The organism is Variovorax sp. YR216, assembly GCF_900107745.1.
In the GTDB taxonomy this organism is placed as follows: Bacteria; Pseudomonadota; Gammaproteobacteria; order Burkholderiales; family Burkholderiaceae_C; genus Variovorax.
The window spans coordinates 1-56,097 of record NZ_FNRO01000024.1 but is presented as its reverse complement, the minus strand read 5'-3'; the positions used below and the strand labels follow the sequence as shown (position 1 = coordinate 56,097).

53 protein-coding genes and 1 pseudogene (1 of these 54 only partly in view) are annotated in these 56,097 nt (G+C 62.6%); 22 read left to right on the top strand and 32 right to left on the bottom strand.

The genetic code is table 11. The features are described from left to right. Positions 1-139, bottom strand: partial view of a RidA family protein gene (locus BLW05_RS32275; RefSeq protein ID WP_093168489.1) — the 5' portion only. It extends 236 nt beyond the left edge of the window; the window shows 139 of its 375 coding nt (coding positions 1-139); the start codon lies at positions 137-139; its stop codon lies beyond the left edge, outside the window. Between the two features lie 423 nt (positions 140-562). After that, positions 563-2,029 (bottom strand): aminotransferase-like domain-containing protein, encoded by a 1,467-nt coding sequence (locus BLW05_RS32270; protein WP_093168487.1) that lies wholly within the window; start codon positions 2,027-2,029, stop codon positions 563-565. A gap of 366 nt (positions 2,030-2,395) precedes the next feature. Between BLW05_RS32270 and BLW05_RS32265 the strand changes: the two genes are divergently transcribed. The 6 genes and pseudogenes from BLW05_RS32265 to BLW05_RS36760 all read left to right on the top strand — a co-directional run. Further along, positions 2,396-2,632, top strand: coding sequence for a hypothetical protein (locus BLW05_RS32265; RefSeq protein ID WP_093168485.1), 237 nt, complete (start codon positions 2,396-2,398; stop codon positions 2,630-2,632). Between the two features lie 515 nt (positions 2,633-3,147). After that, positions 3,148-3,636 (top strand): Cache 3/Cache 2 fusion domain-containing protein, encoded by a 489-nt coding sequence (locus BLW05_RS32260; protein ID WP_093168483.1) that lies wholly within the window; start codon positions 3,148-3,150, stop codon positions 3,634-3,636. A gap of 454 nt (positions 3,637-4,090) precedes the next feature. Further along, positions 4,091-4,567, top strand: coding sequence for a nuclear transport factor 2 family protein (locus BLW05_RS32255; protein ID WP_093168481.1), 477 nt, complete (start codon positions 4,091-4,093; stop codon positions 4,565-4,567). Between the two features lie 279 nt (positions 4,568-4,846). Continuing rightward, on the top strand, positions 4,847-5,524 hold the full coding sequence (locus BLW05_RS32250) for a tetratricopeptide repeat protein (RefSeq protein WP_093168479.1): 678 nt from the start codon (positions 4,847-4,849) through the stop codon (positions 5,522-5,524). Between the two features lie 230 nt (positions 5,525-5,754). Beyond that, the gene (locus BLW05_RS32245; RefSeq protein WP_371127005.1) at positions 5,755-6,150 is read left to right on the top strand and encodes an alpha/beta fold hydrolase; all 396 of its coding nucleotides are present in this window, start codon (positions 5,755-5,757) and stop codon (positions 6,148-6,150) included. A gap of 965 nt (positions 6,151-7,115) precedes the next feature. Continuing rightward, positions 7,116-7,318 (top strand): annotated as a pseudogene (locus BLW05_RS36760) (tyrosine-type recombinase/integrase); the annotation flags it as partial. Positions 7,319-7,431: 113 nt separating this feature from the next. Here BLW05_RS36760 and BLW05_RS32230 read toward each other — a convergent pair. Then, positions 7,432-8,460, bottom strand: a complete 1,029-nt coding sequence (locus tag BLW05_RS32230) for an ABC transporter substrate-binding protein (RefSeq protein WP_177142901.1) — start codon at positions 8,458-8,460, stop codon at positions 7,432-7,434. Positions 8,461-9,075: 615 nt separating this feature from the next. Between BLW05_RS32230 and BLW05_RS32220 the strand changes: the two genes are divergently transcribed. Beyond that, complete coding sequence (locus BLW05_RS32220) at positions 9,076-10,872, top strand: adenylate/guanylate cyclase domain-containing protein (RefSeq protein WP_093168471.1); 1,797 nt, start codon at positions 9,076-9,078, stop codon at positions 10,870-10,872. Positions 10,873-11,168: 296 nt separating this feature from the next. Here the strand turns inward: BLW05_RS32220 and BLW05_RS32215 are convergent, their stop codons facing one another. The 7 genes from BLW05_RS32215 to BLW05_RS32185 all read right to left on the bottom strand — a co-directional run bounded on the left by BLW05_RS32215 (position 11,169) and on the right by BLW05_RS32185 (position 19,988). Further along, a complete protein-coding gene (locus BLW05_RS32215) occupies positions 11,169-12,161 on the bottom strand; it encodes a methyltransferase (RefSeq protein ID WP_093168469.1) in 993 nt (330 codons plus the stop codon). Positions 12,162-12,733: 572 nt separating this feature from the next. Further along, positions 12,734-14,197, bottom strand: coding sequence for an NADP-dependent succinate-semialdehyde dehydrogenase (gabD, locus tag BLW05_RS32210; protein ID WP_093168467.1), 1,464 nt, complete (start codon positions 14,195-14,197; stop codon positions 12,734-12,736). A gap of 125 nt (positions 14,198-14,322) precedes the next feature. Continuing rightward, complete coding sequence (locus tag BLW05_RS32205) at positions 14,323-15,156, bottom strand: ABC transporter permease (RefSeq protein ID WP_093168465.1); 834 nt, start codon at positions 15,154-15,156, stop codon at positions 14,323-14,325. Positions 15,157-15,161: 5 nt separating this feature from the next. Then, on the bottom strand, positions 15,162-16,421 hold the full coding sequence (locus BLW05_RS32200) for an ABC transporter permease (RefSeq protein ID WP_093168532.1): 1,260 nt from the start codon (positions 16,419-16,421) through the stop codon (positions 15,162-15,164). A gap of 86 nt (positions 16,422-16,507) precedes the next feature. Further along, entirely contained in the window at positions 16,508-17,542 is a 1,035-nt protein-coding gene (locus BLW05_RS32195; protein ID WP_093168463.1) for an ABC transporter substrate-binding protein, read from the bottom strand. A gap of 44 nt (positions 17,543-17,586) precedes the next feature. Next, positions 17,587-18,696, bottom strand: coding sequence for an ABC transporter ATP-binding protein (locus BLW05_RS32190; RefSeq protein WP_093168462.1), 1,110 nt, complete (start codon positions 18,694-18,696; stop codon positions 17,587-17,589). Positions 18,697-18,719: 23 nt separating this feature from the next. Beyond that, on the bottom strand, positions 18,720-19,988 hold the full coding sequence (locus tag BLW05_RS32185; RefSeq protein WP_093168460.1) for a 4-aminobutyrate--2-oxoglutarate transaminase: 1,269 nt from the start codon (positions 19,986-19,988) through the stop codon (positions 18,720-18,722). Positions 19,989-20,106: 118 nt separating this feature from the next. On the opposite strand from BLW05_RS32185, the gene BLW05_RS32180 reads away from it, so the two are divergent. Beyond that, positions 20,107-21,612 (top strand): MocR-like pyridoxine biosynthesis transcription factor PdxR, encoded by a 1,506-nt coding sequence (locus tag BLW05_RS32180; RefSeq protein ID WP_093168458.1) that lies wholly within the window; start codon positions 20,107-20,109, stop codon positions 21,610-21,612. A 138-nt stretch (positions 21,613-21,750) separates the two neighbouring features. On the opposite strand, the gene BLW05_RS35710 is transcribed toward BLW05_RS32180, so the two are convergent. After that, on the bottom strand, positions 21,751-21,930 hold the full coding sequence (locus BLW05_RS35710) for a hypothetical protein (protein ID WP_143044985.1): 180 nt from the start codon (positions 21,928-21,930) through the stop codon (positions 21,751-21,753). 544 nt (positions 21,931-22,474) lie between these two features. On the opposite strand from BLW05_RS35710, the gene BLW05_RS32175 reads away from it, so the two are divergent. Together BLW05_RS32175 and BLW05_RS32170 are read left to right on the top strand one after the other, a co-directional pair. Then, positions 22,475-24,151 carry a sensor histidine kinase gene (locus tag BLW05_RS32175; protein ID WP_093168456.1) on the top strand — a complete coding sequence of 559 codons (1,677 nt, stop codon included), beginning with the start codon at positions 22,475-22,477 and terminating at the stop codon, positions 24,149-24,151. A 9-nt stretch (positions 24,152-24,160) separates the two neighbouring features. Beyond that, positions 24,161-24,847: a response regulator gene (locus BLW05_RS32170; protein ID WP_093168454.1), complete on the top strand. Its 687-nt coding sequence runs from the start codon at positions 24,161-24,163 to the stop codon at positions 24,845-24,847. Between the two features lie 55 nt (positions 24,848-24,902). On the opposite strand, the gene BLW05_RS32165 is transcribed toward BLW05_RS32170, so the two are convergent. The 14 genes from BLW05_RS32165 to BLW05_RS32100 form a co-directional block, all read right to left on the bottom strand. Next, entirely contained in the window at positions 24,903-25,814 is a 912-nt protein-coding gene (locus tag BLW05_RS32165; protein ID WP_093168452.1) for a type II secretion system F family protein, read from the bottom strand. A gap of 10 nt (positions 25,815-25,824) precedes the next feature. Further along, a complete protein-coding gene (locus BLW05_RS32160; RefSeq protein WP_371127004.1) occupies positions 25,825-26,814 on the bottom strand; it encodes a type II secretion system F family protein in 990 nt (329 codons plus the stop codon). A 12-nt stretch (positions 26,815-26,826) separates the two neighbouring features. After that, positions 26,827-28,200: a TadA family conjugal transfer-associated ATPase gene (locus BLW05_RS32155; RefSeq protein WP_093168448.1), complete on the bottom strand. Its 1,374-nt coding sequence runs from the start codon at positions 28,198-28,200 to the stop codon at positions 26,827-26,829. Positions 28,201-28,218: 18 nt separating this feature from the next. Beyond that, on the bottom strand, positions 28,219-29,370 hold the full coding sequence (locus tag BLW05_RS32150) for a CpaE/TadZ family protein (RefSeq protein WP_093168446.1): 1,152 nt from the start codon (positions 29,368-29,370) through the stop codon (positions 28,219-28,221). A gap of 19 nt (positions 29,371-29,389) precedes the next feature. Next, positions 29,390-29,818, bottom strand: a complete 429-nt coding sequence (locus BLW05_RS32145; RefSeq protein ID WP_093168530.1) for a TadE/TadG family type IV pilus assembly protein — start codon at positions 29,816-29,818, stop codon at positions 29,390-29,392. Then, positions 29,818-30,237, bottom strand: coding sequence for a TadE/TadG family type IV pilus assembly protein (locus tag BLW05_RS32140; protein WP_371127003.1), 420 nt, complete (start codon positions 30,235-30,237; stop codon positions 29,818-29,820). Before BLW05_RS32140 ends, BLW05_RS32145 begins: the two co-directional genes overlap by 1 nt. Before the next feature lie 34 nt (positions 30,238-30,271). Continuing rightward, positions 30,272-31,549, bottom strand: coding sequence for a TadE/TadG family type IV pilus assembly protein (locus tag BLW05_RS32135; protein WP_093168442.1), 1,278 nt, complete (start codon positions 31,547-31,549; stop codon positions 30,272-30,274). Positions 31,550-31,589: 40 nt separating this feature from the next. Next, positions 31,590-31,763, bottom strand: a complete 174-nt coding sequence (locus BLW05_RS32130) for a Flp family type IVb pilin (RefSeq protein ID WP_093168440.1) — start codon at positions 31,761-31,763, stop codon at positions 31,590-31,592. 93 nt (positions 31,764-31,856) lie between these two features. Then, positions 31,857-32,066: a Flp family type IVb pilin gene (locus BLW05_RS32125; protein WP_093168438.1), complete on the bottom strand. Its 210-nt coding sequence runs from the start codon at positions 32,064-32,066 to the stop codon at positions 31,857-31,859. A 4-nt stretch (positions 32,067-32,070) separates the two neighbouring features. After that, positions 32,071-32,280, bottom strand: a complete 210-nt coding sequence (locus tag BLW05_RS32120; protein WP_093168436.1) for a Flp family type IVb pilin — start codon at positions 32,278-32,280, stop codon at positions 32,071-32,073. 117 nt (positions 32,281-32,397) lie between these two features. Continuing rightward, positions 32,398-32,682, bottom strand: a complete 285-nt coding sequence (locus BLW05_RS32115) for a hypothetical protein (protein WP_093168434.1) — start codon at positions 32,680-32,682, stop codon at positions 32,398-32,400. Between the two features lie 12 nt (positions 32,683-32,694). Then, entirely contained in the window at positions 32,695-34,239 is a 1,545-nt protein-coding gene (locus BLW05_RS32110) for a type II and III secretion system protein family protein (RefSeq protein ID WP_371127006.1), read from the bottom strand. 32 nt (positions 34,240-34,271) lie between these two features. Continuing rightward, on the bottom strand, positions 34,272-35,120 hold the full coding sequence (cpaB, locus tag BLW05_RS32105; protein ID WP_093168526.1) for a Flp pilus assembly protein CpaB: 849 nt from the start codon (positions 35,118-35,120) through the stop codon (positions 34,272-34,274). A 44-nt stretch (positions 35,121-35,164) separates the two neighbouring features. After that, entirely contained in the window at positions 35,165-35,755 is a 591-nt protein-coding gene (locus tag BLW05_RS32100) for an A24 family peptidase (protein ID WP_256330597.1), read from the bottom strand. A gap of 858 nt (positions 35,756-36,613) precedes the next feature. Here BLW05_RS32100 and BLW05_RS32095 point away from each other — a divergent pair. The 3 genes from BLW05_RS32095 to BLW05_RS32085 all read left to right on the top strand — a co-directional run bounded on the left by BLW05_RS32095 (position 36,614) and on the right by BLW05_RS32085 (position 40,001). Next, positions 36,614-38,620 (top strand): PKD domain-containing protein, encoded by a 2,007-nt coding sequence (locus BLW05_RS32095; RefSeq protein WP_143044984.1) that lies wholly within the window; start codon positions 36,614-36,616, stop codon positions 38,618-38,620. A 740-nt stretch (positions 38,621-39,360) separates the two neighbouring features. Further along, positions 39,361-39,597, top strand: a complete 237-nt coding sequence (locus tag BLW05_RS32090) for a beta-barrel domain-containing protein (RefSeq protein ID WP_256330596.1) — start codon at positions 39,361-39,363, stop codon at positions 39,595-39,597. A gap of 194 nt (positions 39,598-39,791) precedes the next feature. Beyond that, positions 39,792-40,001: a hypothetical protein gene (locus BLW05_RS32085; RefSeq protein WP_093168430.1), complete on the top strand. Its 210-nt coding sequence runs from the start codon at positions 39,792-39,794 to the stop codon at positions 39,999-40,001. 354 nt (positions 40,002-40,355) lie between these two features. On the opposite strand, the gene BLW05_RS32080 is transcribed toward BLW05_RS32085, so the two are convergent. Beyond that, positions 40,356-40,538 (bottom strand): hypothetical protein, encoded by a 183-nt coding sequence (locus BLW05_RS32080; protein ID WP_093168428.1) that lies wholly within the window; start codon positions 40,536-40,538, stop codon positions 40,356-40,358. 11 nt (positions 40,539-40,549) lie between these two features. Between BLW05_RS32080 and BLW05_RS36965 the strand changes: the two genes are divergently transcribed. From BLW05_RS36965 to BLW05_RS32070, 3 genes are all read left to right on the top strand, one after another. Next, positions 40,550-40,717: an H-NS family nucleoid-associated regulatory protein gene (locus BLW05_RS36965; RefSeq protein WP_143044983.1), complete on the top strand. Its 168-nt coding sequence runs from the start codon at positions 40,550-40,552 to the stop codon at positions 40,715-40,717. A 491-nt stretch (positions 40,718-41,208) separates the two neighbouring features. Then, complete coding sequence (locus tag BLW05_RS32075; RefSeq protein ID WP_093168426.1) at positions 41,209-41,736, top strand: 2'-5' RNA ligase family protein; 528 nt, start codon at positions 41,209-41,211, stop codon at positions 41,734-41,736. Between the two features lie 498 nt (positions 41,737-42,234). Next, positions 42,235-43,329, top strand: coding sequence for an OmpA family protein (locus BLW05_RS32070; protein ID WP_093168424.1), 1,095 nt, complete (start codon positions 42,235-42,237; stop codon positions 43,327-43,329). 103 nt (positions 43,330-43,432) lie between these two features. Here the strand turns inward: BLW05_RS32070 and BLW05_RS32065 are convergent, their stop codons facing one another. Then, positions 43,433-44,071 (bottom strand): response regulator transcription factor, encoded by a 639-nt coding sequence (locus tag BLW05_RS32065; protein ID WP_093168422.1) that lies wholly within the window; start codon positions 44,069-44,071, stop codon positions 43,433-43,435. A gap of 321 nt (positions 44,072-44,392) precedes the next feature. Here BLW05_RS32065 and BLW05_RS36960 point away from each other — a divergent pair, with 321 nt between their 5' ends. The 6 genes from BLW05_RS36960 to BLW05_RS32035 all read left to right on the top strand — a co-directional run bounded on the left by BLW05_RS36960 (position 44,393) and on the right by BLW05_RS32035 (position 50,354). Beyond that, a complete protein-coding gene (locus BLW05_RS36960; RefSeq protein WP_371127002.1) occupies positions 44,393-44,536 on the top strand; it encodes a hypothetical protein in 144 nt (47 codons plus the stop codon). 228 nt (positions 44,537-44,764) lie between these two features. Beyond that, positions 44,765-45,841 (top strand): AraC family transcriptional regulator, encoded by a 1,077-nt coding sequence (locus BLW05_RS32055; RefSeq protein ID WP_093168418.1) that lies wholly within the window; start codon positions 44,765-44,767, stop codon positions 45,839-45,841. Between the two features lie 10 nt (positions 45,842-45,851). Beyond that, positions 45,852-47,261: a DUF3300 domain-containing protein gene (locus tag BLW05_RS32050; RefSeq protein ID WP_093168416.1), complete on the top strand. Its 1,410-nt coding sequence runs from the start codon at positions 45,852-45,854 to the stop codon at positions 47,259-47,261. Positions 47,262-47,286: 25 nt separating this feature from the next. Next, positions 47,287-48,183: a DUF2950 domain-containing protein gene (locus tag BLW05_RS32045; RefSeq protein WP_093168522.1), complete on the top strand. Its 897-nt coding sequence runs from the start codon at positions 47,287-47,289 to the stop codon at positions 48,181-48,183. Positions 48,184-48,520: 337 nt separating this feature from the next. Continuing rightward, on the top strand, positions 48,521-49,066 hold the full coding sequence (locus BLW05_RS32040) for a YSC84-related protein (RefSeq protein WP_093168414.1): 546 nt from the start codon (positions 48,521-48,523) through the stop codon (positions 49,064-49,066). A 184-nt stretch (positions 49,067-49,250) separates the two neighbouring features. Next, positions 49,251-50,354, top strand: coding sequence for a BamA/TamA family outer membrane protein (locus BLW05_RS32035; RefSeq protein ID WP_093168412.1), 1,104 nt, complete (start codon positions 49,251-49,253; stop codon positions 50,352-50,354). Between the two features lie 347 nt (positions 50,355-50,701). Here the strand turns inward: BLW05_RS32035 and BLW05_RS32030 are convergent, their stop codons facing one another. The 5 genes from BLW05_RS32030 to BLW05_RS32015 all read right to left on the bottom strand — a co-directional run bounded on the left by BLW05_RS32030 (position 50,702) and on the right by BLW05_RS32015 (position 55,856). Continuing rightward, on the bottom strand, positions 50,702-51,253 hold the full coding sequence (locus BLW05_RS32030) for a hypothetical protein (protein WP_093168520.1): 552 nt from the start codon (positions 51,251-51,253) through the stop codon (positions 50,702-50,704). Positions 51,254-51,262: 9 nt separating this feature from the next. Further along, entirely contained in the window at positions 51,263-52,036 is a 774-nt protein-coding gene (locus BLW05_RS32025) for a DUF2092 domain-containing protein (RefSeq protein ID WP_093168410.1), read from the bottom strand. A gap of 121 nt (positions 52,037-52,157) precedes the next feature. Next, entirely contained in the window at positions 52,158-52,307 is a 150-nt protein-coding gene (locus tag BLW05_RS36205) for a hypothetical protein (protein WP_177142900.1), read from the bottom strand. A 152-nt stretch (positions 52,308-52,459) separates the two neighbouring features. Further along, positions 52,460-53,179, bottom strand: coding sequence for an aldolase (locus tag BLW05_RS32020; protein WP_093168407.1), 720 nt, complete (start codon positions 53,177-53,179; stop codon positions 52,460-52,462). Between the two features lie 742 nt (positions 53,180-53,921). Further along, the gene (locus tag BLW05_RS32015) at positions 53,922-55,856 is read right to left on the bottom strand and encodes a putative Ig domain-containing protein (protein WP_093168405.1); all 1,935 of its coding nucleotides are present in this window, start codon (positions 55,854-55,856) and stop codon (positions 53,922-53,924) included. Between the last annotated feature and the right edge of the window lie 241 nt (positions 55,857-56,097).

The following is a 56,097-nucleotide window of genomic DNA, read 5'->3' as shown; positions in this document are numbered from 1 at the left end:
CAATGCCGCCCGCGATGATGCGGCCGTCTTCATCTCTTGCCACCTGACCGGATACGAAGATGAAGCCTCCGGCCTTTGTTGCCATCGAACGGGGCAGGTTGCGCGTAGCCTGATTGGTCTCTGAAAAGCATTCAATCATTTCGGTACCCCCAAGAAGAACACCCTGGGCCCTTGCGACCCACGATGGTCGGGTGGGACCGCTCTCAGAAAGACCGCAGGCGCTACGCCTTTTACACCTCCCACCTTCGACAGTCATCCGTTTCATCCACTTCCTGCGAGCATCGCGAGATGCCTTCAACTAGGGCGCGCATCCGCTTGAGGCACTTCTCGCCGACTGACCGGGCGACTACAGTCGGGACGAGTTTCAATGAGTCGAAGGAATTCTAAACTTGCCACTCGGCAGCGCGTAAAGCGCAGTCGTCCACGACGCCTTCAATCATGTCGCCAAGAAGTCGGGGGCTACCGCTTTAGGCCTTCGCGCCATCTTGCGGCGAAGTGTCGACGACTGAATAGAAGCCGCGCGCGTGACGAAGGGGCGGACGTCGAACTGCATTGACGCCAACTAGGGTCTCGACGAAGGCTCTTCGAAGCTTGGCCCCGATTTTCCAGTTGTAGATTTAAGCTGCGCGTTAGCGAGATCTCCAAGACTCCTGATAGCCCCTTCCAAGCGCGGGTCGCCGAGATACCCGTAGTTAATGCGCAGATGCCGGGTGTATCGGCGGTCGGCTGAAAACAAATGGCCGGGCGCTACGCCTATGCCGAGCCGAAGAGCGTCCTTGTGCAGTGCGAGCGTGTCGACACCTTCTGGCAGCGCGAGCCACAGGAAATAGCCGCCCTCGGGGCGCGTGACCCGCGTTCCAGTCGGAAAGTATCGATCGATAAGCCGCAAGCAGGCAGCCTGCTGGCGGCTGAACGAATGCCGCAGGGCGCGCAAGTGACGATCGAAACTCTTGTGTTGCAGGTACTCCTGCAACGCCAGTTGCGAAGGAAGTGCCGTCGCCAGCGAACTCATCAACTTGTTCCGCCCCAAAGTGGCTGCGAAGCGACCGCCCGCTACCCAACCGATGCGATATCCGGGTGCCAGGGATTTCGAGAAAGAACTGCAGTGCAGCACCCAGCCAGCCCGGTCCCAAGCCTTGGCCGGTGGCGGTCTCCGAGGCCCATGCGCGAGCTCGCCGTACACGTCGTCTTCGATCAACGGTATGGCGCGAGTGGCGAGCATGCTGACCAGTTGCTCCTTGGCTGCGTCGCTCATGGTGCAGCCCATTGGGTTCTGGAAGGTCGGCATGAACCAGCAGGCCTTCACCGGATGCTGGTCGATCACGCGAGCAAGAGAGCCGAGATCCACGCCTGTTCGCGGGTGGGTCTCAACCTCGACCGCGCGAAGACCGCGCCGCTCCAGTGCCTGCAACGCAGCATAAAAGGTTGGCGTTTCGATCGCCACGACGTCGCCTGGCTGCGTCACCGATTCGAGCGCAAGATTGAGTGCTTCCATCGCCCCGCTGGTGATGACCAGTTCTGACGCAGGAACATCCATCCCGACGCTGCCGTAACGGAGGGAGATCTGATGGCGTAAAAGGGCGTTTCCTGGTGACAAATCCTCGACGGTCTGCCAGGGATCCATCCGCTTGAGCGCTCGCGTCAGGCCGGCGGCAAGTTGCTCGAAGGGAAACAGCTCTGGCGACGGAAAAGCCGAGCCGAGCGGGACCATGTCGCGCTCGCGAGCCTGTGCAAGGACCTGAAAGACTAGCGACGAGACGTCGACCGACATGGACCGGAGGACAGGCTCGCTGGCGGCGAGTTCGTTGGCCGGCACTTCCGCGCGCGCTCGGACGAAGTATCCCGACCGCTGCCGCGCTTCGACAAGCCCTTGCGCCTCCAGCAGGTAGTAAGCAGAGAACACTGTGGACGCACTGATGCCCATCTGCGACTTCAGTTCGCGCACGGAAGGAAGGCGATCGTTCGCCTTTAGGCTACCCGCGCGAATGCGCTGAGCGATGTTGTCGGCAAGCTTCTCGTAGCGGTTCATGGGCATCTCCCTCTGATACGGTCGTCCTGGACCACTCCCAAGATTTTCGTATCAGATGTCGGCGTGCCCCGGAGCGACCACCGGCCTCCTTGCATCTGATACGAAAATTTTCAGGTGATCTGGTTCTGTACGTATCAGCCTGGAAGATGAACACTCGACAGCACGATGAGAGTGCTTCGGTGGTGCCGGCGGACTGCTCCGCCTTCCGACCGATGTCTTGCGTGCATTTCGACGCGCCTTGCGGACGCCCATTCAGCTCACCGCAACCGTTTCGTTAGATTGTTTTTCCGTTTCTTTATCGGTCTATTGAGCTACTTGCCGCAATGGGGCATTTCGCCGCCTGTCACCATTAATATCCTCTAAATCATGAATTCAATCCCTATCTCTTTTGTTATTTTCAAGGTTCTCGTGCTCAGCGTGGGCATGTATTTGGCCGTCAAGTGGCATTACGATCGGGGACAGAAGGAAAAGAATCAAAAGACAGCTGCAGTGGTACTGACATCTATTAAGGTGGGCGCGGCGTTCGTCGCTTCTGCGTTCCTCATGCTGTTCCTCACCTTTGAATTTTGCAATTGGATGGGTCTGGACCTGGCCATGCGGTGATTGGAAGTTTTCGGTCGATAGCCCGGATACAGTGCGACTAGCGGCACGAACCTCTCCACGACGGCGCGGTATTTGGCTGGCATGCCGACGTGCGAGGCACAAGCTCGCCGACGGTAAAGTTCTCGCCCAGAATTCATGTCAAGTGATCTCCCGACTGCATCGTCTCTGCTCTGCGTCAAATGAAGGACGCGGACAGCCGGGAGTGAAACCGAGGCGCATGTTCGAATGACGCTTGGGAAGTTACTGCGAAAGCGTGCGCTCTGCGTCAAGTCCGCGTGAGAGCGGCTCTGGGCACCATAACAACGCGGTAGACGAAGGGCTGGTTTTGGCCGACTGTAGCCTGTTGAGGTCCTGCGCCGCTGGTAATCACGCCAACGCGACCTAGAATTCCTTCGAACGCACAACCACCCGTTTGGGGGATGTTGTCGCCCCTTTACCGGCAACGCTGCTCGGAGGGTCATGCCGTGTCAACAGCGCATCGATTCAGCTCAGTTGGCCCTTGGGTCGCCTCGGTAATGTTTTCCATTGCCACGACACTGTTGCCCATAACGGCCCATGCCCAACCGACGGAAAACGTCAAGCAAGCCATGTCTCTGTTGAAGGAAAGGACGGCCAAATTGGGCGCGCCTGCCATCAAGGGCGAAGACGCCGTCGCTGGGAAATCTGTGCCAGCGTTGTATTTTGGGGCCACGAAAATGAATAACTACTTTGTCGTGGTTGACGAGGTCAAGCAAGCCATGGGGGGAACTGCGACGTTGTTCGTCAAGAGTGGCGATGACTTCGTCCGTGTAGCGACAAACGTTCAGAAGGATGACGGAACGCGGGCTATTGGTACGGTACTTGACCCAAAGGGGAAGGCGATAGCGGCCATTCACAGCGGTGCCGCCTACTATGGTGAGGCAGATATTCTTGGAAAGACTTACGTGACGGGCTACGAACCGATTCGAGATTCTGGCGGGAGCGTCATTGGCGTTTACTACGTCGGGTATCTAAAGGGGCAGTGAGCAGCGTCACCGAGTGTCGGCTTCTGGCCGACGGCGGCTGGTCACCTTAGGGCGCCAAGCGCGCTTCATGCCAAAGCGCCTCGATAAGAGCCGAAGAGGCAGTATCTCCATCGACCACCAGTGACCGCGTCATCGCGTCTATGAGTTCTGCGCCGCTCGCGCCGCCGGCCTGGAGCATGGAGGTGCCTCTTTAAGGCGGCCAATTTGCGGCCGTCGTAATGGGCTCGGGCGTTCTGATGTGCCGACTGTCGGTAGTGCGTCCCGACGGCGACGGGACAGTTGCACGGGCGGACCTCGCCGAAAAGGCACGCTCCTGGATACACGACTACCTCAAGAGGTCCGCAGGCAGCTAATCGCATGGTCCTCCGCCATTGGCAGGCGTCGCTGGCTCGATTCGCTCAGTATCGGCTCACCCATAGAGCCGATACTTTGTTCGGCACGCATTCTCCACCGCATGTATGACATCCCCTATTGGGTGGTCTGGTCGAGCGAAATCGCCGAGACTAGACTTCTCGCCCCCTTTTACTTCCTTGAGGAGTTCACCATGGGCGCACCGACTGACACCGTGATGATTGGATTCGCGGCCTTCCAGAGGGGGGACATACCCGCCGTCCTCGAGCTGTTTCATGACGATGTCGAGTGGAGCTACCTCGCGGGCCCAGCCACCGGTACGCCGTATGGCGGCACGTGGAAAGGCAAGCAGCAGGTCACCGAATTCTTCAACAAGCTCGCGGAGGCCGACGACATTCTGGAATTCGAACCCCAGGAATTCCTCGAAGGCTCGGAGCACATCACGGTGCTCGGTCGCACCAAGGCCAAGGCGCGGTCGAGCGGAAAACTTTACGAGACCCGATGGGTTCAGGTCTTTGTCTGGCGTGGCGAAAAGATTGCGCGCTACATCGGTTCGTCCGATACGGCGGCAAGACTGTAGCCTCAACAAACAGACGCGAAGTAACGTCGGCATTCACGGCCTGGACCGACACGTCAGGGGTCTCGCAAACGTCATCTAGGGCGAATTCCGCGATGCCCGCGATCGCGTCGTCGCGACCGCTGGCCCGGTGTCGGTGATCGTCGCCGTGCCTGCGTGAAGCTCTTCCTATCAGGCCGGGCAAGCCGTCCGGCCTGGCCTTCCGCCGTCCTCCATTTGGGCGTTGACGCCTTGCGTTGAGAGACTATTGTTCTTGGGCGGCTCACCAGGAAGGAGGTCGCCATGTCCCCGGGCAATGTCAATCTCCTGAGCGCCGGCATGGCTGTCACCGGCGCGCTCATCACCATCGTCGCAGTCTGGCTGGGATTTCGCATGTGGGATCGCACCGGCCGGAGGTCGTTTCACATGCCGGCCACCAAGCCAAAGGAAGTCCAGCCCATCAACCTGAAGGACCCCATCCTTGCGCAGATTGTGCAGAAGGGATTCGAGCTCCAGACCGCCGGCCAGGACCGTGAGGCAATCCGCTACTTCGAGAAAGCGATCGCACTGGGCGGCGACGCGACCGAGACACTGCAGATCCTGGTTTTCACCGCGGACAGCTACTACCGGCTTGGCGAATACGCACAGGCGCAAGCCAAGGGAATTTACGCCCTCGAGATAGCTCAGGTTGCCGGGGCGAAGCCTGAGGCTGCTTCAGCCCACTGCATCTTGGGCGAGGCCGCAGTCAAGCTGGGCGAGTGGGAGGCTGCAGTCGAGCATTTCAATGAGGGAGCCGACCATTTCTCGCAAGCAGGAAATGAGAAGGCGGCGCGCAGGGCGCTCGATCGCCTGACAGAGCTCCTGGGGCAGGGTGCTGATCCGGAGAGCGCAGAGTTCTATCGCCATCTGGCCTCAGAGATTCGAAGCGGTGAATCCCTGAACTCCCGCGAGCGAGCGCAGACGCAGGTCAGTGTCCAGTGATCGGCTGGAGGACAAAGTGCCGGATGTGGTGTCCGACGGGGTTTCGATCCACTACGAGGCCAAGGATCGCCCGTGCTTCTCCTGGCGGGACTTGCTGGAGTAGGCACCTCCTGGGGCCCGCAGATTGATCTACGATCCATCACTGAGACCCCTTACGCAGCGCAACGATCATTTCCTCCATCGCGCGCGCGGACGCCTACTACCGACGTCAGTTCGCCATGCGGCGACGCATGCTGGCCGACTCCGGCCTGCGCGCATCGACTGAGGCCAACGCACTGTTCCTCTTCGATCCGAGATTCCAGCGCGAGCATCCTGAGCGGGTAGAGGCATGGGTGAACGCTGCGGCGGCCGTTGCGTTTGAGCCTGAGATTGGCCTTGCCAGGATCGACATGATCGTTGGGCACGACGCATTCGATGACCTGCCATCGATCAACACACCGACGCTGGTGTTGGTCGGTGCGCACGACTTCTGTGCTCCGTCATACTTCTCCGCGGAGCTCGCGGCGCGGATTCCGGGCGCCGAGTTCGCCATCCTGGACGGTGGTCATTTCATCTTCCTGGAGAAGCCCGAACTGCTGCACGACACCGTCGAGGCGTTCATCGCCAGGCATGAACAACAGCGTTGATTGAACCTTCGGATGCCGTTGTGCGGCGTGTCCGGACGAAATGCTTGCGCCGTTGCGGAAGTTGCGGATCCGCTTGATGTCGGTGAGCTGCCGTGCTCTTAGCGCTTCGGGGGATCGCGGCATCGACCACAACTAAGGGATGGCCCCGTGAGGTGACTGCCTGCGGGCGGCCATCTCATTGGCGTATGACTTCATCTGCAAGCGATGCCATCCGCTTTGGGACCGTCAGTCCCCGAGCTGGCGGCGATGACGCTGGAGCCCGTGCCGCGCAGGTGCACCGGATAGATCTCGGCTACGTAGGGAATGAGCATGGCGATCACACCGTTGGCGCTGAGCAGAGGGCAGTGGCCGTCACCACCGTTTGAGCCAAGCCGCCTGCTACGGCTGGCGAAGCCCGCCGTAGCAGGTCAGGTCAGCGAAAGCTTGGCAGCATCACCGAGAGATTGCCGTGAATGCCGGTTTGTCACCGACGACGCTAATGTGTCCCTTGCACGGCGCGGTGTCCTCTACTCGCAGCACGTCTCCCGGCCCGAAACGCCGAGTTTCGCCATCCGTGACGGTTATCGCCATGGTGCCTTGGAGGTAGACCACGAACTGCGCAGAGGGCGCAGGATGGAACGTGCGCCCTTGAAGATCCTGAACGCCCCACGCCCGATCGAAGCCGGCGAATGCTATTCGCGAGGCCGGATTCGCCTTAGTGAAGAACGGAGGGGCGGGCGGCGCGACATCGACCTTACCCAAGTCGGTCGTCACCGTCTCAAAGTGTGACTCGTTGTCTTGCGAGCAAAACAAGCGGGTATATGTGAACCGCGATGGATCCTGCGATTGCTGCACAGGTGGTCTTCCCGATGTCGTGCCGCACGCACCGAGCAAGACACAGACGATGCTTCCAGAAGCGACCTTCCAACTCATTGTTCCCCTCCTTGGTTTGATGCCTAGGTCAACCGGCGCGGCCGGGTTCTCGAGCTACGCCACATAATGTGACGCCTTTAGGGCGCTTGCGCCACGCGTTCGCGACGCATCTTCTGCAGGCCGGATACGACATCCGAGCGGTGCAAGATCTGCTGGGCCACGCCAACGTCCCCACCACGATGATCTACACGCGTGGTTTGAAGGTCGACGGAGGTGGCCGGCGCGCAGCCCTCTGGATTTGATGACCCCCCTAAGCAGGGTGCAAGAGGTCAACGGGGCGCCACAAAGCCGCCTTTCGAGAATGCCCGGAACTGGCCGAACTTTGCCACACGACCCCTGCTGAGCAATTCGCTCTGGGTGGCCTTGCCCTTACCGAATGACCTTATCAGCGCGCCGCAACAATGCCGGCGGGATTGCAATCCCGCGCGATTTGGCGGCCTCCAGATTCAAGACGAGCTCAAACTTGGTTGGCTGCTCGACCGGAAGGTCGTTGGGCCGCGCGCCGCGCAAGATCTTGTCCACGTACGTCGCGGCGCCGCGATAGAGCTCGTCCACGTCCGGGCCATAGGATACGAGCCCACCCGCTTCTACCATCAGCCGTGTCTCATACATGTCGGGCAGATGCATGCGCCTCGCGGCATCGACGATTACTCCGCGATGCTCGTAGGTCAGCGAGCTCACCTGTACGATCAGCGCCTGCGGACGGGTGCGCGCCATTGCTTCAAGGGCGGTCGTAACGTCACCCGAATCTCCGATGCTCACGTGGGATATTTCGAAGCCCAGTTGCCGACCGGCTGCCACTGTTTGGGCGACAAGTTGCTCGCTGGGTGAGCCTGAACCCTGCGCAGCGCCCCATGTGAGCACTGCCACCCTTGCGGCGCTAGGCACGATTTCGCGCAGGAGTTGAATGCGTTTTGCTGCCAGGTCGTTGGTGAGGAAGGAAAAGCCGGTGAGGTTGCCGCCCGGATGGGCAAGACTCGTGATCAGACCCGTGCTCACCGGATCGGCGGCTGCAGCCATGACGATTGGGATCGTCGAGGTGGCCTTTTTCGCCGCTTGTACAGCAGGCGTCACGGCCGTCACGATCACATCGACGTTGAGGCGAACGAGTTCATCGGCCTGTTGCTCCAGCTGAGCCAGGTCGTTGTCCGCCCAGCGGTACTCCACGATGATGTTGCGGTCGACCTCGTAGCCCAGTTCGCGCAATCGCTGGATAAAGGCTTCGTCGGAGGAGTTCGGACCAGAACGCAGGTTAAGGTAGCCGATCCTGAAGACCTTCTTCGGCAGCTGTGCAAGGCCCAGCGTTGGTGCGACGACCGCAGCAGCCGCCGCCGCCGCGCAAATGAACCTCCTGCGACTGCAGGCGACAACGCTATCTTGAATTCGTTCGCGGGCCATCGGTTGCTGACACACAGCCGCTATTATCAAGGCGAGCCAAGCGACCGAACCGCGGAGCGGGTGATATTCGCTGCCGCGACCAACCCCATCAGTGCTCGCTGCACTCCCGAACCAAATCGTCGTACGCGCCGCGTGCATCCGCTATCCCGAGAATTCTGAGGCGCAGCCAACCGGCTGCCGTTGGCCGGGACGGGTCACGCTTCTTCGAGTTCAACGTCTTGTCCTACCTGAAGCCTCGGCAAGTCGTTGGCAGTGGCGAGCACGAGCGTGAACACCGTCATGTCCGGCTTCCCATCTTCGGTCAGCGTTCGAGGTTGGGAGGTAAGGCTTGACGAGCACAGCACCCCACCCAGGCGGGACCTCTCGGAGATGGCGAAGTCACCCGGTTCGAGCTGTCGAGCAAAGAGCGACACAGGTATGTAACGGACGTCCGATAGCTGGCTTCGATAAATGAAGCGTCGAATGCCGTTCTGCAGCGAGTGCAGTCCTTAAAGAGGGCGGGGCGGACCGCGGCTTCGTGCCCCGACCCGACATTCGAAGCCTCGGCCAGCCAACCCTGACGCAGCCGCTCGAGATGTTTGGTCCACGAGCGAGGCGATCCGCCACAATGTCCGCATGCAAGCCCCGGACCTGCACAGTCGCCTTCTGGCCATCCTTGCCGCGGACGCCGCAGGCTACTCACGCCTGATGTCGCTGGACGAGCGCGGCACCGTCGCGGCGCTTGACGCCGCGCGCGCGATATTCCGCCAGCATGTCGCCTTGCATGGCGGACGCGTGATCGATACGGCCGGCGACTCGGTGCTGGCGGTGTTCGACAGCGCCGCGGGCGCCGTGACGGCGGCACTCGCGGTGCAGCGACACCTGGCGGGGCTCGCGACCGGCTTACCCGAAGACCGTTGCATGCACTTTCGCATCGGCGTGCACCTGGGCGACGTGATCGAGAAGGCCGACGGTACGGTGTACGGCGATGGAGTGAACATCGCGGCGCGGCTGCAGGGACTTGCCGAACCGGGCGGTATCACACTTTCGGACTCGATCCTTCGCGCGGTCAAGGGCAAGGTGGCGGCCAGCTTCGAGGACCAGGGCGAGCAGACGGTCAAGAACATCGCCGATCCCGTCCGCGCATACCGGGCCCGCGCTCCAGGCGACCCACCGACCCTGTCCGCCTCGCCTTCGGCCGCAGAGATTTCGCTGACTGTCGGCGACATCGCCTTGCGCCTGCCCGACAAGCCGTCGATTGCCGTGCTGCCCTTCACCAACATGAGTGGCGACCTGGAACAGGGATACTTCGCCGATGGCATCAGCGAGGACATCATTACGGAGATCTCCCGCATCCCGGCGCTGTTCGTCATTGCACGCAATTCGACTTTTACCTACAAGGGGAAGGCCGCCAAGATCCAGGAAATCTGCCGCGACCTCGGTGTTCGCTACGTCCTGGAAGGCAGCGTCCGCAAGTCGGGGCAGCGGATGAGGGTGACCGCGCAGCTGATCGACGGCGACACGGGCGGCCATATCTGGGCTGAACGCTACGATCGCGAGCTTGCCGACATTTTCGCCGTGCAGGACGACATCACCGAACAGATCGTCCGTGCCCTCGAAATCAGGCTCGCGGAGACCACGGGCACGGCGACCTCGCGCCTGGAAACCGAGAATCCGGAAGCCTACGATTGGGTCTTGCGCGGGCGCGAGCAGTATCGTCTGTTCACGAAGGAAGGCAACGCCGCAGCGCGGCTGCACTACGACAAGGCGATCGAACTCGACCCGGCCTACGCGCAAGCGCATGCGGGACTTGCCCTGACCTTCCTACACGATTGGTTCTCCGGTTCATCGGGAGCGCTGGAGCGGGCCTTCGAAGTGGCGCAGTTGGCCAAGAGCCTCGATCCGAGGCTGCCATTGGTCTACGAAGCACTGGCCAGCGTCCTGCTCTTCAGGAGGCAACACGACGAAGCACTCGAGGCCGTCAGACGATGGATCGAGATCGAGCCGAACAATGCCGAGGCCTACGCCACCCTCGCCGGCACTCTGCATTTCGCTGGCCAGCCCGAGCGGGTCGCTGAGTTGATCGAAAAGGCAAAGCGCCTCAATCCGTTCCATCCCTTCTATTACACGCTCTACATCGGCCAAGCCTGTTTCTTGATGGGTCGTTTCAAGGAGGCCGTGCAGTTCATCAAGCGAAGCATCGCCCATCATCCCGAATCGCTACCCTCGCATTTCTTTCTCGCCGCGTGCCACGGCCAGCTAGGTGAGGACGCCCTTGCGCACGAGGCCTTGGCGGAGGTCTGGCGCATCAGTCCCGGATTCTCAATGGCATCGGTGCGGGCCATCGCAGCCTACAGGCGTGCAGCCGATCTGGACTTGCTGACCGAAGGCCTGCGCAAGGCAGGGCTGCCAGAAGAAGCGCCGAGGGCGTGATGACTCTGCTCGCGCATCTGACCAATGCGAACTGGGTGATCTAGTACTCAGGCACAGCACGCACGCAGCGATTTGGAGCTGGGCCGTTGTTGGAAGCTCGCGTATTGGCAGCATTGGCCAAGTCCCACCTACATCAGGCCGCCCACAAGAAGCCGTTCGTCAAAGTCGGCAATTGGCCGAACTGTGCCACACGACCGGCGATGCTCCAGCTGTGCCATTACTGGCTGTCCAGCATGTCGCAAAGCGGTCGCTCAAGCGACGAACCAACAACGACTCGATAGGCCTCGCTCGCGTGCTCAGGCGAGCCGAGCTTCGAGGATTGAGATGGGGGCCTTGGTCGCGATCACCCGCTCCAGGCGTAGCCCGGCAAGCGACAGCAATTCTGCATACTGGCTTTCGGTCCGCTCAAGTCCACCAGGCACGGCCAGCATCGTCACATCGATCGCCTTGATCAGGGCAGGATCGTTCCCAGCGGGAATGATCGTCTCGGCAAGGAGAATTCGGCCGTTGCTCGCCATGGCCTTTCGGCAGTTTCGCAGGATGGCGGCGGCGCGCTCATCGTCCCAATCATGGATGACTTTTTTCAGGACGAGCGTATCGGCCGGGGGCACGCTCTCAAAGAAGTTGCCCGCGACAAGCTCGCTGCGGGGCAATGGGCCTCCCGCTGCGGTTCGCGCGGCAGCGATACCCGAGGGCAAATCGAACAGAACGCCGTGGAGGTGGGCGTTGCGGGCCAGGATCGCCGAAAGGAGTTGCCCGTGTCCTCCTCCGACGTCGACAACGCAGCGGGATGCGCTGAAATCGTACGCGTCCGCCACGGCTTCGTTACTGCCTTGACTCAAGGCGATCATCCCGCGCTGGAAGAGTGCGGCCTGCTCGGGATGGGCCCCGAGCCACTCGAACCTCGGGGCGCCGAAGACCTGGTCGAAGGCGGGCTTGCCTGTCTGAACAGAATAGGAAAGCTGCGCGAAGGCTTGAAAGGCTTCGCCGTTGATCATCCGTATGAAATCACGCGGGCTGGACTGCAGATCGGACCGAAGCGCCGCACTCAGTTCCGTCTGAACGAAGCGTCGGTGCGATACCTCGCGAAACACGCCTTCGCTGGCAAGCAGGCGCATGACGCGATAGAGCGCGTCGGCATTCGTTCGGGTAGCCTCGGCCAATTCGTCGGCCGAGCGTTCGCCCCCGGCAAGAAGATCCGCGATGCTCAGCTCGGCAACAACGCGAAGGGACTGCGAAAGCGCGAACCCGAAACCCATGCTCAGGATTTGTTGGGACGGTGTGCTCATCTCGGTCTCCTCAGGGCTGGCTGGTCTTGGCCGACGTGGCAGCTGAGGCCATTGTGCGCCGCGTCGCGGTGACGCGGCCACGCTCGCGGCGAGGAAAACGAAAAAGACCGGAAGCCTTAGAACCCGCCGCCAGGAAGCGAACTCCTTCGAAGGTCAGGTCTGGGCTGCCAATTTCCGAGGCGGCGTTGAATGACGAGTACTGCACGGCGGGTCGATACGGCATTGCTGGGCATCGCTTGATCATCCTCCATTTCGTCTTCCCGCGGCCGGCTAGGCATAAACCTGAACGCTCCTCTGGAAGTGATCCATTTAGCGCAGACTTCGCGTTCCCGTCGTCGGCCTAGGTCGGCAGCGCAGCGCAAAGCGTCATTCCGGAGGGCAGGGCGGAACTGCGGCTTCGTGCCGCCCTTTGCAGTCTTACCTGGTTTTGGGGTGCCGACGCGTTGCGTGGCCATGACGGTCGGTCAAGCTTTGGAAATCGCTTGATATTTCGCGGCATAGCGGCGCGACTGCGTTGCACAACCCCAGGAATTAGATGCTCGTATGGATCGCAGCCGTAAAGCTGCGGGTTGTCAAAGGCTCTTCAATCCGCCCATGCACAGGTACTTCACCACCACGTAGTCGTCGATGCCATATGACGAACCTTCGCGGCCCAGGCCCGACTGCTTCACGCCACCAAAAGGTGCCACCTCATTGGAGATGAGGCCGGTGTTGATGCCGACCATCCCATACTCCAGCGCCTCGGCCACACGCCAGATGCGAGCGATGTCGCGGCTGTAGAAATAGCTGGCCAGGCCGAACTCGGTGTCGTTGGCCATCTGCACCACTTCGGCGTCGGTGCGGAAGCGGAACAGCGGCGCAAGCGGGCCGAAGGTTTCCTCGCGGGCCACCAGCATGTCGGTGCTGGCGTTGGCCACCACAGTGGGCTCGAAGAAGGTCTGGCCGAGTGGGTGGCGCTTGCCGCCGGTCAACACTTTGCCTCCCTTGGCGAGGGCGTCGGCGATGTGCGACTCGACCTTGTCCACCGCAGCTTCGTCGATCAGCGGGCCCTGTTCGACGCCGGGCTCGGTGCCCGCGCCCACCTTCAGCGCCTGCACGGCCTTGACGAGCTTGGCGGCGAAAGCGTCGTACACGCCGTCCTGCACATAGAGGCGGTTGGCGCAGACGCAGGTCTGGCCGGCGTTGCGGTACTTGGAGGCAATGGCGCCGGTCACGGCTTCGTCCAGGTCGGCGTCGTCGAACACGATGAAGGGCGCGTTGCCGCCAAGTTCGAGCGACAGCTTCTTGATGCTCGATGCGCTCTGCGCCATCAGCAGGCGGCCGACCTCGGTGGAGCCGGTGAAGCTGAGTTTGCGCACGATCGGGTTGGCGGTCAGTTCGCCGCCGATGGCGCGTGCATCGCCCGTCAACACGCTGAACACGCCGGCCGGCACACCGGCCTCTTCGGCCAGCACCGCCAGCGCGAGCGCGGAAAACGGCGTGCTTTCGGCAGGCTTGAGCACCATGGTGCAGCCGGCGGCCAATGCGGGTCCGGCCTTGCGGGTGATCATCGCGGCCGGGAAGTTCCAGGGTGTGATGGCGGCGCAGACGCCGATCGGCTCCTTCAGAACCAGCAGTCGCTTGTCGCTCGCCGGCGACTGCAGCGTGTCGCCGTTGACACGTTTGCCCTCTTCGGCGAACCACTCGATGAACGACGCAGCGTAGGCGATTTCGCCCCTGGCTTCGGCCAGCGGCTTGCCCTGTTCGGCCGTCATGATGGCAGCCAGGTCTTCAGCGTTGGCCAGCATCAGGTCATTCCACCGGCGCAGGATGGCGCTGCGCTCCTTGGCCGTCTTGCGCCGCCAGCCAGCCCAGGCGGCCTGCGCGGCCAGGATCGCGCGGCGGGTTTCGGCCGCGCCCATATCGGGCACATGCCCGAGCACGTCGCCGGTAGCGGGGTTCGTCACGGCGAAGTTGGAGCCGCTGTCTGCATCGCACCAGCGGCCGTCCAGGTAGGCCCGTTGGCGGAAGAGTTCGGGCTTGCGGAGTTTCAACATACAAATCCTTCAATCAAGTTGGGAGGCGCAGGCTTCCAGCGAACACCGCGGAGTCGGCGTTGCCGGCTCCCCCGAGCAAAGGGGGTGGCCCAGCGACAAGCAGTGCGCAAGCCTGGGGGCGAGCATCACCCTCCGCGTCTGGCGGCACGACCGCGCAGCCATTCGAGAGCGAGCAGGAGCGAGGTAGAGAACAGGATCAGGATCGTCGCCAGTGCGGCAATCGTCGGGCTGATGTTCTCCCGGATCCCGGTGAACATCTGGCGCGGCAGCGTCACCTGCTCGGCGCCGGCCAGGAACAGCGTGACCACCACTTCGTCGAACGAGGTGGCGAATGCGAACAGCGCGCCGGAGATGACGCCCGGCGCGATCAGCGGCAGGGTGATGCGGAAGAAGGTGGCAAGCCGCCCCGCGCCCAGGCTCAGGCTGGCACGCACCAGGTTGTGGTTGAAGCCCTGCAGGGTGGCCAGCACGGTGGTGACGACGAACGGCGCACCGAGTGCCGCATGGGCCAGGATCAGTGCGGTGTAGCTGTCCGAAAGGCCCAGCGGCGCGAAAAACAGATACATGCCCACGCCGACCACGATCACCGGCACCACCATCGGAGAGATCAGCACGGCCATCAGCAGGCCCTTGCCGCTGAACTCGGCCTTGCTGAGGCCAGTGGCTGCCAAGGTGCCGAGCACCGTGGCGATCAGGGTTGCGGCCGGTGCCACGATGAAGCTGTTCTTGGCCGCGCGCATCCACTCCTCAGCTTCGAACAGGTTCTGGTACCAGCGCATCGAGAAGCCGGTGATCGGGTAGGCGAGAAAGCTGCTGTCGCTGAAGGACAGGGGCACGATGGCCAGGATCGGCAGCACCAGGTACAGCAGCACCAGAGCGCACAGGCCGCGCAGTGCGTAGTACCAGACCCGTTCGACCAGCGAGGTGTAGGGCGGGAAGGTGGGGAGCAGCGTTCGCATCGGGTTCACCTCACATTGGCGTGGGCATTGGTCTTGGAGATGCGCTGGTAGACCGCGTACAGCACCAGTGTGGCCACCAGCAGCAGGGCGCCGAGCGCGCAGGCCATGCCCCAGTTGACGGCCTGGTTGGTGAAGTAGGCGATGTAGTAGCTCACCATCTGGTCGCCCGGCCCGCCGAGCAGCGCGGGCGTGATGTAGTAGCCGATGGCGGTGATGAACACCAGCAGCACGCCGGCGGCGATGCCGGCATAGGTCTGCGGCACGTAAACACGCCAGAACGCGGCGAACGGGTGGCTGCCCAGCGAGATGGCCGCGCGCTGGTAGGTTGGCGGAATGGACTTCATCACGCTGTACAGCGGCAGGATCATGAATGGCAGCAGGATGTGCACCATGGAAATGGTCACGCCGGTGCGGTTGAACAGCAATGCCAGCGGCGCGTTCGTGATGCCCAGCGCCATCAACCCGGTGTTGACCAGGCCCGACTGCTGCAACAGCACCACCCAGGCGGCGATGCGCACCAGCACCGACGTCCAGAACGGGATCAGCACGCAGATCATCACCAGGTTGGCCTGGCGCGCCGGCAAGGTGGAAGCCCAATAGGCCAGCGGAAACGCGATCAGCAGCGCCAGGCCGGTGGTCAGCGCGCCGATCCACAGCGTGCGGCCGAAGATGTCGAGGAAGATGGCGCCCTCGGGCGGAGCCTTGTGGATATTGCCGAAGTTGTCCTGTTGCAGGTCGAGTGACGCCAGCAGGAAGAAGGGCGTGGTGCGGCTGCTGTTTTTGGCGATGGCCTGCCAGTAGGGCAACTCGCCCCAGCGCGGGTCGATGGCGATCAGGGCTTCCCTGGCGTGTGCCGCATCACCGTCGACCGGCAGGGCGCGCGCAGTCTTGGCGACCAGCGATCGGTAGCCGCTGATCTCGTTATTGAGCCGGCGGGCGAGTTCGCCCGCGCTGTTGCCTTGGCGGGCAGTGGCCAGGTCGGTGGCCAAGGCGCTGAAGGCGGCATCGGGCGGAAGAGCCCGGCGGTCCCACTTGGCGAGCACGGCCACTGTGTGCGGCAGCGCGTTCGGAATTTCGGGGCTGGACACGGCGCGCTTCAGCAGCGCGGCGATGGGCACGGCGAACACCACCAGCAGAAACAGCGCGAGCGGGGCGATCAGCGCGAGCGCCGATGCCCTCTTGCGCATCTCGGCGCGGCGCAGCTCCTGCTTGAGCTGCCGCTGGCTGGCGGCGGTCGCTGTCGTGGAGGTGGGTTCGTCGATCATGGTCGAGGCGGACGCGGCACCGCCCAGCGGCGATGGCGGCAGGGCGATGACGGCGCTCATCTTGGCAGTCTTGACAAGTGACCGGCTTACTTGGCAGCCCAAGCGGCGAAGCGCTGCTGCAGCTCTTCACCGTGGTCGGTCCAGAAGGTGCCGTCGAACAGCACTGCGTTCTTGCTGTTGGCTGGCGCGTTGGGCATGTCGGCCAGGGTCTTGGCGTCGAGCAGCTTGATGGCGGACTGGTTTACCGGGCCGTACGCGATGTTCTTCGCATAGGCGGCCTGCTGCGCCGGCGCCACGCTGAAGGCGATGTAGTCGAGGGCCAGGTCCTTGTTGGGGGATCCTTTGGGGATCGCCCAGTAGTCGAGGTCATAGATGCCGCCGTCCCACACCACGTTCAGCGCCTTGCCTTCGCGGCGTGCGGCGTCGATGCGGCCGTTGTAGGCGGTGCTCATCACCACGTCGCCAGCCACCAGGAACTGCGGCGGCTGGGCACCGGCTTCCCACCACTGGATGTAGGGCTTGATTTCGTCCAGCTTCTTGAAGGCGCGGTCCACGCCTTCCTTGGTGGCCAGCACCTTGTACACGTCCTTCGCGGGCACGCCGTCGGCCATCAAGGCGAATTCGAGGTTGTACAGCGCGGTCTTGCGCATGCTGCGCTTGCCGGGGATCTTCTTCACGTCCCAGAAGTCCTTCCAGCCGGTAGGCGCGGTCTTGAGCTTGTCGCTGTCGTAGGCCAGCACGGTGGACCAGACGAAGATGCCGATGCCGCATTCCTGAGGGGCTCCGGGGATGAAGCTGCTCTTCGCGCCGATCTTGCTGTAGTCGAGCTTCTCGTACAGGCCTTCGTCGCAGCCGCGCGCCAGGTCGCCGGTTTCCACTTCGACCAGGTCCCAGGTCACCCGCTTGGCTTCGACCATGGCTTTCACCTTGGCCTGTTCGCCGTTGTACTCAACACCGACGATCTTGTTGCCGGTCTGTTTCTCGAAGGGCTGGCTGAATGCCACTTTCTGGGCATTGCCGTTGGCGCCGCCGAAGTTGACGACGGTCAGGTCCTTGGCACTGACCGAGCCACAGGTCAGCAGCACGGCAGCCGCGGCGGAGTAGAGGGTGAAGCGTTGCATGGTGATTGCCTTTCAGTTTTGGCGGGGGGCGGCGGGAAGAAGACTCAGGAAAAGATGCGCAGGTGTGCGGGTTCGAATGCGAGGGCGACCGGCTGCCCCGGCGCGAGACTCGCCAGCGCCGGCGTGTCGAGTGGCACCTTGACGAAGCATTGCGGCTGGTCGGCGAAGTCGCACTGCAGGCGTACGTGGTCGCCGAAATAGATGATGCCGGCGGCCCTGCCGCGCAGGATGTTGCCGGCCGCCGCTGTGTCGGCTGTGTCCACCAGCCGCATGCGTTCGGGGCGGATGCTGGCGGTGGCCGCCTGGCCCGGCGTCGCTTCGCCGATGCGCATGCCGCGCAGCACGTCGCCGCCGGGCAGGTTCAGCGTGCAGCGGTCGCCGTCGCGCTGGCCGATCTGGCCTTGCAGGCGGTTGCTGTCGCCGATAAAGCTGGCCACGAAGGCGTTGCCTGGGGTTTCATACAAGGCGCCGACGGGATCGATCTGCTGGATGATGCCCTGGTCGAACACGGCCACGCGGTCCGACATGGTGAGTGCCTCACCCTGGTCGTGCGTGACGTAGACGAAAGTCACGCCCAGCTGGCGGTGCAGCGCCTTGAGTTCGAGTTGCATGTGCTCGCGCAGCTGCTTGTCGAGCGCGCCGAGCGGTTCGTCCATCAGCACCAGCTTCGGCTTGAACACCAGCGCGCGGGCAAGGGCGATGCGCTGCTGCTGTCCGCCCGACAGTTGTGCCGGGAAACGTTCGCCGAAGGCTTCCATGCGCACCATCTGCAAGGCTTCGTGCACCTGGCGCCGGCGCGCCTCGCCGCCGATGCCGCGTACCTGCAGAGGGTAGCCCACGTTCTGGGCGACCGTCATGTGCGGGAACAGCGCGTAGTTCTGGAACACCATGCCGATGTTGCGCTTGTGCGGCGGCACGCGGTTGAGCAGCTTGCCGTCGAGCCGGATCTCGCCGCTGGTGGGGAATTCGAACCCGGCCAGCATCATCAGGCAGGTGGTCTTGCCCGAGCCCGAAGGGCCGAGCAGGGTGAGGAATTCACCACGGTAGATGTCCAGGTCGAGCTGTTTGACGACCAGGTTTTCTCCATCGTAGGTCTTCCTCACGCCGCGAAAGCTGACGAGGACGTCGTTGTCGCTGGGGTTGTCGTTGCGCATGATGATGGTCCCCCGGGTTGGCTTCAGACTTGGCGCAGCGCGCGTTCCAGGATGTTCAGCGCCTCGTCGAAGGTGGTGTCGGCGATGGTCAGCGGAAACAGGAAACGGATCACATTGCCATAGGTGCCGCAGCTCAGCAACAGCAGGCCATGGGCCAGCGCGTGTGACTGCACCTTGCGCAGGAATTCGACGTCGGGCTCGCCGGTGGTGGGGTGGCTGAACTCCACCGCCACCATGGCGCCGGGGCCGCGCACGTCGGTGATCTGCGGCACTTCCTTGCGGATGCGGTTGAGCAGGGCTTTGAGCTTTTCGCCAAGGCCTTGCGCGCGCTCGGCCAGTCGTTCCTCGGCGATCGTGTCGAGCACGGCATGCGCCGCGGCCACCGCCAGCGGGTTGCCCGCATAGGTGCCGCCCAGGCCACCTGGCTGCGCCGCGTCCATCAGCTCGGCGCGGCCGCACACCGCCGACAGCGGCATGCCGCCGGCCAGGCTCTTGGCCAGCGTCATCAGGTCGGGCAGCACGTCGAAGTGCTCCATGGCGAACAGCTTGCCTGTGCGGGCGAAACCGGTCTGCACCTCGTCGGCGATCAGCAGGATGCCGTTCTGGTCGCACACCGCGCGCAGGGCGCGCATGAATTCGGGCGGCACCATGTAGAAGCCCCCTTCGCCCTGCACCGGCTCGATGATGATGGCCGCCACGCGGGTGGCGTCTATGTCGGCCTTGAACAGCTGCTGCAGGGCCTTCAGTGCCGCATCCACCGTCACGCCGTGCAGCGCGTTTGGGAAGGGCACGTGGTAGATGTCGCCGGGGAAGGGGCCGAAGCCGACCTTGTACGGTGCGACCTTGCCGGTCAGCGCCATGCCAAGCATGGTGCGGCCATGGAAGCCGCCGCCGAAGGCGATCACCCCGGGACGGCCGGTGGCGGCACGGGCGATCTTGACGGCGTTTTCCACCGCCTCGGCGCCGGTCGTGAAGAACGCGGTCTTCTTGGCATGGGTGCCAGGCGTGATGCTATTGATGCGCTCGGCCAGTTCTACGTACGAGGCGTAGGGCACGACCTGGTAGGCGGTGTGGGTGAAACGGTCGAGTTGCGAACGGATCGCGGCGAGCACTTTCGGGTGGCGGTGACCGGTGTTGAGCACGGCGATACCGGCGCCGAAGTCGATGTAGCGGCGGCCTTCCACGTCCCACAGCTCGGCGTTCTCGGCGCGGTCGGCGTAGAAGTTGCACATCACGCCCACGCCGCGCGGGGTGGCGGCGTCTTTGCGTTGTTGCAGTGTCTGGTTGTTCATTGGGTGGTCCTCGGTTCGGCTGGCATCAGTTGAAGCGTGGCTGGAGTGTCGAGACTTTCGGTCCTATACTGAAGAGCCATTTCGTGCGTTCTCATGGAACCACTTTCTAGGGGTAAGCATGGACTCCATCCTGTCCGATTGGTTGCTGGAACATCTGGACACCGCTGCCGAGGAGCCGGCCTACCGCCAGTTGTTCCGCCTGCTTCAGCAGGCCATCCTCTCCGGGCGGCTGGCCGCCGGTGCCAAGTTGCCGTCCTCGCGCACATTGGGTGCCGATCTCTCGATTGCGCGCAACACCGTGATCCAGGTCTACGAGCAACTGCTGGCCGAGGGTTACGTCGAAACCCAAAGCGGCAGCGGCACCTACGTGGCCGACACTTCGCCCGACCGCGTGGACGAAGGCCCGGGCGGCGCGCCGCGCCGTGCCGTGCGCGACCGCCACCAGCTGTCGGCGCGCGGCAAGCGCACCATCGAACTCAGCGGCGTCTCCAAACAGCAGTGGGGTGCCTTCATGCCCGGCGTGCCGGACGTGACCGAGTTCCCGTTCAAGATATGGAACCGCCTGCAAACCCGCATCTGGCGCGACCCTAAGCCCGAGCTCTTGACTTATGCGCCCGGTGGCGGCTACCGGCCGCTGCGCCGCGCCCTGGCCGACTATCTGCGCGTGGCCCGCTCGGCCAACTGCCAGCCCGAGCAGATCGTCATCACCACGGGCATCCACCAGTCGGTGGACCTGGCGGTGCGCCTGCTCTGTGACGTGGGCGATCAGGTGTGGATCGAGGAGCCGTGCTACTGGGGGCTGCGTGGCATCCTATTGTCGTCCGGACTGAAGCTGACGCCGATCCCGGTCGACGCCGAGGGCATGAACCCCGACGCGAAACACTTGGCGAGCCCGCCGCGGCTGATCATCTGTACGCCTTCGCACCAGTACCCGCTGGGCATGGTGATGAGCCTGGCGCGGCGGCGCATGCTGCTGGAGTACGCGCGCCAGCACAACTGCTGGATCATCGAGGACGACTACGACAGCGAATTCCGCTTCGGCATCCGGCCGCTGGCCTCGTTGCAGGGGCTGGACAACAACGGTCAGGTGATCTACCTGAGTAGTTTCAGCAAGACCCTGTTTCCCGGCATGCGCGTTGGTTACATGGCCGTGCCGGCGCCGCTCGCCGACCTGTTCGCGCTCGGCTTGGCCGAGCTCTACCGCGAAGGCCAGCTGATGCAGCAGGCGGTGCTGGCGGAGTTCATCAACGAGGGTTACCTCACCTCGCATATCCGGCGCATGCGCGGCCTGTACGGCGAGCGGCGCAGTCTGCTGATCGCCGCCGTGGAGCGCCGCTTCGACAAGGTCTTGCCGGTGATGGGTGACGAGGCTGGCCTGCATCTGGTACTGGGCCTGCCGCAGCTGCGAGACGACTGGGCGGTGTGCCGCAAGGCCATGGAACGCGGCATCATCGCCCGGCCGCTGAGCGCCTACTACAGCACGGCCAAGGCCGCACAGGCTGGGCTGCTGCTCGGCTACGGCTGTGTGCCGAGCGAGAAGATCGGGCCGGCATTCGAGATCCTTGCCGACGTAGTGGAAGAGATCAGTGGCGCGGCGCACGAGCCGCGCCGCAAGGCGGCATGAATTTGAGAGCAGCCATTGCGAGCACCGATGACAGCGGCATCGCCGGCTTCAGTACGCGGCTTTCCAATGCCGTCCTCAGGCACTCCTCGTTTCCACGCGCGCGGCGCAGGCGGGGGTTGATGAGAAGTAAGCGCATGATCAGTCGATCGAGCTCGTCATCGCAATGTTCACTTTGGGCGCGGGTCTCGCGAAGAGTCGGCTAAGGATCTGCATGTCAGGCTTCACGGGGAAAAGATGCCGCTGTTGCTTCGCGTTGGCGCCATCATGCGGCGCACGACCGTCCGGCATCTGATGCTCATCAACGAAGGAGCGGGTCACGGCGGGATTGCTTGTCGACCTTCACTGTCGCCCGCAAAACGATCGGGCTGTGCAATCAGCGGCAGGCGATCAGCACCCCCGCGATCAAGCCGGCGAGTGCCACGCCAGCGATGGCAGGGTAGGGGTTCCGGTGCATAGAGCCGTCAGCTGTCTGTATGGCCCTGCGCGCCCTGCGCATCGTGCCGCCACGCATTCCGTTCAGACCTTCGGCGAAGCCGTGCAGCACATTGCCTCACTTGTCCGCCCAGTGCCGTTGTGCAGCGCAAAGCGTCATTCCGGAGGGCAGGGCGGAACTGCGGGTACGTGCCCGTTGCAGTCTTACGTGGCACCTGTGGCTCCCGAGCCCGGCGCATTGCCTCAAGAACTTGCGACTCGAGCGAAATGTCCACTTTTTGTGAAATTACTGGCTTCAAACAGTCCGTGCACCGACGGGCTGCCTGGGTAAACCCGTGTAATTCTTTCTTACACAAGACGTAATCTGTTACTTCCGAATGTGAATTCATCACATTTGCCTTGTGGGGGACTCCGAGATGGAGAGTGCCTGATGCTTGTTCAGAAGCCGGACGGAAAAAACGAAGTCGATGCGAGTCTCGCTGCCGATGCGCAGATGGTGGCGAGCATGCGGCTCGTGCTCTCCATTGCTGCACTGTCGGCGATTCTTGTCGATCCCACTGGGTTGAGAGGAATTGCGGGATTAACTTGGCTCCCTTTTTTCGGGTACATCCTGTACAGCCTGATTGTCTTCGTCTGTTCGCGGCTGAACTCGCCGTTCTCTCACAGCAAATCGGTTCACTGGCTGGATCTCTGCTGGTATGCGTTGATCGTCCTCTCCACGGAGGGAATCCACAGCTTCTTCTTCCTGTTCTTCTTCTTCGCCATCCTCACCTCTTCCCTTCGGTGGGGCCTCGAAGAAGGCGCGCGCGTGACCCTTGCCTCGGTTGCATTGTTCGCGGCCTGCGGCGTGGGATCGACGACCGAGAAGGATCTGCCCCGCGTATTGCTGCGAGCCACATTTCTGCTGGCGCTGGGCTACATCAGCGTCCACTGGGGTGGGTCGAAAGTCGAACTGAAGCGGCGTCTTGCGCTTCTTGGCGATGTCAGCCGCTTGTCGAATCCGCGGTTTGGAGTTGATCAAACCATAACCAGTGTCCTGGAAAAGGTTCTAACTTTCTTCAGGGGAAGCTGCTGCATCCTAGTCACGCGGGAGAAGGAGTCCGGCTCCTGTTTTGTGCGCACGATCAGAGTGGGCGAATCAAGGAATTCGGTCAATGCCCAACAGATCGGCGCGGATGCGGCTGCTCCTCTCATTTCGCTTCCGCAGAACCGCATCGTCGCCTACTGCCGTCCCCTCTGGCCGGCCATCTCGGCGTTTGCCGGGACCGCCGCGTACGACAGCGCCCAAGGCAAGTGGAGCCAACTCGACGGGCCGGCAAGCGACAACCTCGCCGAGCTACTGGATGCTCGTTCGTTCATCTGTGTACCGGCATCGCTGAGAAGAAGCGACGGCAGGCTCTATGTGTTCTCCAGCCAGAGGACGTTCAGGAAGGCCGAGGCGCTCTTCCTCGATCATGTCGCTGCCCAGGCGTTTCCGGTGATAGAAAACATCGAGTTGCTGGACAGAATGGCCTCGGACGCAGCTTCGCAGGAGAGACGAAAGCTCGCTCTCGACCTTCACGACACTGCCATTCAACCCTACATCGGATTGAACATGGGCTTGAGTGCCCTGCGTAAAAAGGCAGCCGCCGACAACCCACTGGTCGAAGATATCAACAAGCTTGGCGAAATGGCCGCAAAAGTGATTTGCGATTTGCGCCGTTACGCCGGAATGGTCAGGGACGGCGCGTGCAAGACCGAGCACTCCTTGATCGTCGTCTTGCGGCAGCAGGTAGCACAGATCAGGGACTTCTACGGGATCGATGTCGCGGTCTGCGTCGAAGGCGAACTCAATGTGTGCGACCGTCTGACTGCAGAGGTCTTGCAGATCGTGCGCGAGGGCCTGAGCAACATCTGCAAGCACACGCTAGCGCGCCGCGGATCGGTCAAGCTGGAATGTGCTGACGGCCTAATCAGAGTACGGATCGAGAACGATGCGGACGGAACCCAATCGGTGGATTTTCAGCCAAGGTCGATCACGGAACGCGCAGCCGCGCTGGGTGGAAGAGCGCACGTCCGACCTGGGACAGACGGGGCCACCGCCGTGTGCATCGAAATACCTGTGTAGGAGGGAACCATGCAACCATCGGAAAGACCCATTGGCGTGATGCTTGTCGATGATCACCAGACGATGCTGTGGGGATTGTCCAGATTGATCGATGGAGAAAGCCCGCGAATGCACGTGGTCGGCACAGCCAGGAACTGCGAAGAGGCTCTCGAACAGGCCGGCCAGATCAGGCCCGACGTCATCCTGCTCGACCTTGACCTGAACGGGAGGAGCGCGTTGGACATCCTGCCCGGCTTGATGTCCAACTCGGAGTCGCGAGTGCTGATACTGACGGGCGAGCGCCAGCAGAAAACCCTGGACCTGGCGGTGCTCGGCGGTGCACGCGGCGTCTTGCGCAAGGACGCCTCCGCGGAACACGTGTTGCAAGCCGTCGAGCGTGCGCACAATGGCGAGCTGTGCCTGGACAACGAAACGATGGCACGAGTGTTTTCGGAGTTCGTCGACGCAAAGCGGCCGCACAAGATCGATCCCGAGGTGGCGAAGCAGGCGACGCTGACAGCCAAGGAGAGGAAGATCATCCATGCCGTGGTCGATGGCTGCGGCGCCTCGAACAAGGCGCTGGCTGGGCGACTCTTCATCACGGAGCACACATTGCGCAACCACCTGACTTCAATCTATCAGAAGCTCGACGTGGCGAATCGACTCGAGCTGTACGTGTATGCGGTGAAGTACCAGTTGGGCGAGCCGATGTGCTGAAGTCATCTTGTGCCGATGCCGCTCGGCATCGGCATCGGCATCGGCAACATCGTGCCTAGCGCAAGCCACCACCAAGCATCGGCATCAGCGTGCGTACCACCTGGATCGCGGCTGGACCGATGACCACCATGATGATCGACGGGAACACGCACACCACCAGCGGAAACAGCATCTTCGTCGGCACCTTCGCGGCCATTTCCTCGGCACGCGTTTGGCGCTTGTGCCGCAGGTCGTCCGAGAACACCCGCAGCGATTCGCCGATGCTCGTGCCGAACTTGTCTGCCTGCGTCAGCATCGTGGCGAAGGTTCCAATCTCCTCGACCCCGGTGCGCAGTGCAAGATTGCGTAATGCCTTGTCGCGAGCGCTGCCGGCGCGCATCTCGAGATTGGTCCAGTGCAGTTCCTGTGCCAATGCTTCGCTCTTGAGGCGGATCTCGTCAGTCACCTTGGTCAGCGCCGCATCGAGGCCCAGGCCGGCCTCCACGCAGACCAGCATCAGGTCGGCTGCGTCCGGGAAATTCTCGAAGATCTCGCGTTTGCGCCCCCTGGCGCATAGCCAGAGGAAGGCATTCGGCAAATAGCAGGCGAAAAGCGCGGCAATGAGCAGGCAGAGTATGAGCGTCATCCCTTCCGCCTGCTTGAACCCGCGCAGCAGGATGAAGGTCACGCTGCCAAACAGTAGGGGCAGCACGGATTTGATGCCGAAATAGATCAGGCTCGCATCACGGTGCCGTATGCCGGCCCGGAGGAACTTGAGGCGGAGCGGCGACGCTTCCTCATCGCCGGTGGGCGAAGAAAGCTGCGCGAACGGCCCTACGAGTTTGACGACAGTCTCGGTCCACTGCGACTTTTCGGACGGGGCGAACGCCTTCAGCCGCTGTTCGGCCCGGGTCGGCGCCCACCACAGGTAAACGCCCGTAAACCCCAGCGTGACGGCGAGGAAGACCAGTGCGGAAAGAACAAGCATGGAAAGTCTCCTAGACGCGAATGCGCACGATCCGGGTGAGAATGAGCGCGCCGATAAACATCAGCGTGAGCATGTACTTGATGATCGCGTGGCCAATCGGATCGGTCCAGAAAGGCTGCATGAACTTCGGATTGCCCCAGTTCATGAGTGCCGCCAGCAGGAAGGGCATCAGGCCGAGGACCCATGCCGAGAGTCGCGCATCGGCAGAAAGCACGCGCACCTTGGCCAGCAGCTTCAATCGCTCGCGAATCAGGCGGCTTAAGTTGCCGAGCACTTCTGTCAGGTTGCCGCCCGACTCGCGCTGGATCAGGACCGCCACGACGAAATAGCGCAGATCCGTGAGAGGAACTCGCTTGGTCAAGTTGGCCAGGGCCTGCTGGAGCGACACGCCGAAGTTGACCTCGTCATGCACGATGCGGAATTCCGACGCGATCGGCTCCGCCATTTCCTCGCCGATCATTTGCAAGCCGGAGGAAAAGGCATGGCCGGCGCGCAGCGAGCGTGTCATGAGGTCGAGCGCCTCCGGCAACTGCTGCTCCAGGCGCTTCAGACGCTTGCCGCGCCGATAGGTCAGGTAAACGAAGGGGGCAAGCGCGAGCGTTCCGCCCCCCATCAGACCAAATGCTTCCGACTGATGCCCGATCACCATGACCGTCATGCATCCGCCGACGCCCAGTGCCAGGCACCCGAGGAGCAGCTTCGAAACCGTCCAGTTCAGCCCGGATTGGAGAATGAGCCGGTCCAGTTCCCTTGCGCGCGGGATGCGGAGCAACCAGCGCTCCAGCGCCGGCGCCTCGCTGAGCATGCGTTCCTTGAGGATCTTTGCCTGCGGCGTCTTGTCGCGCGAGCCCGAGAGCGCCTGCAGCCGTTTCTCGAGCTGAAGTGCTTCGGGGCTCTTGTATGACTTCCACAGCAGGTAGAGGCCTTCGAAGAGCAGCAGCATGGCGACGAACACCAGCACCACCACCGTGAGCAGGGAGTTGCCCGCGAAGTCTTGCATGATCGTGTCTCCTCACTGGTAGCGCTTGCCCGGGTCGAACATCGCGTCGGGCAAAGGCGCGCCGAAGGCGCGCAGCCGGTCGGCGAATTTGGGGCGCACGCCGGTCGCGTGGAAGTAACCTTCCACCTGCCCTTCAGGCCCAACGCCTGTCTGGCGGTAGGCGAAGATCTCCTGCATGGTGATGACCTCGCCTTCCATGCCGGTGATCTCCTGGATGCTCGTGATCTTGCGCTTGCCGTCCGTCATGCGCAGCGCCTGGATGACCACCGTGATCGCCGAGGCGATCTGCTGGCGCGCCGCGCGGTGGGGCAGGTTGAGGTTGGCCATGCCGATCATGTTCTCGAGGCGCGAGAGCGCGTCGCGCGGATTGTTGGCATGGATCGTGGTCAGCGAGCCTTCATGGCCCGTGTTCATGGCCTGCAGCATGTCCACCGCCTCGGCGCCGCGCACCTCGCCGATCACGATGCGGTCGGGCCGCATGCGAAGGGCGTTGCGCACCAACGCGCGCTGCGTGATCTCGCCGCGGCCCTCGATATTGGCAGGCCGGGTCTCCAGGCGAACGACGTGCGGCTGTTGCATCTGCAGTTCGGCCGCGTCCTCGATGGTCACCACGCGTTCGGCTTCCGGGATATAGCCTGAGAGGATGTTCAGCAGCGTGGTCTTGCCGGCGCCGGTGCCGCCCGAGATGATCATGTTGACCTTGGATTTGCTGAGCGCCTCGAGCATCTCGGCCATCTGCGGCGTCAGGCTCTTCAGGTCCTCGACCAGGTTCTGCATCTTCAACGGCTTGTGCGCGAAGCGGCGGATCGACATCATTGCCCCATCGAGCGCAATGGGCGGAATCACTGCGTTCACGCGCGAGCCGTCGGGCAGGCGCGCATCGACCATGGGACTCGACTCGTCGATGCGTCGACCGATGCGCGAGACGATCTTGTCGATGATGCGAAGCAGGTGCTTTTCGTCGGTGAAGGCGATCGGGGTCATCTCCAGGCGCCCGCGCCGCTCGACGTAGATCTGGTCGAAGCGGTTCACGAGGATGTCCGACACCGTCGGGTCCGCCATCAGCACCTCGATCGGGCCGAAGCCCAGCATTTCGTGCTGGATATCGCGGATCAGCGTGCGGCGTTCGAGGTCGTTGACCGCCGCCTGGTCTTCCAGCACCAGGCGCCCGACCATCGTCGCGATCTCTTGACGCAGGGCCTCGGGAGCCAGCGTGTCGAGCGTGGCCAGGTCGAACTTCTCGAGCAGCTTGAGATGCAGTCGGCTCTTCAGCGCCTTGTAGGCGTCTGAAGTTCCGGCGTTGGCTGCTTCGTCGGAGGCGACTTGCAGGATGGGCCGTACGGCGGACTCGGTCGCCACCACATTGAGCTTTTCACGTAGGGACATGGAGATGCCTTTCGAGGATCAGGCCCGGCCGAACAGCCGGTTGAAGAGACTTGGACTGACTTCCTGGCGCGGGGACAGGGCATAGACCAGCTCGCCCAAGTTGCGGACCACCGGGCTGGAGCGCGAGAGTTGCGCCAGCGGAATGCCGCGATTGATGGCCGCGGCCACTTCCTTCGGCGCATCGGCGATCAGGCGATGCGCGGCGCCGCCGAGCGAGCGGCGCACTTCCTGCGCGCCGATCTCTCCACTCTTGTCGAAGCGGTTGACCAGCGGTTCGATCTTGTCCTGCGCATAGCCGAGCGACTTGAAGACATTGAGCAGCTTGCGAGCATTGCGAAGGCCGGGGAGGCCAGCTTGCAGCACGGGATAGATCCGGTGCGCGCGGTCGAGCGCGCGGATCGACAGGGTGTCCAGCGCGCGCGACATGTCGAGCAGCACGAAGTCGTAGGTCAGTCCCGCGAGGTGGAGGATTGCGTCGATGTGCTCGGGCTGCACTTCCATGGCCATGGAGGGGTCTTCCGGGGCCGCCAGCAGGCCAAAGCTCGGCGTGACCTTGACGGCGCTCGCCACGAGGAAGGAGGCATCGAGACGGCTGAACTCCCGCGCCACGTCGGCGATGGTCGACTTGGGTTTTTCATCGCTCACGAAAGACAGCGCGTCGCCGAACTGCAGGTTGAGGTCCACGAGCAGCACCGAATGGTGCTCGGCGAGCTGCCAGGCCAGGTTGGTCGCGAGAAAGGTGGCGCCGCTGCCGCCCTTGCACGGCATGAAGGCCAGCACCTTGCCGCTTGCATGACTGTTCGAGCCGGCGAGCTTGGCTGCCACACGCTCGACCACGGCTTCGAGCGCGGCGGCACTGGCTGGCGAGGGGAGCACTTCGCGTACGCCGGCGCGCATTGAGTTGAGCAGGAACTCGGGGGTGTGCGTCGCGCAGAGCAGGACGATCGCAGTCTTCGGATGATGCGTCGTCACGTGCTCGACCAGCACCAGCTCGTTGGCATCGCAGCACATGCCGTCGACCAGCAGCAGGTCAGGCTGCTCCTGCTCCACGACAGCCCGCATACGGCTCTTGCCGCCGTCGAAAGTCAACACGGTGTGACCTCGAGCACTCAGAACCGGAGACATGTTGTCGAGGTGCGCCCGATTGGGCGAGATGATGACAATTTTCATTTCGTGAATCCAATCTTCTTTACGAGCAGATGGCGGGGCTGTTGGGATCCTGGCGCATGACTTCCCTGGGCAGGAAGGTCGAGAAAGTCGGCATCGGAATGGGCGCGAGCGCGGCCGCACCGGCAATCGGCGAGATCCATTGATAGTTGAGTCCCGTGATGGTCACGGTGACCCCTTCGCAGGTTGCGGCGTTGCAGCCTGCCGGAGTCCATGCCGTGTTGATGGTGGTAATTTGCGGCAGCAGGGCCTGCATCCTGGCCAACACCTGTGCCTGGTTGCCGGTGTCGTCGCACACGACCGCGTAGCGGGCGCCTGCCCTTGTCGCTTCGTTGGCCGCGCCCCAGGTAAAGAGCATGCGGGCGAAATCCGTGATCCCCAGCAGGAGCATGAGGAACACGATGAGGCCGAGTGCGAATTCGACCGTTGTGGCTCCGGACTGTCGATGCATCATGTGGCGGCTCTCATGGTTGCGGTGATGTCGCTGAAGACGATGTCACCGTTGGCATTGGCAAAGACGATGCCGAACACGCCTGCGAACAGCGAATGAAAGGTGAAATTGGTGACCCGGACCGTCACAGTGTTCACCACCGGGTTCGAGCCCGAGGTTTGCCAGGTGCAGCAGCTTGCCGCCGGCACATTCGCGAGTGTCAGCCCGCGGACGAGCGGCGTGCCGGTCCCCGCGGGATTGCCATACACGATGAGGTTTTGCGCTTCATTGATCTTCGTGCCCGGCGTCTGGAAAGACAGGTACCGCACGGCATCGCGGGTCGACTTGGTCACGGCGTTGTATTCGTAGAACGCACGGCCGAATTCGGTCGTGGTGAAGGTCAGCAGCAGGAGCAGGGGCATGATCAGGGCCAGTTCCACCAGCGCCACACCGCGTTGTTTGTATCTCATCGCATCACCTCACGAGGACGGGCACCAGGGGGCCGGCCGCTCCGCCCGGCAATCCGCTGGTCGTGCATGGACTCGTCGTCGCAGAGGCATTGCCCCTGAACTCGAGCTGGACGTTCGTCATGGGAATCGAGAGCGGCTGCAGCATGAACATGCACGCCCAGTCGACTACCTTGTTGGCAGCGTTGACAACAGGAACCGTGACGATCCTTCGGCTGCGTCCATACTGCTTATGGCCGCCGGTCGTGTTGCCCGGTGCCGCGAGCGTCTGAAAGCTGTTCAAGGTCAGGCCGGTGATCGACTCGCAACTGCCGGCGCCCCTGACCTTGGTTCCGGTATCTGCGCAGGAAGCGTATGCCTGACGCTTGGTCAGGAAGTTCTGCGCGGTCGGGGACGGCGCCCCGGGCGCAGGCCCATCAAAGGCGCTTTGCTGGGCTGGCCAGTTGGTCGCGGTGTAGGCATAGCCGGTGTAGTCCGGATTGCCCACCGTCGAGGCAGGGTCGCCGGTGTTCTTGTAGATCCCGAAACGGTAGTTCCATGCGTCGGCCACGGAGGTCTGCACGCCGGGTGTGCCCAAGGTGTCGCCCAGCTTGGTGCCGCAGTGACCGTTCAACTCGGCTTCCGTTTCGGAGGCACTGTTCGATCCGTCGAGATTGGCCCAGCCAATCTCACCGCCGGCTGCGGCATTCTGGGCGTTGATCAGAGTGACCCATTCGCCGACCGTGAACCCATAGTTTGGAGCGGTGCCTCCAGGCTTGGGTTTGATTGCGATCGGCACCGGGCAGGCGGTCTGCGCACTGGCGCGCGTGGCGACGGCCATGGCCCCAACACTGCCTGTCGACGGGTAGGCAGTGGCGTCGCCGGTGAATGCCCCAATCATTTTCAAGAGCCACATGTTGACGTTGGACTGCGTGTGCTGGCACTGCGCATATCGGGCTACCGCCGGGACCGTGGTCGGCGCATAAGCCGAATCCCTGAACGTGATGCTCGCGTCGACGAGCTGGCCTTGGCCGTCCCAGGCAGTCGATTGCATGTTGACGCGGTTCAAGTTTCCCGATGTCTTGCCGGCGCTTCGGGCACGATCCAGTGCCGTTGCCTGTCCGTCGAGTTCCTGGGCTGCCGCAAGCGCGCAACTATCCAGTGCCGTTTGCAACTCTGTCTGGACAACGAACAGATGTCCAAAATCAAGGGCGATGCCCATGAAGCCGAGCAGGAACAAAAGAAACAGCGCAGCTGTGACAATGAATGCGCCCCGCTGTCGTTGAAAGCTGGCGAGCTTTGGCATAGGGTGGACGCTCGTTAATGGGTATTGCAGAAGGCGTCGGTCAGGTGCAGACGCCCGTCAGGCACGCCAGGAATCGCGCGATGAAGCCAGCAAAGTTGGCTCCGTTGATCAGAGGCTGCAAGGCCAGTACAAGCGCGATAGAAATCATTGCGATGATCAGCGCGTACTCGACGACGTGCGCGCCTTCCTCTTGTCGAATCAAACGTGCCAGCATTTCTCTCTCCTTGTTGAAGACCACAACTGGGACCGACGTCCAAGATGCGCGACTGGCAGCGCTCGTGCATTGGCGCTGCCGTCGCACAGCGCATCAGACGCAGGAACCAGGAGTGGTACTGGTCAGGCAGGTCGTCACTCGCGCGATGAACGTGGCAAACGGGTTGTTTGCGCCGCCAGCGATGGCCGAAAGCGCAATGACCAAGGCGATCGAGACGACTGCGATGATCAGCGCGTACTCGACGACCTGTGCGCCGTCTTCTTCGATTGCCAGGCCACGGAGGAATCTGCCAATGGCGTTCATATATTCACTTGCAGGAACCAGCAGTGGTATTGGTCAGGCAGGTCGTCACTCGCGCGATGAACGTGGAGAACGGGTTGCCGTTGCCGCCGGCGATGGCCGAAAGCGCAATGACCAAGGCGATCGACACGACCGCGATGATCAGCGCGTACTCGACGACCTGTGCGCCGTCTTCTTCGATTGCCAGGTTCCGGAAGAATTTGCTAATGGACTTCATATGTTCACCTATGAAAAATGACTAAAGAGAGAAGGAAAGAATCAAATTGCGTGTTCTGTCTTCGATAGGCCGGACTCCTTTCAGACGAGGTTCGTTTGATTGATAGGTGCGCGATAACTAGCGGGCGCCGCCACCCCCGATGGCGCCACCGATGTTGATGACATTCACCGCCGGGGGCGGCTCCTTGAAGCTCTCGTGATAGCGAATGAGCGTGTCATGCGCCGCTTGGCCATCGAGGCCCAGCGCCATGTCCGGGTTCTTCTTCCCGGCGTCCGGATCTATGGTTTGCATCCGCTTGGCATCGCGGACGGCGTCGCCGAAGCGCGCGTCGTAGTTGGGCGTGACGTGCTGGCAACCCGCTGTCAGCACGGCGGCCAGCAAGGCCAGGATTGGGGTCTTCATGGTCTGCACTCCTTATTGCTGCTGGAATTGCGGCGGCGGCGCGTCGGCCGGCGGCGTGGCGCTCTCGACTGCCCCGTTCAGGTAGATCTCGGCGCGAGTCGGCACGACGTGGTTGTCGGTGGGCAGGCGCGGTGCTTCGGGCAAGGGCTTGACCAGGCGCGGCGTGATCACGAAGAGCAGTTCGGTCTGGTCGGTCTGGAACTCCGTGCTGCGTGCCAGCGCGCCCATCACCGGAATCTCGCCGAGCCCGGGGAACCGCTTGATGGTCTCGGTCATGTTGTTCTTGATGAGGCCCGCGATCACGAAGCTCTGGCCGTCGTTGAGCTGCACGGTGGTGTCTGCGCGACGCACTGTCATCGAGGGCAGCACCGCGGTGACGTTGTTGACCGTGGTGAACGGTGAGCCAGTCTGAGAGAGATCGGACACTTCAGAGACCATCTTGAGATTGATCCGGCCGCCGCTCAGCACCGTAGGCATGAACTTCACACCGATACCGAATTCCTTCTCCTCGAGCGTGATCGTGGGGGCCAGAGTTCCGGTAGCGCTCTGCGATACCGGAATGAAGATCTTTCCGCCCGAGAGAAAGCTGGCCTGCTGTCCGCTGATCGCCATCACGTTGGGCTCGGCCAGCACGCGGACGATGCCGTCGTCCTTCTGGCCGTCCATCTGGAGTTGCACCCGCCCCATGCGAAGCGCTTCGATCAGCCCCGCGCCACCGCTCAGGAAGTTCGACAGCAGCGTGTAGGTGTTCATGCCGCCGCTGTAGCTCTTGGTGTAGGCCAGACTGGCGCCGAGCTTGTCCAGCAGGGTCTTGCTGACCTCGGCGATCTTCACCTCGAGCATCACCTGCTGCGGCGACGCGGTGCGCAGCATATTCACGACCTTCTTGGCGTCACCGTAGGAGGCCGCAAGGGTCATGACCTCGTCGAGCTTGCCCGCGTCGCTGACCTCGCCACTGAGCACCAGCGAGTTCTCGGCCGCGCGCACCTTGATGCGGTTCTCGCCAGGCATCAGTTCCGCGAGTTTGGCCTGCAGGGTGCCTGGGTCGACGGTGACGATGATGTCCTTGATGAAGCACACGCCTTCGGCGTTCTGCATGATCACGTTCATCGAGCCCGCACGTTTGCCGCGGAAGAAGAGGTCGGTGGGGCTCAGCAGCATGACCTCCATGTCGGCCACGCCGTCCTGCGTGTTCGCCTGCATCGCCATCGAAGACGGGGCGCCCGTCGGCATACCGGGCATGGGCGCATAGCCGTTGGCCGGCATGGCCGTGGGGCGCGGCGACGGCGGCTGACCGCTCACGAGGATCCGGGTCACGCGAGATCTGAGCGGAATAACTGTCGACTTGCCGAGTGTCACCGTGGCTGGCGTGTCGACCTCGACGCGCGAGCAGCGCTTGTGGTCGGAGAACTGCGCCGAGGTCATCGCGGGCGCGGTTGCGGATGCGGCCACTGCCGCGCTCTGCACGGGCATCGTCTGCCCGATTGCCCCGGGTCCGGTCATCAGCAGTGCGGAGGCGGCGAAAGCAATGGCCGTCTTGCTGGGTCTAATACGCATGGTCACGAGCAAGGCTCCTTCGGGTGATGAGTTCAGAAGCAGTTCAGCGAGCGGCTCGCGTTCTGCACGACTTCGACGCATTGCGTGGGCGGTTGCACTATCGGCCGTGGGCGGGGCGCGGCAGGCCGGGACTCGGCCACGACCTTCACCCCGGCGGTAGCGGGTGCAACCACTTCCTTGATGCCGAACAGCTGGTTCTTGGTGATGCCATTGGTGGCCACGGTCTCGCCGTCGATCTGGTTGCGCAGTACCAGGGACAGGGTGCCGACGCTGCGTGCGAGATCGAGCTTCTCGGAATCCTCCAGGCTCAGCTCCAGCGTCACGGCGCTCACTACCTTGGGCTTGGTGTCGTCACGCCCTGCCTCCTGTGCAACAGCCAGCACGAGCACGCGCTCAAGCACGGTCTTGCTGATCGGCTTTGCGTCCTCGCCCTTGCCCTTGTCCTGCTGCGCGTGCACGACCACGTCCACGTAGTTGCCCGGCAGGGCGAATCCCGCGACACCGACCACGTCGTTGACGCGCACGGTCATCGCGCGCTTGCCAGGTGCGATGACGGCCGAAAGGCCGCCCTGGGTGCCCTTGGGCGCAAGCTTGCCCTCGAGCACGGCCTCGCCTCGTAGGACGCCCACTTTGGCCACCCGGTCCTGCAGATCCTTGATCTCCGCGAACGTGCCGGGCGGCAGCGAGCCGCTCGGCCAGTCCACGACCGAAAGCATCTGCGGATTGATTCGGCTGCCGAGTTCGATGTCGATATTCGCGACCACTACCTTGTTGGACGCAATACTCCCTTGGCGGGCCACCCATCCGGCCGCATAAACTGCGGCCGCCACGCCCGCCAATAGCGCCAAAACCAGAAGACCCAGTGCCTTGATATTTCTCATTGCGCGCCCCATTAATTAATAAATGTCTCGACCATTGACTCGATTCATGCGAGGCCAAATTGCTGGCCGAGCACATACCCCGCCGTGCCGATGCTGATGCAGATGCCGAAAGGGAGCTTTCCAACCGATTGATGCGCATCGAGATGAGCTTCCGGCCTGACACCTGACATGCCCAAAGCGGACATTTCGTACACCACGTCTTTGGCGTTCTGCAGCAAGCGGAGCAGCTTTCGCTTGTGAAGCGCAAATCCAATGGCCGCTATTCCGCCAACGATGAATGCGAAAAGGATGGCCTGAAAAGTTTCATAAACGCCGAGAAATGCGCCGACCATGGCCATGAGCTTCACGTCGCCCGCCCCCATGACACGCAGCGCGTAGAGAGGCAGCATGATGGCGAAGCCCAGGAGGAGTCCTCCAAGCGCCACCGAGAAGGCGGTCAATGGCGAAACGGCAGCGGCTGTTATGTAGACCAAGGCAAATGCAGCGCCGCCAACCGTCAGCCAATTCGGAATTCTGTAGCTCCGGTAGTCGCTGACGGAGGCGATCGCGAGCAGCGCGAAGAGGACCACGATGCGCGGATCCGTCGCCAGCATGCCGAGCAGTTCTAGCGCGGCCTGAAGTTCTTGTGTATTCACAATATCCCGTTCATTAACAATTTATAAAATCCGACGCAATGCGAGCGACAGAAGCATGCACAGGACCAGAATGAGAGAGCCGACGAGCGCGTATTCCATTAGTGAAGCGCCAGCTTCTTCTCTCAATAAGCCAGCGAGCGCGTACTGCAGAGGATCGACAAATCGCATTCAGTTCACCCAATTCTTTTCATATTGGAATTTGTCGCGATTGCCGGTTTGGCATGCGCGTTGGACTTAATGTAGGAGTGAGAAAAAGCCAGGACATGAGCGGTGCGTCCTGAATCCGGCATGACAGATCGCTTTTTTTTGTCCCGGGAGAATCAGGACAAAATGACTACCTAAGTACTCTTTGCGCGGCTGCAGGCGTAGGCGGACGCGCAACGACGCGGCGCCCGGGCGCTCGGAGCCGGCGCGACCAGCCTGGGCCCAGGGGACAAGAACGACATCACCTGCGTGTCGCCTCTGGCGCGCAAGGGCTGCGGGTGCCCAGTGCCGACGGGACGGAGAGATAGACCTATGGCCCGTTTCTGTCGTCGTCCAGGACATGGGGTGTTTCACCACCGGCTACACGCGCGACGCGGCGGCGGCACCACTTCGTGCTCGATCCCGGCGTGCAGCTCATCGGCAAGCCCTTCACGGTGGAGGAAGTGGTCACGCGGATGCGCGAGTGCTGGATACGCCAACCCCGGCGCGCGGCGGCCTCTTCCAGGCCTGGCAATGCTCAGGATGAGCCCGATAACGGCGAGTAATCATTTAGTGCCACTTTTTCACATTGCGTGAGAGTTCGACCAAGCGACGCTTGCGATTTTTCAGAAACATTAGTTCACACTTGCATCACTTTTAAACAAGGAGTGAGGCATGAGTCGATCAATACACGGGCGCTCGATCAACTTGCTGGCCGCGGCCTGGCTGTGCGTCTTGGTGGTCGCTGGCTGTGGCGGGGGCGGCGGCGGGACCGGCGCGACGGGCGCGCTTGCCGCGACCGGTGCAACCGGCGCTGTAAGCGCGGCCGGCGCGACCGGCGCTTTGAGCGCGCCCGGCGAGACCACCGGCGCTGTGAGCGCGACCGGCGAGACCGGCACTATGAGCGCGACCAGAAGCGCGAGCGACAGCGGGTCCGGGACCGGCAACGTCGCCCCGGTCGCCGCGGTGAGCACGTCAAGCGGCGCCCAAGCCCCCGTGAACCTCGCCGTGACCTTCGACGGAACGGGCAGTGCGGATGCCGATGGCGATGCCTTGAGCTTCCGTTGGACCCTGGCATCGCGCCCTGCGGGCAGCGCCGCGGCACTCGACGCCAGCGCAGGCCCCACGGTGAACCTCACACCCGACGTGCCCGGCGACTTCGTCGTAACCCTTGTGGTCAACGACGGCAAGGTCGACAGCAGTGCGACCTCGGCCACTTTGCATGCCGTCAATGTCGCGCCCGTGGCCAACGCCGGGTTCGACCGCTCCCTGCAAATCGGCGAAACCGGAGTGCTCGACGGCTCGGCCAGCTCCGACCTCAACGGCGACGCCCTGACCTATAAGTGGTCGGTCATCGCGGGGCCGAGCGGAAGCCAGCTGATCGGTGACACTCAGGCTTTGGCGCAGTTCGTGCCCAGCGTTGCGGGCGTCTACACCTTGGGCCTGGTGGTCAATGACGGTGCGTTGGACAGCGCGCAGGCCACCGTGCGGTTGACGGCGGTGGCGATCGGCTTGAATCGCGCGCCAACGGCTGATGCGGGCATTGACCAGAACGTGCCCCTGGGCACGGTCGTCACGTTGGATGGCAGTGCGAGCTCGGATCCCGATGGCAACTCCATCACTTACGCGTGGACGCTGGATTCCAAGCCAGCGAACAGCACGGCGGCCATCGTCGACGCCACGTCGCCGCGTCCTTCGCTGACACCTGACCAGGCCGGGACATACATTGCATCGCTCGTGGTCACCGATAGCTCGAGTGCGACGAGCGTCGCCGACCAGGTGGTCGTTACCGTGAACCCGTTGAACAAGAACAATGCCCCCGTTGCGGTGGCTGGCCCCGCTCAGAACGTGCTGGTCGGCGCAACTGTCGAACTCGACGGCAGCGGCAGCTCGGATGCCGACGGTGACCTTCTTTCCTACAGCTGGAGCATCACGTCGAAGCCGGCGGGCAGCGCGGCTCAGCTCTCCTTCATCGATGCCTACGATCCTGCGCCGACCTTCATGGCCGATATGCCGGGGGTCTACGTGATCGGGCTCGTCGTCGGCGATGGCAAGACCTACTCGACGCAGGCATCGGTGACGGTCACCGCAGCGCCGGGTAACGTGGCGCCGGTGGCCAACGCGGGCGATGACGTGTCGACGGTTGTGCTCAACACGGTAAGTCTCAGCGGCGCGCTGAGCAGCGATGCGAATGCCGGCGACACACTGACCTATGCGTGGACTCTCGTCAGCAGCCCGACCGGCAGCGCTGCCGTCCCGGGCAATACGAGCAACGTGACCGCCACGTTGACGCCCGACGTGCCGGGCATCTATGTCGTCCAACTCGTCGTGACTGACAACCATGGGCTCTGGAGTGCCCCCGACAACGTCGTCGTGACCGCCGGCGCCGCGGGCGTCAACCTGGCACCTGTCGCGAAGGCCGGACCACGTCAGCGCAGCGCAATCGGGCAGACCGTCACGTTGAATGGCTCGAAGAGCTACGACCCGAACGGAACCTCGATCACGTACGCGTGGAAGTTCAAATCGAAGCCGAAGAAGAGCACGGCCACGCTGATTGGTTCCACGACCGTCGCGCCGACCTTCGTCCCCGACGTCCGTGGGAACTACGTGGTGCAACTCGTCGTCAGCGATGGGCAGCTCACGAGCGTGGCCAGCTCCGTGATGATCCAGGTCAGGCGCTAGCCTGGATCTTCCGAGGGTCCGCGCGGGGCGGGCCCTCTCCCTGATAAGCCACCGGGGGAGGAGCCCTGTGCAATCGCGGTTCTTCGGCATGTCCCGATGCTTCCACCGGGCTGGCTGACTACCTAGCGCATCAGGTGGAGGATGCCGGCAAAATCCAGCATGCTGGCGGCGTCCATGACCCCGGTCCGGCGGAGCCCCATCTCAGTCGTTGCTGCGCGAGGCGTCCACAGATCTGCAGCGAGCAGTCCCCAGCACCGCTGCTCAACCGGCGAAAGCCGGCCTTCACTTCGAGTCTTGGCATTCCAGTGAATTTATCTGCCGTGAGATGGCTTTGCAGCGAATGCCAACGTCGAGGTTAGGACCGCTTGGTGCTTGAAGCCAGCCGCTGCAAGTTGCAGGAGCTACGACGGCAGTGGGTTGCGGATTCAACCGGTCGATGCAACACACTGAAGACTGCCGTTGGCAGAAGGAGTGTTGCTTCAGGCAGCAGTGGCAGGTGGAAGAAGCAGACATGCGCCCTTTTACGCGTTGCTGAGGCAGGCAATGTGGGCCAGCGCGCGAGCAGGCACTTTCACGGACGAAGACCTGGACTGGTACCAAGCGGGATGGAGAGCGCGCGGGTCTCAACGCGTACCGGCTACCAATGACGAAGGCCTTCCAGCGATCGCGCTTGGAAGGCGTTGCGATGCGGGCACCTCTCTAGAAGGCTTGACCGAATCTGCCCGCATATGCCGCGCCACATGCATGGCAAGGCCATCTATGTCTCCGGTGACCGCCTGGTGGAGCGGACCAGCAACATCCCCTACTACTCGGTGCTCGTCGAGGCCGATCCGGCTTCCCTGTCGGAGGCCCGAGAGCTCAAGCTCCTGGCAGGCATGCCCGCGGAGGTCTACGTCACGGGAGAGACGCCGACTGCGCTTCAGTATTTCCTGGAACCAATCCTTCAGGTCCTGCGCAGCTCAATGCGGGAGCGTTGATCTTTTCGCGCGAAGCACAAGTGTTATGTCATGCCTGCCGTTGCACGAAGGCGGGCATTCATCCTCCACAAGTCAGGACATAACGCTCATGAATGTGTTTGCTTGCATGCCTACATTGGATCCCAAGCAAGACCCGGCACTCGAATCGACGAGGCCCGGCCTGTCGGTGAAAGAGAGCAATTTCGGAGATACCTATGCAGTTTTTCGTCTTTCTTGCCAGCTTGCTTGCGACCGCGGCATTGGTCGTTGCGTTTGACTGGCCCGTGCTGCTTGCAGGCTTTGCCCTTGCATTCGGTACATTTCTTTTCTCCACTGCCGACACCGAAGCCGGGGAGTCGTCGCGCATTAAGCCTCAGTCACCACCCGATGGCGCAGTGCCAATCTTGCATGAGTCAAACCACTGAACGAACGATCCTTGCCTGGGAGGCCACTGAAATCTTCGCTGCGCGCCTACAACTGGACCTGCGAGGCAAGTCCGGATGCCGGGCAGGCCATCACGTTTCAGATGTCGATGGGCAGGGCGATCAGCAGCCGCGACGGCGCGATCTGGTCGTTTCATGTGAGTCCTTGAGCGCGTCCGTGTTAGAACGGACCGTATCATCAATAGACCAACCAAACCCCGCTTCGGCGGGCTTTGCTTTTTTGGCGACTCCGTTAGTGAAAAAAAGATGCAAGGACCGCCTGAACGTCATGATCACGCTTGCTTGCATGCGGACCCGGACGTTCTTCGTCGATAGCTTTAACCGATAAGCATGAGACTACTTGTCTATGGTGAGCATCGCTACGATGACTAAGCATTCATCGTCAGCGTGCTTGACCGCGTTCATGCGCGCCGGCCCGTTACGTTCCTGATCGAAGGCGCAGCGGCAGCGCGACACGCTGAAGGAGCAGATGGCACCGGCGAAGAAGTGAGTTTTTCGCGTCGACGTTGCGGCGTGCATGGGATGCTCGAATGCCATCCTATAGCGACGGCAGTGGCAACACGTGGGGCGGTTGGGGCAAGCGGCCGAACTGGCTGCGGGAGGCCCTTGGTGCAGGCAAGCGTCTTGAAGCCTTTCAAGTTCGGAGCGGCAGGGGGTCTGCCAAGAAGGCCTTCGGGCTCAAGCTGTCTTTTTTCTGAGGACGGGGTGGGCGAATCTCATCGAGGCTGTGGGCATGTTTCGACAAGCCAACGGGCAAGCCAAATACATGCATGCAGACCGTTTTGACGTCAACGAAGCGAACTTGCAATCCGCGCCGGTTCCATACATGCACTGAAATCAAGTCAACCTCGGCAAGCGCTGCTTCCCGCGCGCTCCTGCTGATCTCCGAAGTCTCCCCGCACGCACGGATTCGACTCGTTCTCCTTGTTGCTGCGCACGGTTCGATCCGAGTTTGCTTCGCGACACATCATCGAAAGCAAACGCTCAATGGCCGAACTCGCCGATCTGCTCGGGATTCTCCACCCCCAGGGCCTTCCTTCCTGGTTCAGGAGAATGCTTGGAATGACCGTGTCGACATGGATGCAGCGCCAGCCCGGCGCACAGGTCAATAGGCAGACTTCAGGGGACTTGACCAGCAGAATGCTGCCAGGAGCGATCCCTCGAGCTTGGGCTCGGCACGTTGAAAGCTATGCCCACTTCTGCGTTCATCATTGAGGTGCCTTCGGCCGAAGGGCTCGTCGGCGACTTGCGCGAACGTTTCGATTCGACAGCACAGCTCGGTGTGCCCGCGCACATCACCGTCTTGTATCCATTCATGGACCCGGCGCTGGTGACTCCCTCGGTACTGGACCGGGCTCGGGAGGCGCTCGACAGGGTCACATCGTTCGAGTACTCGTTCGAAGGTGTCGGGCGGTTTCAAGCCACAGCGTATTTGGCCCCCTTTCCCTTGGAACCCTTCATCGCGATGACGGCTTCCCTTGTTCAGTCCTTCCCGGATTTCCCTCCATACGGCGGTGAGCATGCCGGGTCAATTCCACACCTCACAGTGGCACACGGAGATGTCATCCATGCGGAGGCCGCGGCAGCCGAACTCGAGAACCGGCTTCGACGGCACGGTCCCATGGAAGCGCATTGTTCGTCGATCGTCCTGATTGAGAACTCAACGGGTCGCTGGGAGAGGATGCATAGGTTTCAACTATCTTTGGCGGCAGCTTGAGCTGGGCAGTGCGAAGAATGCGGCCTGGCGCGGCCTGAAAACACTTCTTAGTCAGGATGAGGTTGCAAATCTTCTATCGGCACTACAGATTCGCCACGATGCGAGTGACAGCAGGGGCATCGCAGGACTCTTCGGTCTGAGTGCTTTTGCTCTCCCGTTGGTAGGCTCTAGCTTTTCAACTTGAGTCGTTCGACGTTGCCAACGCGCCACTCGCGCAGTTCGAGCGATGAAAATTTGAAACAAAAGGTGCCGTGCGCCAACCGGAGAGTGACGCACTCGGCTTTCGCAATTGACATAGTTTCTCGGACACCTGATCCGATCCAGATGGACGCGGGACTGATTTGAGAACAAAGGTCTCACATCCCGTCCGTGCAACAAGGTCAGGTGCCATTGCGTATACGCCGATTTTTCCGCTTGCCCATTTATCTTTCGGCTTATTGGCTTCGATCGAAGCGCTCACCAACACTGGCCCTCTAACTACTCCTTGAGGAGGCTTTGATGTTCGATCGACGCACCTTCGCGGCCTGCTGCGTGCTCGCCGTCCCGTATGTCGCCTGCTACGCGCAGTCCACCTACTCATCGGACCAATACTTCGATGACCGCTGGTACATCACGCCGTTTGGCACCTACATCAATGCGGACAGCAACCGCCATGTCGACAACGGATGGGGCGGAGGCCTCGCCATCGGCAAGCCCATCAGCCCCAGTTGGAACATCGAACTGCGCACCCAGTACGAGCAGCTGGATGGCAAGTCCAATGGACCCTTCAGTGGGGACAAGCTCAAGATCTGGAGCGGCTCGCTCGACGCGCAGTGGTTCTTCATGGGCCGCCAGGGATTCCGCCTCTGGCAGTCGAACAGCATTCAGCCCTATCTCGTGGGCGGCATCGGCGCCATCGATGACAAGGTCGACGGGTTGCTTATCAACAAAAGCAAGACGGGTTTCATGGCCAATGCCGGCGCCGGCATCGTCTGGCCGTTCTCCACCTGGGGCCGCCTGGTGGGCGACATCCGCTACCGCTACGACGACAACTCCACGTCCAGTGCGCTGGTCAACCAGGGCCACGCGCACGACTGGCTGTTCACGGTGGGCCTGCAGATCCCATTCGGTCCGCCTCCGGTCGTCGCGCAAGCCCGCCCGGCGGCGCCTCCGGCGGCCATGCCCCCGCCGCCGCCCCCGCCGCCTCAGGCGAAGCGGGACTTTGAACTCAAGGCAGACGGCACTTTCGCGTTCGCCAAGTCGGATTTGACGCCGGCCGGCCGCAGCCGCATCGACAGTACGCTCCAGGAGCTCAAATCCTCGGGCATCCGGCTGCGCGGGATCTCCATCGTCGGGCATACCGATCCCATAGGCAGCCTGGCTTTCAACCAGCGTCTGTCCGTGGCACGAGCGAATTCAGTGCGCGACTACTTAGTGGCCCAAGGTGTGCCGGCCAACATCATCCAGACCGAAGGTCGCGGCCCGAGCGAACTCAAGATCACCGAAGCCGAGTGCAAGGCACAAGGCAAGGCGAAGAACCACACCGCGCTCATTGCCTGCTTCGAGCCGAACCGGCGTGTGGAAATCCACGCCACGGGCGAGCAGCCGAACTAGGCTGCGCGAACGGCCTGCAAAGGCAAAGGATCAGTCAAACGCACGGGACTCTAGAGTCCCGTCGACTTGCTCCGCTGGCGATCACACGACCCTCACTTGATCGTTAGCCATGCCGGCCTTCGACCGCACGAACGAGCTGGACGATGGACCTGAATCCCAGTTTCTCCATGACCCGCGAACGATGGTGCTTGAGGGTTCGCTCGGCCAACCCGAGACTCTCACATATCGCTACCGTTGAAGCTCCATGGACAAGCATCTCGTACACCTCCAGCTCTCTTGGCGAAAGGCTCGCACGCCGAAGCTCGAAATCTTCCTGCAAAACGCGCGATTCGACCCTCAGCTTGTGGTCGGCAACGGCCTTGTCGACGGCCGACAGAAGTGCCTGCTCATTGAATGGCTTGCAGAAGAAGTCCGCCGCACCTTGTTTCATGGCGCGCACCACTTCACGTGCAGTGGTGCTGGAGGTCACGAGGATCACGGGCAGATCCGACTTCGATGTGAGCAATGCGTGCAATTCGAGCCCCTCTGCACCGAGGCTCTCAACACCGAGCACGATGCAGCCAGGAGGTGAACCTGGTTGTCGAAGGACCAACTCCTCGATCAACCCGAAAGTGACGACTCGATAGCCCTTGGATTCCAGCGCCTGTCTCAGGTCCGAGAACAGTCGAAAAGCTCCCTCTGCTTCGACGAGACGCACGACCGGCGCAACGGAAGTGATGTCGCTCTGATTGAGATCAAGCATGTTTTCTCCTCGCTCCTTCTCCTGTCCACCTGCTGCGATGCTGCCCGGGAAAACGGTCGACGGCAACAAGGGGTACAACACAACGGTCGGCGCCTTCCATGTGAATGGCAGGCGCACAAGTTGACGCGACTGGGGGCAGTCGCCTATTGTTCGAACGGCTCTTCGAGCGGAATGGAGTATGCGATGTCTCAGCGTGTGTCGTATGGATCGTGCGGATACTGGCTCAGGACTTCTCGGGTCGCTGCAGCAGTCAGTCTTCTCTTTGTGACGGGAACCGCGTTCGCAACCGATCAGGCGCAGCAGCGGCAGCAGGGTAGAGCCGTGAACCAGGCCGCGAAGCACGAGGCACGCTCGGCCAAGATCGACTGCAGGGCGGAAAACCAGCAGAGCAACGCCCAGTGTCGCCAGGACAAGCGCCAGACCAAGCAAGATGGCCGACAGGCCAAGCGCGAAATCAAGTACTGAACGGGCAGGACGAGCGCTGCTTCTTGCGTTCTCGCGTCATGGGAAACCTGGCGCCAGGTCGCGAGCGTTCAGCTGGTGCGGGATCCTCGTAAACCCTGTGGTCCGCTGGGGCGCGCGATATTGCCCGAAAGTGCAATTTTCAATTCCACATTGGCTGTCAACAATGAGCCCATGCTGGCTGCACGACTCCAAAGATGCTTCCGATAGCACATGGGTTGAATTCCGATCATGCGGCGTATTGACGTGCTGGAGTTGCGCGAGGGGCTGCCCCGAGGCGCACGCCAATTGACACGTGGCGCCACACTGACCGGCTACGAGATCCTTGCTCGGTCGGTGGGCCTCGACCCATCACGCATGCTCCAGACGGCCGACCTGCCACTCCAGGTTCTTGCCGACCCGGACACATTGGTCGGCATGGATTCGGTGGCCGCATTGCTTGAGGAGTCTGCGCGCCAGTCGAATCAGGAGGCTTTCGGTTTGCTGCTTGCCGAAACGCAGCGATTGAGCAATCTCGGCGTTCTCGCCACAGTCGTGCGCGAGGAGCCGACGTTGCGCGCCGCACTGGAGGCGTTGGGTCGGTACATGTGCTTGCAGAACGCAGGCCTGCGCTTGACTCTCGACCCTATGGGCGAGTTCACGATGGCTTTTCTCGAACTGGAGCTTGGCAGGCCCGAGTGCGCTCGCCAGGCGATCGAAATGTCAGCGGCCATCGTGCTTCGCACCCTTAGAGCGCTCGCACCCCAGGGCTTCAATCCAGTCAGTATTTGCTTCCGCCATGGGCCGCCGCACAGTTTGGAAATCCACAAGCGCGTGCTCGGCCCGGCGATCGACTTTGCGCACCCGTTCAACGCGATCGTGTGTCGCAGTCGGGAGCTTGGTACGCAGATCGCATCGGCCGATCCGGAAGTCGGAGCTGCGCTCAAACGCCGGCTCGACATGCAGCTCACCGTGTCGCGCAATGAGCCGCTCGAACGTGTGCGGCATGCCATCCGGATGTTGCTTCCGTCCGGGGATTGCTCCGTCGATCGCGTCGCGGAGCAACTCGGTACACACCGACGGACGTTGAACCGGCAGCTGGCAGCTACGGGCGATAGTGTGTCGATGGTCATTGACGACGTGCGTGCAGAGTTGGCGGAGACCTATCTCACCGGCGGTATGCGAACCCTTTATCAGGTTGGACACCTGCTTGGTTTCGCTTCCGGTGCCGCTTTCTCGCGCTGGTTCCGCGATCGTTTTGGCATGACAGCTTCGCAGTGGATGGCGAGACGGGAGGCATCCGCCTCCACCATCGCGTTGGTTGCTTGAGGACTGTTGAATGAAATTCTCTCTTGATGCTCCCTCGGCCCCGCTACCCAGCGCACTGGCGATCTCAGTGCTTCTGGCCGGGTGCGTGTATCCCTATCCCGCACCGGTGACGGTTCAGCAACCAGCCACCGTGGTCACGACAACGACCACCACCACATCGCCATCAGGCACGACCAGCAGTCCCGCACCTGTATCGACGGCGCCGGCAGCGGATGGCACCTTCAGCCAGGCCCAGATCGACCAGCTGATGGCGCCCATCGCGCTTTATCCCGACTCGTTGCTGTCACAGGTCTTGATGGCCTCCACCTATCCGGCAGACGTCGCTGACGCTGCCAAGTGGTCGAAGGCCAATCCGCAGCAATCGGGCGACGCCGCCGTGCGTGCCGTCGAGAATCAGCCTTGGGACCCGAGCGTGAAATCGCTCGTGGCTTTTCCCCAGGTGATCCAGGCCATGGGCGACAAGCCCGACTGGGTGCAGAACCTCGGGGACGCGTTTCTGGCTTCTTCCAAGAGTGTCCTGGACTCCGCGCAGCGCCTGCGCGCCAAGGCCCGCGAGACCGGAAGTCTCAAGACGACCGAACAACAGGTCGTGACCGTGGAGCAGCAAGCCATCACCATCGCGCCGGCTAATCCCCAGGTGGTCTACGTACCGACCTACAACCCGGCGGTGGTGTACGGCACCTGGCCCTATCCCGCCTACCCGCCGTACTACTGGTATCCGCCATCGATGTACTACCCCGGTTATTACCCGGGCTACTACGCGGGCGCGGCGCTGGCCTTTGGCATCGGGGTGGCCGCAGTGGGCGCCCTCTGGGGCAACGCCAATTGGGGCGGCGGCGACATCAACATCAACACCAACCGCTACAACAGCATCAATTCCAACCGCCAGATTCGCGCCGACCAGAATCGCTTCGAGCACAACGCGCAGAACCGGCGCGGCGTGCCCTATCGCGACAGCCGCAGCCAGCAGCAGTACGGCCGCAATCTGCCCGGCGCGGAGAATCGCGGCGACTTCCGAGGCCGGGATGCCCAGCGCCAGCAGGCGCAGAGCAACCTGCAGCAGCGCGGCATGGATCCCGGTGCAGGACGAGAACAACTGCGCAACGACCCAGGCGCACGTCAGCGCGCCGAGGCTGCCGCAAGGGGAGACAGAGGCAGCTTCGGCGGTGCCGGTCGCGACAGCGCCTTCAGCGGCGTCGGCAATGCCGGGCAGGCGCGCCAGCAGATGGACCGCGGCGGTGCCAGCCGCCAGTCCATGCAGCGGCCATCGGGCGGGTACAGCGGCGGAGGCTATAGCGGGGGTGGCCGCTCCGGTGGCAGCTTTGGGGGCGGAGGCTATAGCGGAGGCGGCCGTGGTGGCGGTGGCTTCTCCGGAGGCGGCCGCGGTGGCGGTGGCGGACGTGGCGGCGGACGTCGATAGGTCCCGAACAAGAGAGGCGTTGACCATGAGTATTCCAACCTGTCGAACCCATGTCTGGTTCCCCCCCGTTGCCGGCCTGGTCGGGGCGCTGCTCATCCCGCTCGTCGCCAGTGCGCAGCAGCCTTTCTCCAGTGCCGAAGCGGCCGCGCAGGCATTTCGCGATGCCATTGCAAACAATGATGCAAAGGCGCTCGAGAGGGTGCTTGGCCGGGATTGGAAGCGTTTTATCCCACGTGACGACATCGGTCAGGACGAATTGCAGACCTTCCTTGCCGCCTGGGACAAGAAGCACGGCGTGGTATCGAACGGACAAGGCAAGGCCGCTCTGTCCGTCGGAGATGTCGGATGGACCCTGCCAATCCCGCTCGTGCTTAGAAGCGGGTACTGGCATTTCGACCCACGCGCCGGCGAAGACGAGATGCAGACGCGGCGCATCGGACGCAATGAACTGTCCGCCATGCAGGCCGTGCTGGCCTACTTTGACGCGCAAAAGGAATATGCCCAACGTGACCGGGACGGCGATGGTGTTCTCTCCTACGCGCAAAAGCTCGCCAGTACGCCGGGCCGGCGTGATGGCCTGTATTGGCCGGCGGATGCGCAAGGCGAAAGCCCGCTCGGACCACGCTTCAGTTCCGTGAAACCCGGTGAGGGCTACCATGGCTACCACTACAAGATCCTGACGGCTCAGGGCAAGGACGCGCCAGGGGGCGCCTACGACTACATCATCGGAAACCGCATGCGCGCGGGTTTCGCCTTGGTGGCCTGGCCCATCCACTATGGGGACACGGGTGTGACCAGCTTCATGATCAGCCACGATGGCGCGCTCTATCAGAAGGATCTGGGGCCGCAGAGCGCGACGATCGCGGGTCAGATGAAGGTCTTCAACCCGGATTCGTCCTGGAGCAAGGTCGAGGCGCCTTGAACATCAGGCCAGGTTGACAGGGGACGCTCTTGAAGTTGATGGCGAGTGCAATTTTTCTCTGCGTCTTGGCCGGCTGCGCAAGCACTCAACCTCGGAGCTATTCGGTGTGTTCAACTCAACCCGGCACTTACGCGTGCCAGATAGAGCAATACCAAAGGGCGGGCTTCTGACGAAACAGGCATTCGAGGTGCCGATGGATAGTAAAGATCATCGGATCGTGTCAATATTCGGCCGCCTCATACAAGGGGAAGAGGGGCAGAGGGGCATGCGAGCCTGACGCCCATATGCTGAGGTCTCATGACTCGTTGAAAAGGAGAACGCTGTGAAACGTCGCAAGATGCTCATCGTCAGTACTGCCCTGACCGCATTGTTGGCCACCGGCGCATACGCGCAGGACAAGGCCAAGCACCAGGCCGAGGTGAAGGCGAAGGCCATGCATGCACTTCAGGACTTCTACAAGGCCGACCCCAAGATCAAAGACGCGGTCAGCAAGGCACCCGGTTACGCCGTGTTCACGACCTACGGTTTGAGCTTCGGCCTTGGCGGGGCTGGAGGGAAGGGCATAGCGCACGACAGCAAGGCCAAGAAGGACACGTACATGAGCATCGCGCAGGCGAGCGCGGGCCTGCAGGTCGGGGCCTCCGATACCCGCTATCTGTTCATCTTCAAGGACGCCAAGGCAATGGCCGACTTCGTCGACAACGGCTGGGATGCCTCTGTCGGCGCGGGTGCGGGCGCAGGCACCGGCAAGGACGAAGCGAATGTCAAGGCGGGCGCCATCGCTTTTACGGGCGGCAATGCATATGTGCTGACCAAGGCCGGCCTTCAGGCGGGAGTCGCGCTCGGAGGCTCAAAGGTCTGGAAGGACAAGGACCTGAACTAGGGGGCGCGCTCAGTCGCGTCGTCTGGGTGAGGCCTGCCTCTTTCCTGAATCGCTGTCCAAAGTCTTGAGCCCTCCACCTCGCTTCGCGTGTGCCCTGTTCGTCTCGGCATCGTGTGCAATGGCTCTCGGCGCATGGAAACCAGCCTCAGCGCAGGATAGGTCGCAACCTCCTCAAGACGACACGGTGGGGCAGCAGTCATCGCGGCAAGGTTCCTCGCCCAAGACCACCCGACGGTTCCGCGATCCTGAAGATGGTCAATTCGATCTCACCGATTTTCTCGAGCATCCCTTCGGCTTCCTGCCAGTGCCCATCATCGTGACCGAGCCAGCGGTGGGCTACGGTGCAGGTCTTGCGGGGATGTTCCTTCGACCGCGTCGGGAAGAAGGCGCCGAAGGCTGGGCACGGCCCAACATTTCTGGCCTCGGTGCCTTCGCGACTGAGAATGGGACGCAGGGCGCATTTGCGGGCGATGCCAGTCGATGGATGGATGGTCGTTTGCGCACCCTGGTTGGAGCCGCGACCGGGAAGGTCAACCTCGACTTCTACGGCGTGGGCTCCGGGCTTTCCTCGGTCGACCAGAAAGTGAGCTACTCGCTGGAGTTTTCAGGCGCAGTCGCACAGCTCAACTGGCAGTTGGCTCCCAAGTCGCCATGGGCGCTGGGAATGCGCTATGTGTTTGCCGAAGTCGATTCGACGCTGCGTAACGAACCGCTGTTGCCGAATGCACCCGGGCGCATCCAGGTCCGGGTCTCCGCGCCAACGGCCATCCTCGAGTTCGATACACGCGACAACATCTTCACGCCCACGCGTGGCGTCTATGCCGAGACCTCCTACTTGGCCGCCAGAGAGGCCCTGGGCTCGAGCGACGACTTCGAGCGTTTCCAGCAGGTTGCGATGGGATGGCTGCCGTTGTCCAGGGACACCATACTCGGCGCCAGAGGCAACTACGCATGGTCGTCCAAAGGGACGCCATTCTTCCTGCGGCCTTTCATTCAACTTCGCGGCGTGCCTGCGATGCGCTACCAAGGCGAGCAGATGGCGTCAGTCGAATTCGAGGCGCGCCTTCGCTTGGAAGGTCGTTGGAGCGGCGTCGCGTTCGGCGGGTACGGGGCGACCCGAACGGAGCGCGAAAACACCACATCGACAAAGGACGTCACCAGCGGAGGATTTGGTATTCGCTACAACATCTCGCGAAAGTTTGGTCTGGACGTCGGTGTCGATGTGGCCCGAAGTCCCGGCACGACGGCAGTGTATCTCGTGGTTGGCAACAGTTGGTTCAGGCCTTGAGTTGCCGGGCAGAACGGAGGCGCGGACTATCGGGCATCGAACCGGCTGGCCCAACGTGTCCCATTGATACCCTCTGACGCTTTGAGGAACAAGGGACGCGCGCTGGCCCGCAAAGGCATCCCGAATTCGGGGATGGACGCGTAACACCGGGACAGCGCCGTTCAAGCCGGTGCAACATGGAGGTGCGCGATGCATCCTACAGCACGAGCGGGACGGTGGTCTTCTGGTCGGTCATGTCCGGCCTATCGGGATTCGCATCGGCGCAGGACGGAGAGCCTGCGCCGATGTTTAACCCGGGCGACACCTGGACCTATGACAAGCTCACGTGCGCGAGCCCGATGAGGAAGTCAATAGGGCGGATTGACCACGACGTACTGGGATCCCTGCGGCTGATACCACTGGCTGCCGCACTGCTGATAGACCATGCCACCGTAGTTGACGGGGACGCAGCTCGGCGGCACGGTGTTGACGATCGAGCCTACCACCGCCGAAGTGACTGCGACGGCACCCGCCACCGCCATCGCGCCCGCGACCGGGTGGTAGTCGTTGTCCCAGCCGTTGCCGCAGCAGTTGTTGCCGCTCACGTTTACGTTGACGTTGCGGCTCGCGTTGACGTTGGTGTTGCGACTGGCATTGACGTTGGTGTTCCGGCTGTTGACGTTGTTCACGCTGGTGCTGCGCACATCGTTCGTCCGCGCGTCGGCCCGGGCGCTGTTGGCCTGCACGGCCTGCCGGCCTCCGCCGCCTGCTGCATTGGCGCGCGCACCGGCGCCTGCCGCCTGCGCGCGGCCGCCGCCCCCGCGCTCACCCAGGGCGTGCGCCGCAGGAGTCCACGCGAATCCGGCCAGGAGCAGGGCGGCCAATGGAACCGCCAACCTCTCGCTGAATGTGTTCGTCATCATGTTCACCTACTTGGCCTTCACGGGGATGAGTTCGATCCTGGTGGCCCCCTTGGGCGGAACGAACCGAAATGTCGATTCGTTGAAGGCGGGCTTCAGGTTCCAGTCGATCACGCTCACGGATTGCGGTCTCGCCTCGTCGCCGAGGTTGGTGATCACGACCTTGCGTGGCAAGGGCTGGGCGCCGGTGGCGATCCAGATCTGCCAGTCGAAACCGTTCTGGCGGAAGGCGTAATGGTCGCACAGCGTGCCCGCGACGAAGTCCTGACCGGCGTTCATCGCCGACTCGATCGCGTCGACCGGTGCTGCGGGCGTGCCCCACGTGAACAGGTCGGACATGGGGATCTGGACGGCGTACCGCTCCTCGAGCTTGTCGATGAGCGCGCTGACGGGCTCCGAGAACTCGACCGTCGAGTAGTACTTCTGAGCGGGCGAATAGAGGGTGACCGTCTTCCCGTCATAGACGAGCTCGCGCTCCGAGCGGGCGCTCCACATCCGGGCGCGCAGCTTGTTGGGGCGCTGTGCGTCCACCTTTGCCGATGCCATGTGCATCAGCTTCTGGCCGTCCTTGAGGACACGCTCGCCCGTCAGCGAGGTCGTTGTCTGGAAACGATCCAGCGTCTGAAGATAGGCCCCCATGTCCTTGAGCGCCTGGATCGAAGCCGGGTCGATGGGGTTCGGTGCCGACGGCGCCGTGCCCGCCGGTGCAGCCTGCTGGGCGCCAACGACCGATGCCACCAGCGAAAGGGCCAGCGCGGCCGCAGCACGTGGTCCGAGTTTCATCTGAAATTCCTCCAATGAGCGGATGGATTCAAGCCCGGCGTCCCCTGTTTTCGCCGGAGAACAACTCTTTCAATTGAGATCTGCGACGCCAAGGATTTGCCGAACGTCCCGATCCGACACGTCAATCCATCGAGAGCACCACTCCCTCGGTGTAGATCGCATGGACCTGGTCGCCCACCTCCAGTTCGACCTCGTACTCCGTCCCGCGCAGCGTAATCATGTGCTTCTTCTTGTCAACCGTAAACACGGCGGCGGTGACTTCAACCTGCATCCCGGCTCCGCCGCCCGGCTTCTCGCCCGCGGAGGCCCTGCTGCCATGCTTGGCCCCGGTCCTGGTGCGAATATCCTGCCCAATTTCGATGAAACCTGCGCGGTCCGTGAACGAAGCTAACGATGCTTTGCTACGTCCAGCAGGCTAGGAGGTCAAAGCTGGCGCCGCAAGGCCTCAAAGAACAGTTCGGACTGCAGTCGCTCGCCCAGCGTCTGCTCGCAGACGCGCGCGACCAGTTCGGGATCGGCGCGGCGCAGCGGCCGGCCTGTGGATTGCGCGAGCACCTGGGCCATGCACGCGCGCTCCAGGTAGTAGAGGTCGTCGTAGGCGTAGTCGATGCGCTCACCGCAAACCACTACGCCATGGTTGGCGAGGAAGGCCACATCGGCTCCCTGCATGGCGCGCGCGATGCGCTCGCCCTCGGCGTTGTCCAGCGCCAGGCCGTTGTACTCGGCGTCCAACGCCACGCGGCCATGAAAGCGCATGGCGTTCTGCGACAGGCAGCTGTCCAGCATGCCGTCCTCAGTCAACGTCAGTGCGGTCGAGTAGGGCATGTGGGTGTGTAGCACCACGGCCTTGCCGCACAGGCGGTGGATGGCTGCGTGGATGAACATGGCCGTGGGCTCCACAGAGTGGCGGCCCGCCAGGCGCTCGCCATGTACGTCCACCATGACGACGTCGTCGGCCTGCACCTCCGACCAAAGCAGGCCGCGCGGGTTGAGCAGGAAGCGGCCGCTGCCATCGGGCAGTTCCACGCTGAAGTGGTTGCAGACGCCTTCGGCCAAGCCATGGTGGGAGGCGGCGCGAAGGGCCAGCGCCAAGTCCTCGCGCAGCCTGGTGACCGAGGGGCTTTTGAAGTCGTCAGCATGCATCGTGAGGCTCCTCAATGGTTCAAGTCCTGCACGGCCGATGAGGCCGCGCCGCGGTGGCATTGTGCAGCCAACGCGCTGGCCGGCCGGCTCACTCGTTCATGGCGACAGCGCCGTGTCCCAGGAACTGACGAAGCCGGTCGGATTTTGATGTCGTCGTAAGACTGCTTCGGTGGGCATTTCATCGTTTAATTGCCAACGCCGATCACGACCGGCTCTACCATCGCGAAGGTGATAGCGCCAACAAGTGCTGCGTCGATGGCGTTTTCCGCAGCGGGTGAAGGCAGCGGTGGGCGCGGCGTGAACCGTCGGCGCAGGTCAGTCGCCGCTCGTCTCCAACCCTCGGAAACATGAGGGTTCCATCTCCAGATGGTTTGATCAGTCAAGTCGCATTGCAGGTCGTTTTCGAGACTGTGAGCGGCCCTTCATCCTGTCTCCCGTCTTCATGCGCATGCGCTTCAGACGACAGCGGGTATCGCGTGAGGTCGATTGCTTGAAGGTCTCAGCTCCCAGCGCGTCCAAGACCGCAGCCGTGACCTCGGCAAGTGCATCGCCTTTCAACTGTTTTGCAATTGGCCGTGGAGCACCTCTACGCCGCGCGCCGAGAACGACCGATGGCGTTCTTACACCACTGGTCGCTTTCGCTGCGAACGACTCCCGCCTTGGCTCAGTTGTCGTGTCAAGTCTTCGCTTGCTATTGAAACGAGAACGGAGCGGAAGCTCGCCAGCGTCGCCCGCCCTCGAGCTAGTGGAACAATTCGGTGTAGGACAGAATTCCGCGTCCGATGCCGCCCGCAGCGAGAACCCCGCCGTCTGGCAGCAACGTTGCGGTGTGTTGCTCGCGCAGTTGCTCGAGACTCCCGACCTGTGACCAGCTTTGAGCTGCAGGGGCGTACAACTCGGTCACGAACAAGTCGCTGCCATCGGTACCACCAGCTACCAGCACCCGACCACTGGTCAAGAGCGTGGCGGTATGGAAGTCGCGAGCCTGTCGCAGGCTGCCGGTCTTCGACCATGTACTCGATGCCGGATCGTAGAGCTCGGCGGTCGCGAGCGCGTGCGTGCCATCGAATCCTCCAACTGCGAGCACCCTGCCGTCGGCCAGTTGTACGGCGGCATAGGCGTTGCGTGCGTCGCTCATGTTGCCGGTCGCCGACCAGGTTCCCGTCGCGGGGTCATAGAGCTCCGCCGAGGCCAGCGCGCTCCCGCCCCGATCTTCTCCACCAGCCACCAGGACCCTGCCATCTGGAAGCAGGGTGGCGGTGTGCTGCTTGCGCGGCTGGCCAAGGCTACCCGTCGGCGACCAGGTCCCCGTGACGGGATCGTAGAGTTCGGCAGAAGACAGTGCACCAAGACTGCCGCCCTGGCCCTCGCCGCCCGCTACCAGCACGCGGCCATCGCGTAGCAGCGTGGCCGTTTGACTGTCGCGCTGCTGACCTAGGCTTCCAGTCTGCGACCAGCTACCCGCGACCGGGTCATACAGTTCCGCCGAAGAAAGCGCATTGCCTCCACCTGTGCCGAATCCTCCGGCCACGAGAACCCGACCGTCCGGCAGCAGTGTGGCGGAGTGCGCTTGCCTGCTGCGCGCGAGGTTGCCCGTCCGTGTCCAACTGTTCGCGGATGGGTCGTACAACTCGGCGGAGGACAGCGCCTGCTTTCTGTTTCCTGCTGCCACCAGGACGCGTCCATCGCGCAACAGCGTGGCTGTATGCCGGAAGCGCCCGTGATTCATGGCATCGGCGGGCAGCCATCCGCCGACCTGAGCCGGGGTCACTGTGATAGTGATCTGCGCGGTGACGCTGCCGGCGCTGTTGCTGGCGGTCACGAAGAACGTCGTCTGGGCCAGCTCAGTAGTGGGCGTACCGCTGATGACCCCTGACTGCGTGTTCAGGCTCAATCCTGCCGGCAGCGCGGGGGAGATTGAGAACTGGGTGATCTCGCCCCCAGAGTAGGCGGGCTCGTTGTACGCGATGGGCACGCCGATGATGTATTCGGGCAGGTGATCCACATAGACGAGGCCGACCGGTGGCACGGCCACTGCGGCTACTTTGATGGTCAGCATTGCCTGGACGCTGTCCACGCTGTTGGTGCCGGTCACCGTGTAGACCGCCGCTGCGGTCACTGCCGTAGGGACGCCGGTAATGACGCCTGTCTGCGGGTCGATGGCGAGGCCAGCTGGCAGTACAGGTGAAACGCTGTATTGCGTGATCTCGCCACCCGTGCTGATGGGCGTGTTGGGCGTGATGGGGGCGTTGGCCGGATAGACGATCGACCGATCCAGATAGTCCAGGCCGTCGGGAGCGATGGGCGCATCCTTGACCTCGATCTCGACCCGCGTCGTGGTGCTGCCCGCGGCGTTGCTCGCGGTGACGGTGTACACCGTCGCATGGCTGACCCCTGTCGGGGTGCCGCTGATCGTGCAGTTCTGGGGATCGAGGTTCAGGCCAGAAGGCAGTGGCGGAGACACGGAGCACCGGGTGATGGCGCCCCCGCTGTTGCTCACGGTGTCCGGGACGACCGGAACGCCCACGGCATAGATCGGCGATTCGTCGCGCTCGACCAGGCCGGCTGGAGGCGTCGGACTGCCGCTGACAATGTCATTGCTGCCCCCGCCGCTGCATCCCGTCAGGGTGGTCGCCAGAGGCACAAGCACAGTTGCAAGCCAGTGCAGCTTCGCCATTTCGGACTCCCGCCGAATAGTTGACGCGATTATTCCATCATGGACTTCAAACCCTTCCCTCGGAGGACAAGTCTCAGTGGCCAATCGTGGGCCGGCATGCTGAGACGGCACACGGCCCTCAAGCAGACATGAAGTACGAGCCGTCTCGCCGGAGGCGGGCGTACGTTCGGGTTCTAATGCGAGCCATGAGTACGACCTACCGCATGCCCGGGGCAGTTTTGACCGAGCGCGAGCACTCGGT

What these genes read in the sequence shown, in the direction of transcription:
- BLW05_RS32270 (WP_093168487.1), bottom strand. Translation starts at nt 2,029, where the DNA reads ATGAACCGCTACGAGAAGCTTGCCGACAACATCGCTCAGCGCATTCGC.
- BLW05_RS32265 (WP_093168485.1), top strand. Translation starts at nt 2,396, where the DNA reads ATGAATTCAATCCCTATCTCTTTTGTTATTTTCAAGGTTCTCGTGCTC.
- BLW05_RS32260 (WP_093168483.1), top strand. Translation starts at nt 3,148, where the DNA reads ATGTTTTCCATTGCCACGACACTGTTGCCCATAACGGCCCATGCCCAA.
- BLW05_RS32255 (WP_093168481.1), top strand. Translation starts at nt 4,091, where the DNA reads ATGTATGACATCCCCTATTGGGTGGTCTGGTCGAGCGAAATCGCCGAG.
- BLW05_RS32250 (WP_093168479.1), top strand. Translation starts at nt 4,847, where the DNA reads ATGTCCCCGGGCAATGTCAATCTCCTGAGCGCCGGCATGGCTGTCACC.
- BLW05_RS32245 (WP_371127005.1), top strand. Translation starts at nt 5,755, where the DNA reads ATGCTGGCCGACTCCGGCCTGCGCGCATCGACTGAGGCCAACGCACTG.
- BLW05_RS32230 (WP_177142901.1), bottom strand. Translation starts at nt 8,460, where the DNA reads ATGGCCCGCGAACGAATTCAAGATAGCGTTGTCGCCTGCAGTCGCAGG.
- BLW05_RS32220 (WP_093168471.1), top strand. Translation starts at nt 9,076, where the DNA reads ATGCAAGCCCCGGACCTGCACAGTCGCCTTCTGGCCATCCTTGCCGCG.
- BLW05_RS32215 (WP_093168469.1), bottom strand. Translation starts at nt 12,161, where the DNA reads ATGAGCACACCGTCCCAACAAATCCTGAGCATGGGTTTCGGGTTCGCG.
- gabD (WP_093168467.1), bottom strand. Translation starts at nt 14,197, where the DNA reads ATGTTGAAACTCCGCAAGCCCGAACTCTTCCGCCAACGGGCCTACCTG.
- BLW05_RS32205 (WP_093168465.1), bottom strand. Translation starts at nt 15,156, where the DNA reads ATGCGAACGCTGCTCCCCACCTTCCCGCCCTACACCTCGCTGGTCGAA.
- BLW05_RS32200 (WP_093168532.1), bottom strand. Translation starts at nt 16,421, where the DNA reads ATGATCGACGAACCCACCTCCACGACAGCGACCGCCGCCAGCCAGCGG.
- BLW05_RS32195 (WP_093168463.1), bottom strand. Translation starts at nt 17,542, where the DNA reads ATGCAACGCTTCACCCTCTACTCCGCCGCGGCTGCCGTGCTGCTGACC.
- BLW05_RS32190 (WP_093168462.1), bottom strand. Translation starts at nt 18,696, where the DNA reads ATGCGCAACGACAACCCCAGCGACAACGACGTCCTCGTCAGCTTTCGC.
- BLW05_RS32185 (WP_093168460.1), bottom strand. Translation starts at nt 19,988, where the DNA reads ATGAACAACCAGACACTGCAACAACGCAAAGACGCCGCCACCCCGCGC.
- BLW05_RS32180 (WP_093168458.1), top strand. Translation starts at nt 20,107, where the DNA reads ATGGACTCCATCCTGTCCGATTGGTTGCTGGAACATCTGGACACCGCT.
- BLW05_RS32175 (WP_093168456.1), top strand. Translation starts at nt 22,475, where the DNA reads ATGCTTGTTCAGAAGCCGGACGGAAAAAACGAAGTCGATGCGAGTCTC.
- BLW05_RS32170 (WP_093168454.1), top strand. Translation starts at nt 24,161, where the DNA reads ATGCAACCATCGGAAAGACCCATTGGCGTGATGCTTGTCGATGATCAC.
- BLW05_RS32165 (WP_093168452.1), bottom strand. Translation starts at nt 25,814, where the DNA reads ATGCTTGTTCTTTCCGCACTGGTCTTCCTCGCCGTCACGCTGGGGTTT.
- BLW05_RS32160 (WP_371127004.1), bottom strand. Translation starts at nt 26,814, where the DNA reads ATGCAAGACTTCGCGGGCAACTCCCTGCTCACGGTGGTGGTGCTGGTG.
- BLW05_RS32155 (WP_093168448.1), bottom strand. Translation starts at nt 28,200, where the DNA reads ATGTCCCTACGTGAAAAGCTCAATGTGGTGGCGACCGAGTCCGCCGTA.
- BLW05_RS32150 (WP_093168446.1), bottom strand. Translation starts at nt 29,370, where the DNA reads ATGAAAATTGTCATCATCTCGCCCAATCGGGCGCACCTCGACAACATG.
- BLW05_RS32145 (WP_093168530.1), bottom strand. Translation starts at nt 29,818, where the DNA reads ATGCATCGACAGTCCGGAGCCACAACGGTCGAATTCGCACTCGGCCTC.
- BLW05_RS32135 (WP_093168442.1), bottom strand. Translation starts at nt 31,549, where the DNA reads ATGCCAAAGCTCGCCAGCTTTCAACGACAGCGGGGCGCATTCATTGTC.
- BLW05_RS32130 (WP_093168440.1), bottom strand. Translation starts at nt 31,763, where the DNA reads ATGCTGGCACGTTTGATTCGACAAGAGGAAGGCGCGCACGTCGTCGAG.
- BLW05_RS32125 (WP_093168438.1), bottom strand. Translation starts at nt 32,066, where the DNA reads ATGAACGCCATTGGCAGATTCCTCCGTGGCCTGGCAATCGAAGAAGAC.
- BLW05_RS32120 (WP_093168436.1), bottom strand. Translation starts at nt 32,280, where the DNA reads ATGAAGTCCATTAGCAAATTCTTCCGGAACCTGGCAATCGAAGAAGAC.
- BLW05_RS32115 (WP_093168434.1), bottom strand. Translation starts at nt 32,682, where the DNA reads ATGAAGACCCCAATCCTGGCCTTGCTGGCCGCCGTGCTGACAGCGGGT.
- BLW05_RS32110 (WP_371127006.1), bottom strand. Translation starts at nt 34,239, where the DNA reads ATGCGTATTAGACCCAGCAAGACGGCCATTGCTTTCGCCGCCTCCGCA.
- cpaB (WP_093168526.1), bottom strand. Translation starts at nt 35,120, where the DNA reads ATGAGAAATATCAAGGCACTGGGTCTTCTGGTTTTGGCGCTATTGGCG.
- BLW05_RS32095 (WP_143044984.1), top strand. Translation starts at nt 36,614, where the DNA reads ATGAGTCGATCAATACACGGGCGCTCGATCAACTTGCTGGCCGCGGCC.
- BLW05_RS32090 (WP_256330596.1), top strand. Translation starts at nt 39,361, where the DNA reads ATGCATGGCAAGGCCATCTATGTCTCCGGTGACCGCCTGGTGGAGCGG.
- BLW05_RS32085 (WP_093168430.1), top strand. Translation starts at nt 39,792, where the DNA reads ATGCAGTTTTTCGTCTTTCTTGCCAGCTTGCTTGCGACCGCGGCATTG.
- BLW05_RS32080 (WP_093168428.1), bottom strand. Translation starts at nt 40,538, where the DNA reads ATGCACGCCGCAACGTCGACGCGAAAAACTCACTTCTTCGCCGGTGCC.
- BLW05_RS36965 (WP_143044983.1), top strand. Translation starts at nt 40,550, where the DNA reads ATGCCATCCTATAGCGACGGCAGTGGCAACACGTGGGGCGGTTGGGGC.
- BLW05_RS32075 (WP_093168426.1), top strand. Translation starts at nt 41,209, where the DNA reads ATGCCCACTTCTGCGTTCATCATTGAGGTGCCTTCGGCCGAAGGGCTC.
- BLW05_RS32070 (WP_093168424.1), top strand. Translation starts at nt 42,235, where the DNA reads ATGTTCGATCGACGCACCTTCGCGGCCTGCTGCGTGCTCGCCGTCCCG.
- BLW05_RS32065 (WP_093168422.1), bottom strand. Translation starts at nt 44,071, where the DNA reads ATGCTTGATCTCAATCAGAGCGACATCACTTCCGTTGCGCCGGTCGTG.
- BLW05_RS32055 (WP_093168418.1), top strand. Translation starts at nt 44,765, where the DNA reads ATGCGGCGTATTGACGTGCTGGAGTTGCGCGAGGGGCTGCCCCGAGGC.
- BLW05_RS32050 (WP_093168416.1), top strand. Translation starts at nt 45,852, where the DNA reads ATGAAATTCTCTCTTGATGCTCCCTCGGCCCCGCTACCCAGCGCACTG.
- BLW05_RS32045 (WP_093168522.1), top strand. Translation starts at nt 47,287, where the DNA reads ATGAGTATTCCAACCTGTCGAACCCATGTCTGGTTCCCCCCCGTTGCC.
- BLW05_RS32040 (WP_093168414.1), top strand. Translation starts at nt 48,521, where the DNA reads ATGCTCATCGTCAGTACTGCCCTGACCGCATTGTTGGCCACCGGCGCA.
- BLW05_RS32030 (WP_093168520.1), bottom strand. Translation starts at nt 51,253, where the DNA reads ATGACGAACACATTCAGCGAGAGGTTGGCGGTTCCATTGGCCGCCCTG.
- BLW05_RS32025 (WP_093168410.1), bottom strand. Translation starts at nt 52,036, where the DNA reads ATGAAACTCGGACCACGTGCTGCGGCCGCGCTGGCCCTTTCGCTGGTG.
- BLW05_RS36205 (WP_177142900.1), bottom strand. Translation starts at nt 52,307, where the DNA reads ATGCAGGTTGAAGTCACCGCCGCCGTGTTTACGGTTGACAAGAAGAAG.
- BLW05_RS32020 (WP_093168407.1), bottom strand. Translation starts at nt 53,179, where the DNA reads ATGCATGCTGACGACTTCAAAAGCCCCTCGGTCACCAGGCTGCGCGAG.
- BLW05_RS32015 (WP_093168405.1), bottom strand. Translation starts at nt 55,856, where the DNA reads ATGGCGAAGCTGCACTGGCTTGCAACTGTGCTTGTGCCTCTGGCGACC.